Origin of the sequence: Pseudomonas sp. Q2-TVG4-2 (genome assembly GCF_013620795.1) — a bacterium.
GTDB lineage: Bacteria > Pseudomonadota > Gammaproteobacteria > Pseudomonadales > Pseudomonadaceae > Stutzerimonas.
The window spans coordinates 230,319-287,077 of record NZ_LGLW01000005.1; the positions used below are offsets into that span (position 1 = coordinate 230,319).

Genomic DNA, 56,759 nt, shown 5'->3' on the forward strand with positions numbered 1-56,759 from the left:
CGGTGTCAGCCTGCGCGATTGCCGCATTCCAGAAGCCAACCTGCTTGGCCCGCGTGGCAAGGGCCTGGCAATCGCCCTGTCCAACCTCGAAGGCGGACGCATCGGCATCGGCGCCCAGGCATTGGGCATCGCCCGCGCGGCATTCGAAGCGGCACTTGGCTACGCCCGTGAGCGTATCCAGTTCGACAAGCCAATCATCGAGCACCAGAGCGTGGCCAACATGCTGGCCGACATGCATACGCGGCTCAACGCCGCTCGCCTGCTGATCCTGCACGCCGCCCGCCTGCGCAGCGCCAACCTGCCATGCCTGTCGGAAGCCTCCCAGGCCAAGCTGTTCGCCTCGGAAGTGGCCGAGTATGTCTGTTCGAAGGCCATGCAGATCCACGGCGGCTATGGCTATCTTGAAGATTACCCGGTCGAACGCTACTACCGCGACGCGCGCATTACGCAGATTTACGAGGGATCGAGTGAAATTCAGAGGTTGTTAATTGCGCGAGAGTTGAATAATTACGGGTTGTGATCAACTCTCCTGTGGCAGGAAATAAGGGCACGCCTAGGTTTGCTACCGATCAGGAAGCCGTGCGGTACGGGATCGCCAGCAAGCTGGCTCCTACACTTCATCGAGTTGCGATCGATGGTCTACGGCCCTGATCGATTTCGGTATCCCACCCTTGTAGGAACCAGCCTGCTGGCGATCAAGGCCCGGCACCAGACAGTAAGACGAAACACCTCGAAGCAGTATTCCGAGCGGCAGATGACGGCAAGCGCGACCGCCATCCAGACAACAATAAGAAGGATACGAAGATGCTCAAAGGTACGATGCAGCAGACTCCGCTGATGATCAGCGGCATCCTAACCCACGCGGCCACGGCCCATGGCGACCGGGAAATCGTTTCGCGGCTAGTGGACGAACCCATGTGGCGTTACGACTACGCAGGCCTGGCGAGGCGCACCGGCCAGGCCGCGTCGATGCTGCGCAGCCTCGGTGTGCAGCCCGGCGACTTGGTTTCGTCTATGGCCTGGAACACCCATCGTCATTTCGAGCTGTTCTTCGCCGTTCCCGGCATTGGCGCCGTCTTGCACACCGCCAATCCACGTCTTTCCGACGAGCAAATCATTTACACGCTGAACCACGCAGGTAGCGGTGTGCTGCTGTTCGATCGCAACTTTCTCGCCGTGGTCGAGCGCGTACGACCACGGCTGGAACACATCCACACGTTCATCATGCTCTCCGACGCGCAACGCACCGAGCCCGGCGAAGTGGGTGCGCTCAGCTATGAAACGCTCATAGCCGAACAGGAACCGATTACCGACTGGCCACAGTTCGATGAAAACGCGGGTGCGATGCTGTGCTATACCTCCGGCACCACCGGCAACCCGAAAGGCGTGGTGTATAGCCACCGCTCCGTGGTCCTGCATGCCATGGCGGCGGGCCTCACCGGCGCCTTCGGCTTCTCCGCGTTCGACTGCATCATGCCCTGCTCTTCGCTCTACCATGCCACCGCCTGGGGTGTACCGTTCACCGCTGCGATCAACGGCTGCAAGTTCGTGTTGCCCTGCGACAAGATGGACGGCGCCAGCCTGCAGGAGCTGATTCAGACCGAAGGCGTCACCTTCTCCGGTGGCGTACCGACAATCTGGACCATGTACCTCAACTACCTGGAGCGCACCGGTGAGAACACCGGCAAGCTCAAGTGTCTGGTCATCGCCGGATCGGCCGTACCCAGGGCGCTTGCCGAGAAATTCGAGACCCGCTATGGCGTCAGCGTCCGCCAGCTCTGGGGCATGACCGAGACCAGCCCGCTCGGCGTGGTCGCCACTCCGACGCCCAAGCTCACAGCCATGGGAGAGGCAGCCACCAACGAAGCGATCTGGACCCGCCAGGGGCGCCTGCAATTCGGCATCGAGCTGAAGATCATCGACGAAGCGGGCAACGAACTGCCTCACGACGGAACCAGCTCTGGGGCACTACTGGTCCGCGGCCCTTGGACCATCGAGCGCTACTTCCGCACCGAGACCAGTGCGTTGAACGAGGACGGCTGGTTCGACACTGGTGACATTGCGACCCTTGATCCCAACGGTTACATGCGTATCACCGATCGCAGCAAGGACGTGATCAAATCCGGCGGTGAATGGATCAGCTCCATCGACATCGAAAACATCGCCGTGGGCTGCCCTGGCGTGCGCATCGCCGCGGTAGTGGGCGTGGCGCATCCCAAGTGGGAAGAGCGTCCAGTGTTGATCATTGAGCCCCATGACGATGCCGATATCTGCGCCGAGGCGGTACTCAGCTACCTTGAGCCACAGATCGTCAAATGGTGGATGCCTGATGCGGTGATCATCGACACGGTACCGCTCACTGCCACAGGCAAGATCGACAAGAAAACGCTGCGCGACCGCTACCGTTCGCACCTGATGGACACGACGGCGGCCGCGGCGAGCGTGTAGCTTTATTCGCGACTGGCCTGATGGGTTTCGCTGCGCTTGTCATTATGCAAAGCCGCCTGACAACGCGTTCGCGGCGAAAGCCCATCATAGCCAGCTGTGAACGACAAGTGCCAACAGACCCGCCGGCTATCGCGCTGCGCGACACGCCCCCTAAAGCATCATCCGAATGGCCTCGCGCCCGAAGGACTGAGACGAATTAGCGAACCCGTCGATGCATCCACAGATCACCTCGCCTGGAGTCCGCCATGCCCCCGCAAAATACCCAACCTCGCCAAGGACCGCTGCTTGGCTTGCGTGTGCTGGAGTTCGCTAGCATCGGCCCTGGCCCTCACTGCGCGATGCTGTTGGCCGATATGGGCGCAGAGGTGCTGCGCATCGAGCGTGAAGGGGGTAATGGCTGGCCGAATCCTGTGGCTGATCGCGGACGCAAGCGGCTGACACTGGACATCCGCACGCAGGCCGGGCGCGAGCGCTGCCTGGCGCTGGCCGAGAACGCGGACGTATTGATCGAAGGCTTTCGCCCCTGCGTGATGGAGCGCCTGGGGCTCGGCCCCGAGCAAGTCCGCGCGTGCAATCCACGGTTGGTCTATGGGCGCATGACCGGTTGGGGCCAGACCGGCCCACTCGCAAACAGTGCCGGACACGACATCAACTACCTGGCGATCACCGGCGCGCTAGCAGCGATCGGCGGACGGGAGGGCCCGGCGATTCCGCCGCTCAATCTAGTCGGCGACTTCGGCGGCGGCTCGCTGTATCTGGCGTTCGGCATCATGGCTGCGCTGTGGGAGCGGGAACGATCAGGTCAGGGGCAAGTGATCGACGCCGCCATCGTCGATGGCGTGTCCTCGATGATGACTTTCTTCGCAGGGCTGCTGCCCAGCGGCGCAATTTCCCTTGAGCGCGACCGTAACCTGCTGTCTGGTGCTGCTCCTCATTACCGCTGCTACACCTGTGCCGACGGCCGCGATATCTCCATTGGACCGCTGGAGCCGCAATTTCTCGCCGAACTGATGCAGCGCATCAATGCGCCCGAGTCTCTACGGCAAGCTTGCAACGACCCATCGAACTGGGAAGAAAATAGCCACCATCTGGCGGGGATTTTCACCAGCCGAACCCAGGCCGAGTGGTGCGCCCTGCTCGAAGGAACCGACGCCTGCTTCGCCCCGGTGCTCACCCTGGAAGAAGCCCCGCAGCACCCGCACATGCAGCAACGCGGCGTCTACCAAGACATCGACGGCGCCCTGCACGCCGCGCCGGCCCCGCGTTTCTCGCGAACACCGGGGGCGATCAGGGATTCGACCGAGGATGCGGCAGGCTGGGATTGATGGGCGCCCGTACTCACCTCGGAGCACGGCACGAACATCGAATAGAGGCTCACTCCCCCAGGTTACGCGCGATCACCAGCCGCTGGATGTCGCTGGTGCCCTCGTAGATCTGGCAGACGCGCACGTCGCGGTAGATACGCTCTACCGGGAAGTCGTTGAGGTAGCCATAGCCACCCAGCGTCTGAATCGCTGCCGAGCAGACCTTCTCCGCCATTTCCGAAGCGAACAGTTTGGCCATGGACGCCTCGACCAATGCCGGCTGGCCGGCTTCGCGCAGCGCGGCGGCGTGCAACACCATCTGCCGAGCAACCGCAATTTGAGTCGCCATGTCGGCCAACCGAAATGCGACGGCCTGGTGCTCGCTGATCGCCTTACCGAACGCCTCACGCTCACGGGCGTAATCGCGTGCCGCTTCGAACGCCGCGCGCGCCATACCAACGGCCTGAGCGGCGATGCCAATGCGGCCGCCTTCGAGGTTCGCCAGGGCGATACGGTAGCCTTCGCCCTCCTCGCCCAAGCGCTGGGACTCATGCACGCGCATATCTTCGAATGCCAGCTGGCAGGTATCGGAGGCGTGCTGGCCGAGCTTGTCCTCGACGCGCACCACCTGATAGCCCGGCGTGTCGGTCGGCACAATGAACGCACTGATGCCGCGCTTGCCGGCGTCCGGATCGGTCACGGCGAAGACAATCACCGTACCGGCGTGCTGGCCCGAGGTGATGAACTGCTTGGCGCCATTGATCAGATAGCCGTCGCCGTCACGCCGTGCGCGGGTGCGCAAACTACTGGCGTCGGAACCGGCGTGTGGTTCGGTCAGGGCAAACGCGCCGATCTGCGCGCCGCTGGCCAACGGCGTCAGGTAACGCTGCTTCTGCTCATCGTTGCCGAACCGCAGAATCGGCACGCAACCCACCGAATTGTGCACGCTCATGATGGTCGAGCAGGCACCGTCGCCCGCGGCGATTTCCTCAAGCGCCAGGGCATAGGCGATGTAGCCGGTTTCGCTGCCACCCCATTGCTCAGGGCAGAGCATGCCGAAGAAGCCAAGCTCGGCCATCTCGCCTATCGCTTCGGCCGGGTAACGGTGCTCGCGGTCCCAGTCGGCGGCGAACGGCTTCAGTCGTTCCTGGGCGAACTGCCGGGCCATGTCACGGATGCTGGTGTGGTCGTCACTGAGCAACATGAGCAGTCCTCAATCGAGCAGTTCGATGGCCATAGCAGTCGCTTCGCCGCCGCCAATACAGATAGCAGCGACGCCTTTGCGCAAGCCGCGATCGCGCAACGCGGCGATCAACGTGACCAGAATCCGCGCGCCTGACGCGCCAATCGGATGGCCCAGGGCGCAGGCACCGCCATTGACGTTAACCTTGGCGTGATCCAGGCCGAGCTCACGTATGGTGACCATGCTGACCACGGCAAAGGCTTCGTTGATCTCGAACAGGTCCACCTCGTCGAGGCGCCAGCCGGTGCGCTCCAGTAGTTTGTGAATGGCGCCAATGGGCGCGGTCGGGAACAGATTCGGTGCATCCGCGAACACGGCATGCCCGTGAATGACCACCTGAGGTTTCAAGCCAAGCTGTTCGGCCTGGGAGCGCCGTGTCAGCACCAACGCGGCGGCGCCATCGGAAATGGAACTGGAATTGGCGGCGGTGACGGTGCCACCCTCGCGGAACGCCGGCTTGAGGGACGGAATCTTCTCCGGCATCGCCTTGGGCGGCTGTTCATCGTCTCGAACGGTACGCTGCTCGCGCCCTTGGGTGACCTCCAGTGGGACGATCTCGCTGGCGAAGCGGCCGCTGGTAATAGCGTCGCGAGCGCGCTGCAGCGACGTCAGTGCGTAAGCGTCCTGTTCTTCTCGTGTAAAGCCGTGGCTCTGCGCACAGTCCTCAGCAAAGGTGCCCATCAGCCGCCCCTTGTTGTAGGCATCTTCGAGACCGTCAAGGAACATGTGGTCGAGCACCTTGCCGTGCCCCATGCGATACCCGCTACGGGCTTTTTCCAGCAGGTAAGGCGCATTGGACATGCTCTCCATACCGCCTGCGACGACCACGTCAACACTGCCGGCACGCAACGCGTCATGCGCCATGATGGCGGCCTGCATGCCAGAGCCGCACATCTTGTTCAGCGTGGTGCTCGCGGTGGCCTTCCCAAGTCCTGCTCCGAGTGCCGCCTGCCGTGCGGGCGCCTGGCCGAGCCCTGCCGGCAGCACGCAGCCCATCAGCACTTCCTGCACCTGGTCGGCAGCGATGCCGCTGCGCTCCACTGCCGCGCGAATAGCCGCCGCGCCAAGCTCCGGTGCGCTGACGCTCTTCAGATCGCCTTGAAAGCCGCCCATGGGTGTACGGGCGCTGCCTAGAATCACGATTGGATCGTTGTTCATTATCTATCTCCCGATTATTTCGCAGCCATGCGCAGCGCGCCGTCGAGGCGGATCACTTCGCCATTAAGCATGTCGTTCTCGATGATGTGGCGCACCAGGGCTGCGTACTCATTGGCGCGACCCAGACGTGGCGGAAACGGCACGCCGGCAGCCAGGGAGTCGCGTACCTCCTGGGTCATGCCGGCCATCATCGGCGTCTCGAACACGCCTGGGGCGATGGTCATCACGCGGATGCCGTGACGCGCAAGCTCGCGAGCCGCCGGTAGCGTCATGGCCACAACGCCGCCCTTGGAGGCGGCATAGGCGGCCTGGCCGATCTGGCCGTCGTAGGCGGCGATGGATGCAGTATTGATGATCACGCCGCGATTGCCCTGCTCGTCCGGCTTGCCCCTGGCAATGGCTTCTGCTGCCAGGCGCAGCATATTGAAGCTGCCGATCAGGTTGAGGCCGATGACCTTGCTGAAGCTTTGCAGACCGTGCGGGCCCTGGCGGCCCAGGACCTTTTCGCCGCTGGCGACGCCGGCGCAATTGACCAGCCCGTGCAGACCGCCGAAGTGTTCAAGCGCTGCATCGATCGCCGCCTGTGCTGCAGTCTCGTCACAGACATCAGTGACCACACCGAGGGCACTCGCGCCCAGCGCTTCGCTGCGCTCGTTCAGCAAGTCAGCATTGATGTCCGCCAGCACCACCTTGGCGCCAGCGGCGACCAGCGCTTCTGCGGCTGCCGCACCCAGGCCGGATGCGCCGCCGGTGATCAGAAAAACCTTGTTTCGAATATCCACAGCACGACCTCGCAAAGATGATAGGGATCGTTGCAGACCAGCTGCCGGACCCTGCTGACTACATCTTCATCAGACCGATCCGCATGGACAATGGTCGTTGCACGCAATCGCGGTGACTGTTTTGGCCAAGATCATTTATCAATGTCGGTGTGTGGACGAGTACGGGCAATACGCTGCTTCGATAACCGTACTCACTGCGGTTCATGGTCGCAGCAAGGCTCGGCGTTCTAACGAAAAGCTACCAACCCAAATACGACGGCTCAGCTCTTTCTGTAGGAGCCAGCTTGCTGGCGATCCGGGTGCACTCCCGGTCCACCGCCGCGAGGCGGATGACTATTCGTCTGCCCGAAGAATCAACCCGCGGTACTGGCCCGGATTGGTCCCGGTCCATTTGCGGAACGCTTTGTAGAACGAGCTGACGTCGGCGAAGCCCAGTCGCTCGGCGATCTCGACGTAGGTAATCCCGGCATCGGCCAACCACAAGGTTGCCATTTCCTGGCGCACCAGATCTTTGATGGCCTGGTACGGCAAGCCCGCTTCGGCAAGCCTTCGCCGAAGCGTCGATGGCGACATGCATAGCTCCTTTGCAAGCCTTTCACTGGTCGGCCACTGTTCTGCCGGCAGCCTACGCAACTGTGCCTTGATACGACTGGCGAGGCTGGTGTTGTCTCGGTACTTGACCAGAATGTTCGCCGGCGCGTGGGCCAGAAAGCCATGCAACTCCTGTTCGCTGCGGCGCACCGGCAATGCGAGCACCTCGGCGGCGAAGATGATTCGTGTGCTGGGCCGGGCAAAGCGCAGATTGTCGGAGAACATCACGCGGTAATCATCGGTAAAGGCCGGCTCGGCGCAGCGCAGCTCGACGGCCAGTAGAGGGATGCGCCGCCCCACCAACCAACAAGCCAGGCCATGCACAAGCATCCAGAAGGTGAAATAACCAAAGGCGCGTAAAGGTGACGACTGCGACTCAACCAACCTGATCTCGGCCAGACTCTGGCTACGATGCAGTTCGCCGCGAAAACGCTCGAAGGTGAGTCCGAAGAAATCCAGCGCCACTTGCATGGCCCTGTCGAGGGTCGGTTGGGCCATCGCCGCGCGGCAAACGAAGGCAAAGCTGCCGGTACGCATCCGTCGTGGATCCATGCCGAAGAACTCATCATCGAAATGCCGCGCCAGCCGCCGCCAGAGCTTGCTGTATTGGACCACGTCAACCCGCGCCTCCGGATTGCCAAGATCGATTGGCGAGAGGCCTAGCTTGTCCAGCAGAGCACCCGCAGGCAGCCTTGGCGTGGTGAATGCCAACAGTGCTTCATGCACCAGCTGAACCGAAATGGTGCCTTTTTCCTCACGGTTCATGCGCGCCCCATCATCTGGTCCTGGCTCTTGGCGGCAACTTCACGGAGAAAATCCCAGCAGACGCGCATGCGTGCGAGGTCCTTGTTTTCCACCGGCATCAGCATCCAGAAGGTGCGGGTGAACTCTATTTCATCGACCAGCACTTCCTTGAGCAACGGCTCCTTGCGTGCCGAGAAGGCCGGCAGAATCGCCAGGCCTGCACCGGCCGCCACCGCCTCTTGCTGGGCAAGGATGCTGGTGCTGCGCAACGAGTGCTGCCGGGGACGGACAATCTCGTCGAGGAAAAACAGCTCCTTGCTGTAGAGCAGGTCTTCGATATAACTGACGAAGATGTGCTGGCTCAGATCTTCACGGCTACGGATCGGCGGATGCTGCGCCAGATAGGCCTCCGAGGCATAGAGCCGTAACACGTAGTCGGTCAGTTTGGTGATCACATAAGGGCCACGCTCCGGTCGCTCTAGGGTGATGACAATGTCCGCCTCGTGCCTTGCCAGGCGTACCGAACGCGGCACTGCCAGCAGGTCCACGCCGAGGTGCGGATAGTCACGGGTCAGATTGGCCACCTGTCCGGCCAGCATCACCGTGCCGTAGCCTTCGGTGGCGCCGATACGCACCTGTCCGGAAAGCTTGTCGGCGGTCAGGCTCGGTTGCTCGATTGAGGCGATGGCGCTTTCCATCGCCTCCGCCTGGGCCAACAGCTCGCGGCCGGCTTCGGAGAGTCGATAGCCCGCCTTGGCGCGGATGAACAGCTGCCGGTCCAACGCTTTTTCCAGCGCCTGCACCCGCCGCGCAACGGTCGTGTGGTCGACGGCCAGGCGCCGCGCGGCGATCGTCAGCTTGCCCGCGCGTGACAGCTCGAGAAAGAAACGCAAATTGTCCCAATCCACCTCACACTCCAGATCCACCAGGTTCAGCGAGCCGGTAAATGGCCCGACTGTGCAAAAAAACAGAATACCTCTGCATTTAGTCGCATGGGTTTAATATTTTTACGCTGCTAGGCTCGTTCATCGAAACTGTTTCGCCTCACGGCGTCCGCATCATTCCAACAAGAAGGAACCGACATGAGCCAGAAGATCCAGCTCGAAATGCGCGACCACACTGCACTGCTAACCATCGCTAATCCGCCGGCCAACACCTGGGACCGCGAGTCTCTGGCGGCACTGGAACAGATGATCGGCCAGCTCAATGACGATCCGAACGTGTATGCGCTGGTGATCACCGGCCAGGGGGAGAAGTTTTTCTCTGCGGGAGCCGATCTCAAGCAGTTCGCCGATGGTGATAAGCAGGGTGCGCAGGAAGTCGCGGCGCTATTCGGTCGCGCCTTCGAAGCGCTGAGCCATTTCCGCGGCGTGTCGATTGCCGCCATCAATGGTTATGCCATGGGCGGCGGGCTGGAATGCGCGCTGGCTTGCGATATCCGCATCGCCGAGGAACAGGCGCAGATGGCACTGCCGGAAGCCAAGGTGGGCCTGCTGCCCTGCGCTGGCGGCACGCAGAATTTGCCGTGGCTGGTTGGTGAAGGCTGGGCCAAGCGAATGATCCTCTGCGGCGAGCGCATTACGGCGCAAAAGGCGGAGAAGATCGGTTTGGTCGAAGAGGTGGTAGGTCGTGGCGAATCGCTCGAAGCGGCCCTGCAACTGGCCGCGCAGGTGGACCAGCAGAGCCCCTCCTCGGTCAGCCGCTGCAAGCGCCTGGTTATGAATGCGCGACAAGCGCCTCAAGACGCCGGCTGGGCTGCCGAGCGCGAGTTGTTCGCTGAGCTGTTCGATACCGAGGACCAAAAAGAAGGCGTCAACGCCTTTCTGGAAAAACGCAGCCCCACCTGGCGCAACGCCTGAAACGACTAGGCCCCGCGCAAGCGGGGCCTATGGTTTTGCGGATCGGGATGGACTGACCTGAAAACGGCGTGCCAGAAGCCAGAAACTTCGCCCCGGTGTGGGTCTACCAATGTCCGCGTCCAAGTATTCGCTTGCATATGTCCGCAGTACTCCCTGCTCGCGCGAGCTCGCTCTACAAAGCGGCACCCTACTCCGACGCTGTTGCCCTCCTAGGAGCCGGGGGACGCCCAGCTCCTGTCCGGCGATCCGTAGCCACGCGCTACCCCTCGATCGCGAGCAAGCTCGCTCCTACAGAAGCAGCCCCATATAGCCATCTGCCCCCTACGCTCCTGGTGAGCCTCGACACCGCGACTTAGCCGTTCTCTGCCGCCGCCTGCCCAAACTCGCGCTGAAGGGTGAACGGCTGCAGCTTCTTGCCTCTAGCTACCAGCCTCCCGCTACTCGCTACTCGCTACTCGCCTATTTGAAATTCCGCTTGATCAGCCGTTCCAGCCAGCCAACGATGCCGGCGCGAAACAGCAACACGCAGAGCACGAAGATCACCCCGAGAATTACATGCACCCACTCGCCCAACGGGCCGTTGGATAGCGAGCCCTGCAGGGTCACCACCACGGTTGCACCCACTATCGGCCCGAGAATGGTGCCGACGCCGCCCAGCAGGGTCATGAGGATCACTTCGCCAGACATGTGCCAGTGCGCATCGGTCAACGAGGCGAGCTGGAATACCACAGTCTTGGTCGAGCCGGCCAAGCCGGTCAGCGCTGCGGAAATCACGAAGGCCAGCAGCTTATGCGCATCGACGTTGTAACCGAGCGATATCGCTCTCGGTTCGTTTTCGCGGATGGCCTTGAGTACCTGGCCGTACGGCGAATGAATGGTGCGCTGGATGATGGCAAACCCGAACACGAACACCGCCAGCACGAAGTAGTACAGGGCCATGTTGTTCTGCATGTCGAACAAGCCCAGCAGGTGCCCTCGCGGCACGCCCTGCATACCGTTTTCACCCCCGGTGAAAGGCGCCTGCACGAAGACGAAAAATGCCATCTGTGCCAATGCCAGGGTAATCATCGCGAAATAGATGCCCTGCCTGCGGATCGCCAGCAATCCAAAGATCAGGCCCAGCACCGTCGATGCCAACGTGCCGGCGAGAATGCCCAACTCAGTACTCAGGCCACTGTAATTGCTGAGCATATAGCCGGTGATGTACCCGCCACAGGCGAAGAACGCCGCATGTCCGAATGACAGCAACCCCGCGTAGCCCAGCAGCAGGTTGAATGCGCAGGCGAACAGTGCGAAGCACAGCAGTTTCATCAGAAACACCGGGTAGACCATCATCGGCGCCACCAATGCCACCCCCAGCAGCACCGTGTAGAACACATACTGCCGGCGAAGCGCAGCACGACGGCGTTCGCGCTCGGCATTGGCCCGCATGATCATGGGAGACGCTTGAACGCTTTCTTGAGATGACATGTTCATGCCTCCTTACCGAACAGGCCTGCGGGACGGACAAGCAGGACCAGGACCATGATCACGAAAATCACCGTATTCGCCGCCTCCGGATAGAACACCTTGGTCAAGCCCTCGATCAGGCCCATGGCCAGACCGGTAATGATCGCTCCCATGATCGAACCCATGCCGCCAATCACCACCACAGCGAACACGACGATGAGCAGATTCGAGCCCATGCCCGGGGTCACCGCGTAGATCGGCGCGGCGAGCACACCAGCGAAGGCGGCCAGTGCCACACCGTACCCATAGGTCAGCGTGATCAGCAGCGGTACGTTGATGCCGAACGCCTGCATCAGTTTCGGATTTTCCGTGCCGGCGCGCAGGTAAGAACCCAGCCGTGTCCGCTCGATCATGTACCACGTGGCGAAGCACACTGTCAGGGCGGCAACGATGACCCAGCCGCGATAGGTTGGCAGGAACATGAAGCCAAGATTGTGCCCACCCTTGAGCATCTCCGGCATCGGGTAAGACGAACCCGAGACACCGAACAACTTGACGAAGCTACCTTCGACGATCAGCGCAAGGCCGAAGGTCAGTAGCAGACCGTAGAGGTGATCTTCACCCGCAATGCGTCGCAGCAGGCCGCGCTCGATGCCAATTCCCAGCAACCCGATCAACAGTGGAGACAGCAGCAGCGCCGCCCAGTAATTGATGCCCAGGTAATTCAGCCCGAGGAATGCTGCGAAGGCGCCGAGCATGTATTGCGCGCCGTGGGCGAAATTGATGATCCGCAGCAGGCCGAAAATAATCGCCAGACCAAGGCTCAACAGCGCATAGAACGACCCATTGATCAGACCGAGCAACAACTGCCCGAACAGAACACTCAGGGGGACGCCGAAAACGAGAGTCATGATTCATACCCACGAAAGTCCGTGACACCCCGGCCGCCAACGGCCGGGGAATGGCTCGGGTCAGGCCGATCAGTTCTTACTAACCAGCTTGCACTGACTCTCGGAAAGTGGACGGAACGCCTCGTCACCAGGGATGGTGCTGACAACCTTGTAGAGGTCCCATTCACCCTTGGACTCGGCCGGTGTTTTGACTCGTACCAGGTACATGTCATGCACCATGCGCCCGTCCTCGCGAATCGTGCCGTTCTTGGCGAACATATCGTTGACCGGCGTCTTGGCCATCTGCGCACGGACGGTTGCGGTGTCGTCGCTACCGGTTTCCTTCACGGCGTTCAGATAATGGGTGGCAGCCGAATAAATACCCGCATGAACCATGGTCGGCATGCTACCCATGCGTTCCTCGTAGCGCTTGGCCCAGGCACGGGCTTCCTCGTTCATGTCCCAATACCAGCCGGTGGTCAGCATCAGGCCTTGGGTAACTTCCAGCCCCATGGCATGAATGTCGTTCAGGAACACCACCATGCCAGCCAGGCGTTGACCGGATTGGGTCACGCCGAACTCGCTGGCGGTCTTCAACGAGTTGACGGTATCGGCGCCGGCGTTCGCCAGCGCGACGACATCGGCACCGGAGCCCTGAGCCTGCAGGATGTAGGACGAAAAGTCGCTACTCGGGAAGGGATGGCGCACGGTGCCGACCACGCTACCGCCCTCGGCCTCGACCACCTTCTTGATGTCCGCTTCCATCGCGTGGCCGAAGGCGTAGTCGGCGGTGAGGATGAACCAGCTCTTGCCGCCATCCTTGAGCACCGCATTGGCAGTGCCATTGGCCAGCGCGAAGGTGTCGTAGGTCCAGTGAATATGGTTGGGTGAGCAGAACTCGTTGGTGATGCTGGAGGCCGCTGCGCCGGAGATCAGTGCCAGCTTGTCGCCCTGCTCGACCACCTTGCTTGCTGCCAGCACCACGGAGCTGGCAACCATGCCGGTCACCATGTCGACGTTACGCTCGTCGATCCACTGCCGCACGGTGTTGGCACCAACGTCCGGTTTGTTCAAGTCATCGGCGTTGAAAGTCACGATCTTCTTGCCATCGACACTGCCACCGAAATCTTCGATCGCCATCTTCAACGCTTCGAGACCACCCGGGCCGGACAGGTCGCGGTAGGTGCCGGACATGTCAGCGAGATAACCGATGCGAATTTCGTCGTTACTGATTTCTGCCTGTGCGGCACTGGCGATCATGCTGGAAACCAGAACGGCAGCTGCAGTTTTCTTGATGGTTTTCATATTCACCCACTGTGATTGTTTTTGTTGTTGTGTCCATTGCTGACGCACTCGCCGGTGTACACGGCGAACCGGCGGGTCTTCATGACAAGAGGCATCAAACCCCCAGACAGCTATTCAAAAACTCCTTTTTCGAATCCAGTTCGGCAGCGCTGATTTCTTCGATGATCTGGCCGTGCTCCATCACGTAATGGCGGTCGGCCAAGGGGGCGGCAAAACGGAAGTTCTGCTCCACCAGAACGATGGTCAAACCACGTTTCTTCAGTTTGATCAGCACCTCGCCGAGCTTCTGCACGATCACCGGCGCCAGGCCCTCGGTGATTTCGTCGAGTAAAAGCAGATTGGCGCCGGTGCGCAGGATGCGCGCCATGGCCAGCATCTGCTGCTCGCCTCCGGACAACCGGGTGCCCTGGCTGAAACGACGCTCATAAAGGTTGGGAAACATCTCGTAAAGCTCATCGAGCCCCATGCCGCCACTGCGCACGGTGGGCGGCAGCAGCAGATTTTCTTCAACGCTCAGGCTGGAAAAGATGCCGCGCTCTTCGGGGCAATAACCGACACCAAGCCGGGGAATCTGGTGCGCCGGGATTCCAATGGTTTCGTTGCCGTTGATCACGATGGAGCCAGTGCGTCGACCGACCATGTTCATGATGGCGCGCAATGTGGTGCTGCGGCCGGAGCCATTGCGGCCCAGCAGCGTGACCAGCTCTCCCCGCCCGACCACGAGATCGACGCCGTGCAGGATATGGGACTCGCCATAGAACGCATGCAGGTCATCCAGCCGCAGCTGGTCACGATCGGCCAAGGGCGTCATGGATGAGCCTCCTCTGCGGTGGCTTCGCTGCCCATGTAGGCCTCGCGTACCTGCGGGTTGGCTGAGACCGTCTCATAATCGCCTTCGGCCAGCACTGCACCACGCGCCAGAACGGTAATGCGGTCGCAGAGCCGGCTGACCACACTGAGGTTGTGTTCGACCATCAGCACCGTGCGGTTCGCCGCCGCCCGGCGCACCAGCGCGACGACCATGTCGACATCTTCGCCGCCCATACCTTGAGTGGGCTCGTCGAGCAGCAGCACAACCGGGTCCAGCGCCAGAGTGGTGGCCAGTTCGAGCGCGCGCTTTCGACCATAGGGCAACTCGATGGCAAGGGTCTGGGCGAAGGTTTCGAGATCCACGTCAGCCAGTAGCTGCATGGCTCGCTCATCCAGGTCGCGCAGCGTTCTCTCGGACTTCCAGAAGTGGTACGAATTGCCGAGCTTCTGTTGCAACGCCACGCGTACGTTTTCCAGCACCGTCATGTGGCCGAACACCGCCGATATCTGGAACGAACGCACGAGGCCGAGACGGGCGATCTCATTGGCCTTCATTGAGGTGATCGACTTGCCGCGATAGAGAATGTCGCCGCGAGTGGGTGTGAGGAATTTGGTGAGGAGATTGAAAACAGTTGTCTTGCCGGCTCCGTTGGGGCCGATCAATGCATGAATGTGTCCCGTCTGTACGCGCAGATCAACGGAATCCACTGCCGTAAAGCCGCGGAATTCCTTGGTCAGGCCGCGCGTTTCCAGCACGAACTCTGGTGCCATGAGATGCCCTCTAACCCTGATTATTGTTGTTGGTTATGGCGCAGGTCGCTGGATGACCTTTACGTAAACGATAACAACCGTTTACGGCCTGAGGCAAGCTACAAATTCAAACGTCCGATTGACTTCGGGCCAGTTACTTTTCACTGCGAGAGGAACGGATCCCCCATTGAAAGTAGCCTAAAAAACCGGGCCACAATGGGCCCGGCAAAAGATCAACGAGGAGGTATTGCGGTGATACGAATCTCTGTTACCAGAGTGCCAGCGTATAGCTGAGGATCAGTCGGGTTTCGTTTAGATCGCTCCCGAAGTTGCTGCGCACGGTAGCGTTGCGAACCTTCATGCCGAGGTTCTTCAGCGGACCGTTCTGGACCACATAGGCGATGTCAGTATCGCGTTCCCATTCCTTGCCTTCATCGGCACGGTTAGTCACGTTGACGTTATCGCCCGAGACATAACGGGTCATAAGACTCAGGCCTGGAATGCCCATGGCAGCGAAATCATAGTCGTAGCGAACCTGCCATGACTTCTCATCTTCGTTCCCGAAGTCATTGATCTGCAAAAGATTGATCAAAGTGTTGTCACCGCCGGAAATATACGCATAACCGGTGTCGCCGCTCATCTTCTGGTAACCGCCGGTAAAACCGTGACCACCGAGCTTGTAGGTGAACAGCGCACCGAAGGCGTTGTTGTCGACGTTGCTACCGCCATCATCGGTCGAACGCACGTAGCGCAGATCGGTCTTGAAGCTTTGATTGTCGCTGAGCGGCATGATGTGCACGAGATTGAAGTTGTGCTGATCGTAGATGCCGTCCAATCCGCCGTAGTAGTAGCTGCCAGTCAGCTCGGGCATGAATTGGTAGCGACCGCCGGCGAACAGGAATTCATCGCTGGTGGCGGCATTGCCAAGTTGGATATTCCGCGAGCCGCCAGTGAAAACTGTCATCTCTTCATAGTCCGAAGAGTCGCGGTAACTGGTGCGGTCGAGCATACCTAGATCAAAGGTAAGCCCCTCGAGTTCCTTGCTCTGCAGCCAGGCGCCGCGATAGATGTTGGGCAACAGGCGGCTGTCGTTACGCATCACCACCGGGATGATCGGCTGCAGGGTGCCGACGTGCAGCGTCGTATTGGACATCTTCGCCTTTGCGGTCAGGCCGGCAGTACCATAATCGTCGTGCGGCTGATTGGACGAACCCCTTGGCAACAGACCGGTACCGGAACGATCCGGGCTGGAATCGAGCTTGACCCCGAGCAGACCAAGGGCATCGACACCAAAGCCGATCGGACCCTCGGTGTAACCCGACTCCATTTTCAGGATAAAGCCCTGGGCCCATTCTTCGGCCTTGGATTGGGATGCGCCGCTCTGGCGGAAATCACGGTTCATATAGAAGTTGCGCAGTTCGACGCCCGCCTTGCTGTCATCGATGAACGCGGCTGAAGCCATCGTCGAGGTACCCAGCGCAGTGGCCACGAGGCTGCTGTAGACGAAAAAACGACTTAGGGGTTTCAGTTGCATGGTTATCTCTCTTGTTATTGTCTTGGTTGATGCAGCTGTCAGACCCGACCTCGCTCCTGCCGGGCCTGGTTTTTACCGCGTCGTGCGGTAAATCGGTTCTACCGCTCAGCTTGCGGCAGTCTTGGGTACACGGCCCAGCAAATAGAATTCGTCGTTGGGTGGGGTGCGCGCCATCGACACCAGCCGATTGGAAAGACCGAAAAGCGCGGCTATCGCACCAACGTCCCAGATGTCGCCCGTGCTGAAGCCCAGCTCCTCCAGACGTGCTTGCCAGCTGTCATCCAGCACACCGCGTTGTGCCGCCAGATGCATCGCGAAATCGAGCATGACCCGCTGACGCTCGCTGATGGCTGCGGTGCGGTAGTTGACTGCAACCTGATCGGCGATCAATGGATCTTTGGCGAGGATTCGCAGAATCGCGCCATGAGCCACCACGCAGTAAAGACAGCCGTGATCGGCGCTGACCGCAACCACGATCATCTCCTTCTCCGCCTTGGTGAGGCTATCCGACTCCCTCTCCATGAGCGCATCGTGGTAGTTGAAAAACGCGCGAAATTCATCCGGCCGATGGGCCAACATCAGAAAAACGTTGGGTACGAAACCCGCCTTCTCCTGCACCGCGAGGATTCGTTCGCGCACATCGGCTGGCAGCGATGCGAGGTCTTCAACGAGCGGAAAACGGCTGATGGCTTGGGTCATTGGAAGCTCCATATCGTTCAGAGAGGGCTGCGCAGTTGGCCGATCGTAGCCGGCCGACGCTCGTTGTCACTCGGCGAGGCCGAGCTCGGCGACACTGACCTCACGCATACGGAATTTCTGCACCTTGCCGCTTATGGTCATGGGGAAATCATCAACGAACTTGAAATGTCTCGGTGTCTTGAAGTGCGCGATTCGGCCCTTGCAGAAAGATCGCAGATCATCGGCACTGGCTTCGTGCCCCGGATGCAGCTTGACCCAGGCGACGATCTCTTCGCCGTACGTCTTGTCAGGCACGCCAACCACCTGCACGTCGGCTACCGCTGGATGAGTGAAGAGGAACTCTTCGACCTCGCGCGGATACACGTTCTCACCGCCGCGAATGATCATGTCCTTGTTACGCCCGACGATCTTCAGATAGCCATCATCGTCCATGATCGCCAAGTCGCCGGTATGCATCCAGCGCGCGCCATCCATGGCACCCGCGGTCGCTTCGGGGTTGTTCCAATAGCCGAGCATCACGCTGTAACCGCGGGTGCAGAGTTCGCCGATCTGACCACGCGGAACAATGCGGTTGTGCTCATCGACGACCTTACTTTCCAGGTGCGGCTGGGTGCGGCCGACGCTGGTGACGCGGCGCTCCAGGTCATCATCGGCAGCGGTCTGGGTCGATACCGGACTGGTTTCGGTCATGCCATAGGCGATCTGCATCTCGCTCAGGTTCATCTCGTCGATCACACGCTTCATCACCTCGATCGGACAAGTTGAACCAGCCATGATCCCCGTGCGCAGCTGGCCCAGATTCAGAGACTGACGCTCTGGGTGATCGAGCATGGCGATGAACATGGTGGGCACGCCGTACATGCCGGTGGCTTTTTCTTCGGCAGCGGCCTGCAACGTGGCGAGCGGCTCGAAAGCGGCGCTCGGGTAAATCATAGTGGTGCCATGGGTGACGCAACCGAGGTTACCCATCACCATCCCGAAGCAGTGATACAGCGGCACCGGAATGACCAGCCGGTCGTGCTCGGTGAGTTTGAGACTTTCACCAACCATGTACCCATTGTTGAGGATGTTGTAGTGACTGAGCGTGGCGCCCTTGGGGAAGCCGGTGGTACCCGAGGTGTACTGGATGTTGATCGGATCGTCGAGCTGCAGCTGCTCGCTGCATTGACGCAGCTGCTCGGGGCCTACGCTTTCAGCCATGTCTAGCAGACCGCTCCAAAGCAGCATGCCATCCACGGGCTTGTCGCACAGGCTGATCACCCCGCGCAGTTCCGGCAGCATAGCGCTCTGCAGGGCACCGATGGCCGAGCGCCCGAGCTCTGGCAGTAGCTCATGGAGCATTGCATGGTAGTCGGATGTCTTGAACGCATCGGCGCATATCAACCAGCGGCAGCCGGACTGCTTGAGCGCATATTCGAGCTCGTTGAGGCGGTAGGCCGGGTTGATGTTCACCAGCACAACGCCAACCTTCGCACTGGCCAGCTGCGCGATGCACCACTGGGCGTTGTTGGGCGACCAGATGCCCAGGCGCTCGCCAGGCTGCAGACCGAGGGCCAGTAGGCCGCGTGCGCAACGATCCACTTGTTCGGCCAGCTGCGCCCAGGTGTAGCGCAAGTTCTGGTGACGCACGACCAAGGCCTCACGGTCTGAGAACCGTTCGACTGTCCGGTCGAACGCTGCACCGATGGTCATCGCCAACAGGGGTTTGGTCTGCGGTCCGCAGGTGTAGCTCGGAAGACTCATGTCGATCTCCTCAGTCTTATGTTTGTTATGAGGCCTTGCTCCCCGGGACGCTCGGAGTGTTGACAGCCATTCCGGGTGTTAGTTACGTTAACGTAAAGGTAACAGCGTGACAACCCACCGCACCCTACACCAAAAGCAGTGTCGGAATGCGTTAAGAGCAGGGCCGAACGTCAGGTGAAATCAGCCCTCCCTGGCGTGGCGCCCACTGACCAGAACAACTACAAGACAAGCAGGTGGCTACATGAACTATTCCGGCCTCAACTTCGCCCTCGGTGAAACCGTCGACATGCTGCGCGATCAGGTCAGTGGCTTCGTTGCCGACGAACTGGCGCCACGCGCCGAAGCCATCGATCGCGACAACCTCTTCCCCAGCGATATGTGGCGCAAATTCGGCGCCATGGGCCTGCTGGGTATCACCATAGACGAGGAATACGGCGGTGCCGGTATGGGATACCTGGCGCATGTCATCGCGCTTGAGGAAATCAGCCGCGGCTCGGCCTCGGTGGGCCTGTCCTACGGCGCCCATTCCAACCTCTGTGTCAATCAGATCAACCGCAACGGCACCCCCGAGCAGAAAGCGAAATACCTGCCCAAGCTCGTCTCCGGCGAGCACATCGGTGCCCTGGCCATGAGCGAGCCTAACGCCGGCTCAGATGTGGTTTCGATGAAGCTGCGCGCCGACCGCAAGGGCGATCGTTTCGTACTCAATGGCAGCAAGACCTGGATCACCAACGGCCCGGACGCTAATACCTATGTGATCTACGCCAAGACCGATCTGGACAAAGGGCCTCATGGCATCACCGCGTTCATCGTCGAACGGGACTGGAAGGGTTTCTCGCGCGGCAACAAATTCGACAAGCTCGGCATGCGCGGCTCCAACACCTGCGAGCTGTTCTTCGACGATGTCGAGGTGCCGGAAGAAAACATGCTGGGCGTCGAGAACGGCGGCGTCAAGGTGCTAATGAGCGGTTTGGACTACGAGCGCGTGGTGCTCGCTGGCGGCCCAGTGGGGATCATGCAGGCCTGCCTCGACGTGGTGGTCCCCTACATCCATGACCGCAAGCAGTTCGGCCAGAGCATCGGCGAGTTCCAGTTTGTTCAGGGCAAGGTGGCCGACATGTACACCCAGCTCAACGCCAGCCGCGCCTACCTCTACACCGTGGCGCAGGCCTGCGATCGTGGCGAAACCACCCGCAAGGATGCCGCCGGCGTGATCCTCTACACCGCCGAAGCCGCCACGCAGATGGCGCTGCAGGCGATCCAGATTCTCGGCGGCAATGGCTACATCAACGAGTTCCCCACCGGCCGGTTGCTGCGTGACGCCAAGCTCTACGAGATCGGCGCCGGCACCAGCGAAATCCGCCGGATGCTGATCGGTCGCGAGCTGTTCAACGAAACCAAATAAATCCGCCGATCCGTAGGAGCCAGCTTGCTGGCGATCCAATCGCTAGACAACATCGCCAGCCAGCTGGCTCCTACGACAGGCATCCAGTTCGGAGTGGGCCGCATGGCTATCCTGAATACCCAGATCAATACACGCTCGCCCGAGTTCGCCGCCAACCAAACGGCCATGCTCGAGCAGGTGCAGAGCCTCCGCACCCTGCTCGGCCGCGTGAGCGAAGGCGGTGGCGAGAAAGCGCAACAGCGGCATGTCGCACGTGGCAAGCTGCTGGTGCGTGACCGCATCAACGCCCTCCTCGACCCTGGCTCGGCATTTCTCGAAGTCGCGCCTCTGGCGGCTTACGAGGTTTACGGCGAGGACGTCGCCGCCGCAGGCGTGGTCGCCGGCATCGGGCGGGTCGAAGGCATTGAATGCATGATCATCGCTAACGACGCCACCGTGAAAGGCGGCAGCTACTACCCGCTTAGCGTGAAGAAGCATCTGCGTGCCCAGGCCATCGCCCAGCAGAACCGCCTGCCATGCATCTACCTGGTGGACTCAGGCGGCGCCAACCTGCCGCGCCAGGACGAGGTGTTCCCGGACCGTGAACACTTCGGTCGCATCTTCTTCAACCAAGCCAACATGAGTGGCATGGGCATCCCGCAGCTCGCCGTGGTGATGGGTTCCTGCACCGCGGGCGGCGCCTATGTCCCGGCGATGGCCGACGAGACCATCATGGTGCGCAACCAGGCGACGATCTTTCTCGCCGGCCCGCCGCTGGTCAAAGCCGCGACGGGCGAGGTGGTCACCGCCGAAGATCTGGGCGGTGCCGACGTGCATTGCAAAACCTCGGGCGTGGCCGACCATTACGCCGAAAACGACGAACACGCGCTGGCCATCGCTCGCCGCTGCGTCGTCAACCTCAACTGGCAGAAGCTCGGCCAGGTGCAGACCCGCCAACCGCGGGCACCGCTGTACCCGGTGGACGAACTCTATGGGGTGATCCCGGCGCAAGCCAAGCAGCCGTACGATGTGCGCGAGGTGATCGCGCGGCTGGTGGACGGCAGCGAGTTCGATGAATTCAAGGCGCTGTTCGGCACCACGCTGGTCTGCGGCTTCGCCACCCTGCATGGCTACCCCATCGCGATACTGGCGAACAACGGCATCCTGTTCGCGGAAGCTGCGCAGAAAGGCGCGCATTTCATCGAACTGGCCTGCCAGCGCGGCATTCCGTTGCTTTTCCTGCAGAACATCACCGGCTTCATGGTCGGCCAGAAGTACGAAACTGGCGGCATCGCCAAGCATGGCGCCAAGCTGGTCACGGCTGTGGCCTGCGCTCAGGTGCCGAAATTTACCGTGGTCATCGGCGGCAGCTTTGGCGCGGGCAACTACGGCATGTGCGGTCGCGCCTACGACCCGCGATTCCTATGGATGTGGCCCAATGCGCGCATTGGCGTGATGGGTGGCGAACAGGCCGCGGGGGTGCTGGTGCAGGTCAAGCGTGAACAGGCCGAGCGCAGCGGGCAGACCTTCTCCGAACAAGACGAAGCACAGCTCAAGCAACCGATCCTCGAACAGTACGAGCGCCAGGGGCATCCGTACTATTCCAGCGCGCGGCTGTGGGACGACGGCGTGATCGATCCGGCGCAGACGCGTGACCTGCTCGGCCTAGCCATCTCGGCCAGCCTCAACGCGCCAATTGAACCGACCCGCTTTGGTGTATTCCGGATGTGAGCCTGCCGCGATCAGCGCACAGCATGGCCAGTAAAAGCCAGGGGACGCCACGTCCTCGGGCGAATGGGGCAGCACCTGCGTTTCATGATCGCGAGCAAGCTTGCTCCTACAGGAGAAGCAAATGACCGATTTTCAGACCATCGAACTGAACAAAGACGCGCGCGGCTTTGCCACACTCTGGCTCAACCGTCCGGAAAAGAACAACGCGTTCAACGCCGAAATGATCCGTGAACTGGTGCTTGCCATTGATGAGGTGCAATCGGACAAGAGCCTGCGCTTTTTGTTGCTGCGTGGTCGCGGCAAACATTTCTCCGCAGGGGCCGATCTTGCCTGGATGCAGCAGTCGGCCAAGCTGGACTTCGACGCCAACCTCACCGATGCCCGTGAGTTGGCCGAAATGATGTACAGCCTTTACCACCTGAAGCTGCCGACATTAGCTGTGGTGCAAGGTGCCGCGTTCGGTGGCGCAGTGGGGCTGATCGCCTGTTGCGACATGGCGATCGGCGCCTCCGATGCGCAGATTTCGCTGTCTGAAGTTCGCATCGGCCTCGCGCCGGCAGTGATCAGCCCGTTCGTGGTCAAGGCTATCGGCGAACGTGCCACACGTCGCTATGCCATAACGGGTGAGCGCTTCAGCGGCGAGCGCGCCCGGGAACTCGGCCTGTTGTCGGAAACCTATGCGGCCGAGGCACTGGACGACAACCTCTGCGGCTGGATCGATACGCTCATGCTGAACAGTCCTCAGGCCATGCGCGCCAGCAAGGACTTGATGCGCGAAGCCAGCAGCGGATCACTGAGTCCGGCGCTGCGCCGCTACACCGAGAACAGCATCGCTCGCATCCGCGTCAGCCCAGAGGGCCAGGAGGGGCTGAATGCTTTCCTGGAAAAGCGCAAACCGAAATGGACGCAGGAGCCACAGCAATGATTACCACCCTCCTGGTCGCCAACCGCGGCGAGATCGCCTGCCGCGTGATGCGCACCGCAAAAGCCATGGGTCTGACCACCGTTGCCGTGCACAGCGGCATCGACAGAGACGCACGGCACGCCCGCGAAGCCGACATTCGCATTGACCTCGGCGGGGCTAAGCCGGCCGAAAGTTACTTGTTGATCGATAAGCTGATCGCCGCCGCCAAGGCCAGCGGCGCCCAGGCGATCCATCCCGGCTATGGCTTCCTCTCGGAGAACGCCGATTTCGCTCGCGCCATCGAAGACGCCGGGCTGGTCTTCCTCGGCCCGCCCGCCTCCGCCATCGACGCCATGGGCAGCAAATCCGCAGCCAAGGCGCTGATGGAAAAAGCCGGCGTGCCTCTGGTACCGGGCTATCACGGCGAAGCGCAGGACGTCGAAACCTTCCGCACCGCCGCCGAGAAGATCGGCTACCCGGTGCTGCTCAAGGCCACCGCCGGCGGTGGCGGCAAAGGCATGAAGGTCGTCGAGCGCGAGGCCGATCTGGCCGAAGCGCTGCAGTCCGCCCAGCGTGAGGCGCAGTCGTCGTTCGGCGATTCACGCATGCTGGTCGAGAAATACGTGCTCAAGCCCCGTCATGTGGAGATCCAGGTATTTGCCGATCAGCACGGCAACTGCCTGTACCTCAACGAACGCGACTGCTCCATCCAGCGCCGACATCAGAAAGTGGTGGAGGAAGCTCCCGCCCCCGGTCTATCCGCCGAAGTGCGTCGCGCCATGGGCGAAGCCGCCGTCAAAGCTGCACAAGCGATCGGCTACGTCGGCGCTGGCACCGTGGAATTTTTGCTCGATGCGCGCGGTGAGTTCTTCTTCATGGAGATGAACACCCGGCTGCAGGTCGAGCATCCGGTGACCGAAGCCATTACCGGCCTCGATCTGGTCGCCTGGCAGATCCGTGTCGCCCGTGGCGAGCCGCTGCCGATCACTCAGGAGCAGGTGCCGCTCAACGGCCACGCCATCGAAGTGCGGCTGTATGCCGAAGACCCGGACAACGACTTCCTGCCGGCTACCGGCACCCTCGCCCTGTACCGCGAATCGGCTGCCGGTCCCGGCCGTCGGGTCGACAGCGGAGTGGCCGAAGGTGATCAGGTGTCGCCCTTCTACGACCCGATGCTCGGCAAGCTGATCGCCTGGGGCCAGGACCGCGAGGAAGCGCGCCTGCGGCTGCTGGCCATGCTGGATGAAACCTGCGTCGGCGGCGTGCGCACCAACCTCGCCTTCCTACGCCGGGTGGTCGGCCATCCCGCCTTCGCCGCGGCCGAGCTGGACACGGGTTTCATCCCGCGTCATGAGGCCGACCTGATGCGCACGCCCGGAGAGTTGGGCGATGCGTTCTGGCAGCTGGCGGGCGAGCTATTCGTGCAGAGCGAGCCGGCTAAAGTCCGGGGCGACGATGTCCATTCGCCGTGGGCCAATCGCGACGGCCTGCGCTTCGGCATGCCAGCGCGCATCGGCGTGCATCTGCAATGCAACGGCCAAAGCCGCCTGGTGCGGGTGGGAACGAATTATCGTAGGAGCGAGCTTGCTCGCGAACCAGCCCCCTCGGAAACCGCCTTCGCGCGCAAGCTCGCTCCTACAAAAGCCGTACGTAAACCGAAAGCGATTCGTCAGGGCAAAACCCTGTATCTGGAATGGAATGGTGAACTGCAGGCCGTGACGGCGTTCGACCCCATCGCTGAAGTCGAAGCCAGCCATCAGCATCACGGCGGCATGACCGCGCCCATGAACGGCAGCATCGTGCGAGTGCTGGTCGAGGCCGGGCAGCATGTCGAAGCCGGTGCCACACTGGTCGTGCTGGAAGCGATGAAGATGGAACACAGCATCCGTGCGCAGCAGGCAGGCGTGGTCAAAGGTCTGTTTTGCGCCGAAGGCGATATGGTCAACGAGGGCGCAATCTTGCTGGAGATGGAAGAGGCTTGAAGTCACGAGCCGTAGTGAACGTTGGTCCGCCAGCAACTTTGGTGGGCTGAAGCCCACCAGGCACGATGGAATAGGTCTCAGGACTAACCACTAACCAGGTGACGCCGCGAAATCGCGATCGCCCATGGAGGACATATGAGCCTGCCCAAACATGTACGACTGGTGGAAGTGGGCCCGCGCGATGGCCTGCAGAATGAACAGCAGCCGATTAGCGTCGCCGACAAGGTGCGTCTGATAGATGACCTCAGCGCGGCCGGCCTGCAATACATCGAGGTGGGCAGTTTCGTCTCACCCAAATGGGTCCCGCAGATGGCCGGCTCGGCCGATGTGTTCGCCCAGATCAGACAGAAGCCGAGCGTGACCTACGCGGCCCTGACGCCGAACCTGAAGGGCCTGGAAGCGGCCATCGAAGCCGGCGTGAGCGAGGTCGCAGTGTTCGGCGCCGCTTCGGAAGCCTTCTCGCAGAAGAACATTAACTGCTCCATCGACGAAAGCCTGGCGCGTTTCGCCCCCCTGATGGAAGCCGCGCGTGAAAACGGCATTCAGGTGCGCGGCTACGTGTCCTGCGTACTGGGATGCCCCTACGAAGGCGAGATCGACCCGAAGCGCGTGGCACATGTCGCGCAAGAGCTGTTCGCCATGGGCTGCTATGAAGTCTCGCTGGGAGACACCATCGGCACGGGCACGCCGGGCAAGACCCGCCAGCTGTTCGAGATCGTCAGCCGGAAGGTTCCGCGTGACAAGCTCGCCGGTCACTTCCATGACACCTATGGCCAGGCGCTGGCGAACATCTATGCAAGCCTGCTCGAGGGTATTTGCGTGTTCGACAGTTCGGTCGCCGGGCTCGGTGGCTGCCCTTATGCCAAGGGCGCCAGCGGCAATGTGGCCAGCGAAGACGTGCTGTACATGCTCGACGGCCTGGGCATCCAGACCGGCATTGGGCTGGACGCGCTGATCGCTGCCGGGCAACGCATCAGCGATGTGCTGGGCCGGCCCAACGGATCACGCGTGGCCCGGGCACGGCTCAGCGCGCAATGACGGCGACAGCCCACACACGGAAAACAAGAGGCTCACATGAACAAGATCTATCCCAACGCGCAGCAAGCACTCGCTGGCCTGATCGAGGACGGCATGACCCTCGCCGTGGGCGGCTTTGGTCTATGTGGCATTCCCGAAGCGCTGATCGAGGCGCTGCGTGATACCGGTAAGAAAGACCTTACGGTGATCAGTAACAACGCGGGCGTCGATGGCTTTGGCCTCGGCTTGTTGCTGGAAACGCGCCAGGTGCGCAAGATGATTTCCTCCTACGTGGGCGAAAACAAGGAATTCGAGCGGCAGTATCTGGCCGGCGAACTGGAACTCGAATTCACCCCCCAGGGCACCCTCGCCGAAAAGCTACGCGCCGGCGGTTCCGGTATACCGGCCTTCTTTACCAAAACGGGCTACGGCACCCTGATCGCAGAAGGCAAGGACACACGCCAGTTCAACGATGAGTGGTACGTGATGGAAGAATCGCTGACCGCCGACATCGCACTGGTGAAGGCGCACAAGGCCGACAAGGCCGGCAACCTGGTGTTCAACAAAACCGCGCGCAACTTCAACCCGCTCGCGGCCATGGCCGGCAAGGTCTGCGTAGTGGAAGTCGACGAACTGGTGGAAACCGGCGAGCTGGACCCGGACCAGATCCATCTGCCCGGCATCTATGTGCAGCGCATCATCCATAACCCGAACGCCGAGAAGCGCATCGAAAAACGCACGGTGAGGAGCTGATCATGGCCTGGACACGTGAACAGATGGCGCAGCGCGCCGCACAGGAATTACAGGACGGTTTCTACGTCAATCTCGGCATCGGCTTGCCGACGCTAGTCGCCAACTACATTCCCGATGGCATGGATGTCTGGCTGCAGAGCGAGAACGGCCTGCTCGGCATCGGCCCCTTTCCCACCGAGGAGGAAATCGATCCGGACCTGATCAATGCCGGCAAACAGACCGTCACCGCCCTCCCCGGCAGCGCCTTTTTCGACAATGCCATGAGCTTCGGCATGATCCGCGGCGGCCATATCAACCTGGCAATTCTCGGCGCCATGCAGGTTTCGGAGAAAGGCGATCTGGCCAACTGGATGATTCCCGGCAAGATGGTCAAGGGCATGGGAGGCGCCATGGACCTGGTAGCTGGCGTCAAACGTGTGGTGGTACTGATGGAGCACACCGCCAAGGGCGCCCACAAGATCATCAAGCAGTGCGAGCTGCCCTTGACCGGCGTTGGTGTAGTGAACCGCATCATCACCGACCTAGGTGTGCTGGACGTTACCGAGCACGGCTTGAAATTGGTCGAACTGGCCGACGATGTCACCTTCGAGCAGATTCAGGAAGCCACCGGTTGCCCGATTCAGCGCTGAAGGAGCGGCCGGTGGCCACATGCCACTGGGCACCGTACGGGGCCAGCGTGTAGCCTTGCCCCGATAAAAAACCGAAGAAAACGCGCCCGGCTCGTCACGAGCCGCGGGTGGACAGGCAAGACTGGATATATTCATGGCAAAGCAGACGTACAGCATTTCCGATTTGGCCAACGAGCTCGACATCACCACCCGTGCGATTCGCTTCTACGAGGAACAGGGCATGCTTTCGCCGAAACGGCGCGGCCAGGAGCGTATCTACACGCCGAAGGATCGCGTCGCGCTCAAGCTCATCCTACGCGGCAAGCGCATCGGTTTTTCGTTGGCTGAATGCAAGACGCTGATCGAACTCTACGATCCCAAGGCCGGTAACCAGAAGCAGCTAAACATCATGCTCGGGATGATTACCGAGCGTCGTCAACAACTTGAGCAACAGCAGCTGGACATCCAACAGATGCAGCTGGAGCTCGATACCGCTGAGGAGCGTTGCCTCACCGCGCTGAAAGCGACTCTGGGCAAGGAAGCTGGCTGATAGCAGCGCCCCCGCTCGCACCCGCTAGTACGACACCGACCCACCCTCTCCCCACCACGCTTTCGAGTACGCCACGAGTACAAGCGCATATCGCGGTGCGTGCCCGAAAAGCTGGTCGTCCAGATAACCAGACATCGATCCAGAATCGTGGACACTCGGATAAATGCCCTAGCCGAATGTCCGACGGACTGGACACAGGCGCATCCTAACGATCTCTGAAACCGCTCTGGAATGGGCAATTGAGCATGTATCGGGAGTCAGGCACAGAACCTGCTATGGGATAAGCGCTAAACGCCAAGACTTCTGGCGGGCGAGTGACTGGATGTTGCTCTTCCGCTTTCCGGCTGCGCCGCACCGGGCCATAACCTCTGGCTATCAAAACAACAAAAACAAGGAAACCTGCAATGTCCGTAACGAAAAAGCTGTCCCGTCTCGCCTGTGCCATCGGCGCAGCAACCGTTATCAGTGCCACGCTGGTTAGCGCCAACGCAATGGCCACTGAGAAAATTCGCTGGCAAGTGCCATTGGCCTTCCCGTCCCATCTCGTCGGTCTGACCACGCCGGTCAAGCACTTGTCGGAATCGCTCAAGGCGATTTCCGGCGGCGACATCCAGCTGCGCTACTACGAGCCCGGCGAACTGGTACCGCCATTCGAGATCATGGATGCGGTGAGCAACGGCAAATACCCGGCCGGCTATACCTGGATCGGTTACGACCAGGGCACTATCCCCGCGCTGCCACTGTATTCCGGTGCACCGTTCAACATGGAGCCGCCGGCCTACCTGGCCTGGTACTACGAGGGCGACGGCAAGAAGCTGCTCGAAGAGATCTACGCCGAACGCAATATCCATCCGATGCTGTGCAGCATCATCGGCCCGGAAGGCGCCGGCTGGTTCGCCAAGCCGATCGAGAAGCTGGAAGACATCGATGGACTGCGTATCCGTTTCGCCGGTATCGGCGGCAAGGTGCTGGAGAAACTCGGTGCGTCGGTCACCATGATTCCGGGTGGCGAGATCTACCAGGCGCTGGAGCGCAAGACCATCGACGCCACGGAGTTCTCGCAGCCCGCCATCGACAAAATGCTGGGCCTCGACCAGATCATCAAGAACTACATCATGCCGGGCTGGCACCAGACGCTGACCACCTCACACCTGTTGGTGAACAAGGGTGTCTGGGAAAAGCTCGAGCCGCAAAGCCGCGCGCTGATCGAGATGGGCTGCGAATCCGCCACGCTCAAGGGCTTCGCCGAAAGCGAGTGGGCCCAGCCAACCGCACTGCGCGATTACGAGAAGCAGGGCGTCAAGGCTCAGGTGCTGCCTGAAGAAGTGTTGCGAGAACTTGAGCGAGTGACCAAGGAAGTGCTCGATGAGCAGGCCGCTGGCGACGAGATGTTCAATCGCGTCCTGACCAGCCAGCGTGAATTCATGCGGCACCATTCCATCTGGCACGGCAAGGGTTACTTGCCGCGCGATTACTACAAGTACGAGTAACCGCACGGGCCGAGGGGCGCAGCATCGCTGTGCCCCTTGCTCGCAAGCGGGCCGTTGCCAGAGCCAGATTCAGCTTTGCAGCGGCTTCCCCGTGCTGGATTACCGAGGTGGCCATGTCCGTTCATCCCGTTTCCCCCAATGCTGCTGCGCCCGCCTCCGACGAGGCCGCGCTGCCGCATAACCGCCTGTCCTATTGGCTCGACAAAGCTCTGGTCGCTATTGGCGAAGCCAGCGCCTGGATCTGGCTGTTGGTGCTCGCGGTAGTGCTGACCAACGTGTTTAGCCGCTTCGTGCTGGCCCGCGGCTCGATTGCCCTGGAAGAGCTGTCATGGCATCTGTTCGGCGCCGCGCTGATGCTCGCGCTCGCCTATGCCGTAGTACGTGACGACCATGTGCGAGTCGATGTCCTGCGCGAAAGGTTCACTCTGCGCAGCCAGGCCATCATCGAGTTGCTGGCGATCCTGATCCTGGCATTACCGGTGGTGTTGTTGATGGTCGATGCGCTGATTCCTTTTGCCTATCAGGCGTTCATCTACAACGAGCGCTCGCAGGCGCCAAGCGGCCTACCGCATCGGTTCATTTTCAAGAGCGTGCTCCCGCTGGGCTTGGCGTTGGTCGCCCTGGCGCTGGCCTCCAGGGCCACGCGCTGTAGCACGCTGCTGTTCAATTTCCCGCGGGCCTTGGCGCCCACTTCCGGTGACCGCGACCGCGGCCACTCACAGCCCTGATGGAGCAGTCGTAATCATGGGTCTGGAACAACTACTCGTCATCAGCATGTTCGCTACTTTCATGCTGCTACTGCTGCTTGGCTTTCCCGTGGCCTGGTCACTGGCCGGCATCGGACTGCTGTTCGGCGTGCTCGGCCATGTGATGGTCGAACACTTCGATGCCGATCTCTGGTTCACCTGGGACGGCACCATCGGTGTGCTGGATGCGCGCATCTATGGCATCGTCGCCAACGAGCTGATGGTCGCCCTGCCTTTATTCATTTTCATGGGCATCATGCTCGACCGCTCCGGCATCGCCGAACGGCTGATGCATAGCCTGGTGCGGGTGCTCGGCCCGTTACGCGGCGGCTATGCGGTCACGGTAGTGCTGGTGGGCATTCTGCTGGCTGCTTCAACCGGCATCGTTGGTGCCTCGGTGGCCCTGCTGGGCATGTTGTCCATCGGCCCAATGCTGCAGGCGAAGTACAACAAGAGTCTGGCCGTCGGTACCGCCTGTTCGGTGGGTACGCTGGGCATCCTGATTCCCCCGAGCATCATGCTGGTACTGATGGCTGACCGCCTCGGCACCTCCGAAGCCTCTGTGGGCAAACTGTTCATGGGCGCGCTGATTCCCGGCATGATGCTGGCGCTGATGTACATCCTCTACATCGTAGTCGTGTCCTGGGTGAAGAAAGACTTCGCGCCGGCGCCGGCCAACCGCCCGAAGCTCGATGCGCGGGCGCTGCTCGACGTGTTCTGGGCCGTGGTGCCACCGTTCGCGCTGATCCTGGCGGTGCTCGGCTCGATCTTCTTTGGCATTGCCACCACCACCGAGGCGTCAGCCGTGGGCGCGTTCGGTGCTGTATTGATGGCCGCCTGCAGCCGCAGGTTGGACATGACCGTGTTGAAGGAGGCGCTTTACCAGACCAGCCGCACCTCGGCCTTTATCTTCGGCATTTTCATCGGCGCCACGGTGTTCGCCGCAGTGCTCCGTGGCCTGGGTGGCGACGATGTGATTCGCGCGGCCCTTACCGGCCTGCCCTTCGGCCAGACCGGCGTGTTGCTCACCGTGTTGTTCATCACTTTCCTGCTGGGCTTCTTTCTGGACTGGGTGGAGATCACCCTGATCATCTTGCCGCTGGTGGCCCCGGTACTGTTCTCCATGGGCGTCGATCCGCTGTGGTTCGCGATCCTCTTCGCCTTATGCCTACAGACCTCCTTCCTGACACCGCCGGTCGGCTTCGCCCTGTTCTACATCAAGGGCGTGTGCCCACCGGAAGTCACCACTCGCGACGTCTATCTCGGCGTACTGCCTTACATTCTGATGCAGTTGATCGGTCTGGCTCTGGTGTTCTTCTACGCGCCGCTGGCAACCTGGCTACCCAACGAGGTGTATGGCCTCTGAGCCCGGTCCGGCTGCCTTGCCCGAGGCAGTCGGTGCCTACCATAATCGGCCGAACCCAAACGGATTCCTCTGCCCATGGCGATTGCGCGTAACGACCTCGACGACAACGGCCTGATCATCGGCGTTTCCCCGGAGCGCTTTCGCGCGGTGGCGATGCCGCTGTTGTTCGATCACCTCAACGCCCAATGCGAGGGCACCATCGCGGTCAACCGCCAGGCACGTATCGTCTGGATCAACGACAAGTACGCCGCGAAGCTCGGCATCAGCGATCCGCGCAGCGTGCTCGGCAAAGAGATCGAAGAAGTGCTACCGGCCAGCCGCCTGCGGGAAGTCATGGAAAGCGGCCTGCCGAGCATGCTCGATCTGATGGCGTTCGGTGACGAGCATTTCGTGGTGACGCGCATCCCGCTGCGTGATGAGGACGGCACCCTCGTGGGAGCCCTGGGGTTCGTGCTGTTCGACCGGGCGCAGCATCTCAAACCGCTGATGTCCAAGTTCAATATCTTGCAGACACAACTGGTCGCGACCCAGAACGAGCTGGCCAAGGCCCGCCGTGCACGCTACACCATCGCCGGATTCATCGGCACCAGCCCAGCCGCCAGCGAGGTCAAACGCCAGGCCCGCCGTGCCGCGCAGCTCGACGCAACGGTACTGATACGCGGCGAGACCGGCACCGGCAAGGAGCTGCTGGCGCAAGGCATTCACAACCTTTCCCCTCGGGCCAACGGCCCCTTCGTCGCGGTCAACGTCGCGGCCATTCCTGAAACCTTGGTGGAGGCCGAGCTGTTCGGCACCGCACCTGGCGCCTTTACCGGCGCTGATCGCAAGGCACGTATCGGCAAGTTCGAAGTCGCCAACGGCGGCACCCTGTTTCTCGACGAGATCGGCGACCTGCCACTGGCCCTGCAGGCAAAACTGCTTCGGGTGTTGCAAGAACAGGAGATCGAGCCGCTCGGCTCCAACCAGGTCAAACCGCTCAATGTGCGGGTGATCGCGGCAACCCATATCGATCTGGAAGCCAAGGTCGCCGCCGGGCAATTTCGCGACGACCTGTACTACCGTCTCAACGTCCTCTCCCTAAAGGTCCCGTCATTACGCGAACGCGCCAGCGACATTCCCGCTCTGGTTGAACACCTGCTCGATGACATCGCCAACCGCTCCGGCCAGGCGCCGATGGAACTCACCGCCCAGGCCGTGGCATTGCTCTGCGGTCAACCCTGGCGCGGCAACGTGCGCGAGCTGAGCAATCTATTGGAACGCGCGCAGTTGAATGCCGATGGGCTTCCGCTGGCGCCGCAGCATTTGCTGCCTTTGCTCGGCGAGCAGAACAGCAATGTCACGCCGCCGACGCCACCCGCGATTACGAGCACCATTGAGCCTCCCGCCGTGGAAGAAACCCCGTTGCAGCTGTTGGCTGAAAGCGTTGCCCAGGCCGAACGCCGTGCGCTGCAGCATGCGTTGCGAGCCTGTAAAGGCAACCGTCGCCGCGCCGCTGTTGAGCTGGGTATCTCCCGCGCGAGCCTGTATTCCAAGCTGCAGCTGCATGGGCTGAGCGAGCGCTAGGCCACTCAGGCCGCTGCGGTAACCCTGCTGGCGGAGCCGACTCGCACCGCAAGGTAGGAGAGTTCGAGTCTCTCCGTCCGCAGCACCATGAAGACGTCGAAACACTTTGCGCGCCAAGGCGTGAAGCGCTGTTTGTAGCTGAGGTTGAGCCTGCAAAACCCATGCAGATTGGATGCGATGGGTTTTGCTGCGCTCACTGGTTATTGGGCCAACCAGCCGCCATCTACATTCCAGGCAGCGCCTCGCACTTGCCTGGCTGCCTCGCTGCAGAGAAACAGCACCAAATCGCCCAAATCATCGGGTGTGACGAAGTCCAGTGAAGGTTGTTTTTCCATCAGCAGTTCGCGCGTCGCCCGGCTCGGGTCGCCATGTACTTGGGCCTTGCTGTCGATCTGCTGTTGGACCAGCGGCGTCAACACCCAACCCGGGCAGAGCGCGTTGCAGGTAATCCCGGTGGTTGCGGTTTCCAGCGCAACGGTCTTGGTCAGACCAATCACGCCATGCTTGGCTGCCACGTACGCCGATTTCTGCGCCGAGGCAACCAAACCGTGCACCGAGGATATGTTTATGATCCGCCCCCAGTTGCGCTCGCGCATGCCCGGCAGTGCCAGACGCATGGTGTGAAATACCGAGGACAAATTGATGGCGATGATGCTGTCCCAGCGCTCGACCGGGAAGTTCTCAACCGGGGCAACATGCTGGATACCGGCGTTGTTGACCAATACATCGAGGGAGCCGAAGTCGCGTTCGATCTGGCTGATCATTTCACCGATCTGCTCGGCATCGGATACATCGGCAGGGTGATGCAACACGGCGGTGCCATACGCAGCCACTTGAGCGATGGCCGCCTCTACATCGCCGAAACCATTAAGCATCACATTGGCGCCCGCCTCTGCCAGCTTGCAGGCGATGCCCAGACCAATGCCGCTGGTTGAACCTGTGACGAGGGCGGTTTTGCCTTTCAGAATCATGGCTGTCTCCGACTGCTGCGAGTAACGGTCAAGGCAGGTGCGCGCAGGCCACCTCGCTGACGATCAGAATAGCGGCTGCCGCAAAGGGCGTTATGCAGGGTCGCGGCAAAGCGTGACTGTATGGGACCGGGAACCAATCCGCCGGAACGTTCGAGCAGGGCATTCATGCAGTTTTCCTTATTGTTCTGATCGCTTCGTCTGCTCTCCTGCCGCTCCAGTGCTGGCGGTACGACAGGGAAACAAGCGAGACAGAGAAACAGAGCGAAAGCCATGCCAGCCTGGGGAAAAAAGCGACGAAAAAACCGGAATACTGCGGCAGACGCATGATTACTTGCATTTGAAGAGGAGCCCATCTCCCTTCGCCCCCTTCAGGAAATAAGCTCCATGTCCATTTATCTGGGCATGCTCATAGACTGCGACACATCTGTTCGACGCGTGTCCGGCCAGCTGGACGGTGCAATCGTGACCTTCCGTGTGTCACCGTTGCTGCGCGCCGACTCGCAGATAAGCATCCGAGCCATTGTTGGCTTTTTCGTTTATCGAATCCATGCCCGTCTCGTTAGTTACATTCCTGGTTAATTACCGCTCATCGACGCCCGATAAGCGGCTCGAACTCTTATTGCTCCCAAGCTTCTCAACAACAAGGCGACTGGTAAATGCAGCGAAACAACGCTGCTGTCGTCTCGTTTAATTGCAACTTTCACGACAGAGGGTAAATACCATGGCTGACAAGAAAGACGGCATGAGCGTTAACGAGGCGGGACGCAAAGGCGGCGAAGCAACCTCTGCATCTCACGATAAAGAGTTCTACCAGGAGATTGGCAGCAAAGGCGGCCAGAACAGTGGTGGCAACTTCGCCAATGATCCGGAGCGCGCCTCTGAGGCTGGTAAAAAAGGCGGTCAGAACAGCGGCGGTAATTTCGCTAACGACCGCGAAAAAGCGTCGGAAGCTGGCCAGAAAGGTGGCCAGAATAGCGGCGGCAACTTTGCCAATGACCGCGAGAAGGCGTCTGAAGCTGGCCGTAAAGGTGGTGAGAACAGCCACGGCGGTGGCCGCAATAGCTGACGCAACCGCGAGTGGACATCACCTGATGAGGCTGGGAGCCTGGCTCCCAGCCTCATCTCTTCACAGGAGGATTCGACATGACACGAGGTGTTGGCGGTGAGTCGCCTGCGAACGTAACGACATATTTGAAGGGAATTGACTATCCAGCCAAGAAAGACCAATTGGTGCAACACGCCCAACAAAACGGTGCGGATTCGGAAGTAATAGAAGTGCTGAATAACATGCCAGATCAGGAATATGGAAATATGGCGGACGTTATGAAAGGCTATGGCGAATCCAGAAACTAAGCCTCCCTTGTTTATACGCACTACGAAACTAATTAGCCCTTAGTCTTCAGCGAAGAGTTTAGTTATATTAACCAAGCCAGCAAGTCTGGCTTGGTTGATGCTGTGTGTCCTCCGCTTAATATGGCGACCGCTAGGCCAGTGACACAAATGCCCGTTTCACTTAGGAGCCATCTGCCGCCTCAACCTTACGACGGCATGACACCCATCGCTTACCCAGCCAACACGCCATCTACCAGCGCCTTGGCTTCCTCCTGGATGCGTTGGAGGTGCGCCTCGCCTTCGAAGCTCTCAGCGTAGATTTTGTAGACGTCTTCGGTCCCCGATGGTCGTGCAGCGAACCAGCCATTGTCGGTAACCACCTTGAGCCCGCCGATGGCCGCGCCGTTGCCCGGCGCTTCGGTAAGAATCTGCGTAATCGGCTGACCTGCCAATTCATCCGCAGTGACCTGCGATGCAGAAAGCTTGCCCAACTTGGCCTTCTGCTCGCGATCAGCGGGCGCATCGATACGTTGGTAGACCGGTGCGCCGAAGCGTTCGGTGAGCAACCGGTAACGTTCACCCGGGTCCTTGCCTGTCACCGCTGTGATTTCCGCCGCCAGCAGACCGAGAATGATGCCGTCCTTATCAGTCGACCAGGCGCCACCAGCTTTGCGCAGGAAGGATGCGCCTGCCGACTCTTCACCGCCGAAGCCCAGGCTGCCGTCCATCAAACCGTCAACGAACCATTTGAAACCTACCGGTACTTCCACCACTTGCCGTCCTATTCCCTGGGCGACCCGATCGATCATCGACGAGGACACCAGCGTCTTGCCGATACCCGCCTGGGCGCTCCATTCAGGACGATGGGTGAACAAGTATTCGATGGCTACCGCGAGGTAGTGATTGGGGTTGAGCAGCCCCACCGACCGCGCCACGATGCCGTGGCGGTCGTGATCCGTATCGCAGGCAAAGGACACGTCGAAGCGCTCCTTGTTTTCGATCAGGCCCGCCATGGCGTGCGGCGAACTGCAATCCATACGGATCTTGCCATCCCAATCCAGGCGCATGAAGCGGAAGGTCGGGTCGACGCGGGTCGAAAGCACTTCGAGCGGAAGGCCATAGCGCTCGGCGATGCGCGTCCAATAGTGCACGCCGGCGCCACCGAGTGGATCGACGCCAAACTTCAGTCCCGAACCGCGAATGGCCTCAAGGTCGATCACCTGCCCCAACCCGCCGACATAACTGTCGATGAAGTCGAATCGCTGGGTGGTCGGCGCCTTCAACGCACGGCCGTAGTCCATCCGCTCGACGCCATTGAGCCCGGCCGTCAACAAGGTATTGGCACGATCCTGGATCCACTTGGTCACGCCGGTATCGGCCGGGCCGCCGTTGGTGGGGTTGTACTTGAAGCCGCCATCGGCCGGCGGGTTGTGCGATGGCGTGATCACGATGCCATCGGCCAGGCCGCTGGTACGGCCCTGGTTGTGTTCCAGGATCGCATTCGAGATCGCGGGAGTTGGTGTATAGCCGGGCTCGCCACCCGTCTCGGTGCATCCTGCATCGATGCGCGTCTCGACACCATTGGCTGCCAGCACTTCGAGCGCCGAAATGAATGCAGGTTCGGACAGTGCATGGGTATCCATGCCAACGAAGATTGGGCCGTCGATGCGCTGCTCGCGCCGGTAGTCGCAGATCGCTTGGGTCACGGCGAGGATGTGCCATTCGTTAAAGCTGTTCTTAAGCGACGAACCGCGATGGCCCGATGTGCCGAACGAGACCTGCTGCGCCGGGTCCGACGGGTCCGGACGCTCGCTGTAATAGCGCGAGACCAGGCGCGGAATGTTAGTCAGGGTGTTTTCGTCCGGCAGGCGTCCTGCGTTGAGGTCGAGACTCATCTGTCGTTCCTTTGGAAGGGTGGAAATATCACCTCAGGCAGAACCGTCGGGCCGCACGGGAGGCAACGAATGCAAAAAAGGCCTGGATCAATGCCCATTTATCTAGGCGCTAAGACCATCACTCCTTGGGCTTTGGTTCCCCATAGCGTCAGCTGAATGTCCAGGCTGAACGGTTGCGCATGATATTGCCCGCCTTGACCACAGCCAAACGCTGCGGCCTTCTGAGGGAGGCTGGGCTTTCGCGCGATCCCGCCATGCCCCGTACAGTGCCGGCAACAGCGTCGCGCCTCGTTAAAGCAACGCAACCGACCCTGAACATACTCCGCCTATGCCCGCTTCCGTTCCGAAGCGGATGGCCGCATCCAGAGAATGAATCGTGAACCCCGCCCCACCTCGCTCTCGACGGTTAAATCGCCTCCCAGCCGCTGAGCGATACGCCGGCTGATCGCAAGGCCGATACCGGCGCCGGACTGGGCATCGGGATCCAACTGGGTGTACTCCTGGAAAACCATTTCCTGCTTGTCTTGGGCTATACCCGGCCCGGTGTCGGTCACGGTGAGCGCCACCCAGGTCCCCGCTTGGGGGCCACCTGAATGTCGCAGTTCCGCATCGATGATCACCTGGCTTTGCGGGGCGTACTTCACGGCGTTGGACAGTAGATTGGCCAGGATCTGCCGCAAGCGCACCGGATCCGTCTCAGCCTGCAAACCCTTTGGCACGCGCACTTGCACATCGACACCAACGGCCATCGCCTGTGCTCGAAAATCCTCTGCCACCTCATGTGCCGCCCTGCCGACATCGGTCTCTACGCACTGAAACTTGAAACTTCCCGACTCGGCCCGGGCGAGCTCCAACAGGTCGTCAATCAGCCCAACGGAGGTACGGATGGCCCGGCGGATTCCCTGGATGCTCTCGCATTGTTTGGCATTGAGTTGGCCGATTCTGCCACTCTCAAGCAGCCAGCAATGCCCATCGGCCGCACTCAGAGGATTCCTCACATCGTGGCTGAAGCCCCACATGAGCCTGGCCCTGCTCTCGGTTACTCGCTCCAGCTCGGCGCGCCGACGATCGGCCTCGGCTCTGGCCTCCCGTTCGCTCTCGAGCAGCCGTTCACGCTCCTCATCGTGTCGCTTTCGTTCCGAGATATCCGTTAGCGTCCCAATCCACCGGACGATTGCGCCAGTGGTGTTCCGCTGCGGCATGGCCTGCCCAAGAAACCAACAATAAGACCCATCGGCCGCCCGAAAGCGATACTCCACTGCATAGGGCTCACCGGTGCGCAATGATTGCTCCCAGCGCGCCACCGTGCGATCCACATCGTCGGGATGTAGCAGATGGAGCCACCCTACTCCCCAGGTATATTCCAGATCCGCTCCGGTGAACTCGTACCAGCGACGGCTGAAATAGGTGTGATAGCCATCGGGGTCGGTGGTCCAGATGTGCTGCGGAATCATATCGACAAGCAGACGGTAGCGCTCCTCGCTCTCCCGAAGCTTTTCCTCTGCCAGCTTGCGTGTAGTCACGTCGCGGAAATAGACCGACAGGCCATCGTCGGAAGGAAACGCGCGGACATCGAACCAGATTCCCAACGGGGGGTAATACTCCTCGAATTCGACCGGCTGCCGGCTCTCCATCGCCCGCTGGAATTCCAGCTGGAACGTAGCGCCGACCGCTTCAGGAAACTCTTCCCAGACATTACGACCGAGCAGGCCCTCGCGAGGTCTCCGGAGTAGCCGCTCCGCTTCATGATTCAAGTAAGTGAAACGCCACTGCGTATCGATGGCGTAGAACGCGTCGGTAACGCTCTCCAATACGCTGGCGAGCCGCTCGCGGGCCTCTCGCTCACGCACGAGGAGCCGCTCATGCTCCGTATCGGAAACATGCCATACGTGTGCCTGACGAATGGCGAAGCCCGCAAACAGAACAACGAGGAAGACAACCAGTAACGCGATACCGAACGCCGCATCGACGAGGCCTGCATGATAGGCATCCCGCACCAGCCAGCCGAGCATCAATGGGCCAATAAACGCGGCGAGAGTCAGCCGACGCAGCAAGTATCCGGCCGCACTGTTGCCCAGGTACCACGCCGCCGGGCCACGCGACGGCTCGGCAAAAAATGTTCCTATCGCCAGTGCAGCGAACGAAAGCCCCGTTGCGAAGGACGCTCCGCCCAAGCCGTTCGCCCCGCCGACCAGCCTCGAGCCATAGGCGTGTCCCACGAGGCCGACCAATGCGACCATCAGCGTCAAGGCAACCCCCAAACCCATCCATGCATCCAGGCGTCGATATCGGGCGCCGAGCAAAAGCAAGGATGCATTGAGCAATATAAGAGCTGCCCCGGTGGTAGGGTGCGGCCATCGCATCCACCGGGAGGCAACGGCATCAGGGGGTCCGTCCCCAGCGTCCCAGCCTGCCAGCTGCGCCACGACCGTTGCGAGACCAAGCATAAGGCCTGCGCCAGCCGCTAGAAATCCCGAAACGCGTGTTCCCTGGCCGCGCGGACCACCAGAGAGGACCAGGGCGGCCGCAGCCAGTAAAACGCCGGCAGAAGTTGCCGGGGCCATGAAGGGCGAGACGACGGAGCTTTGCCACAGATGCACGAGCGAGAGGAGTGCAACTGCCGCCGCTACGATTGCGCAGGCCGGCGTGACCAGCGCGGCAAGGAAAGTCCTGCGGTCAGTTTCCGGCGCTCTTGCCATGAACAATGCCCACCGAGACAGCTGCTTTCAGGCCATGGTGCAGCCTGCTCTACGAAGCTACAACCCGGCAGCCAGTTGCCATCACGCTCTAGCAAGGCATTCTCCAGCCCCGTCGATGCCACTTGCAGTGACGCGCTCCAACTGTCAGCTCTGCTCTGGCGGGCATGCGACGCCCGATGCGACGCAGGCGCCCGCATTAGGTGTCAGGGCGCCCGAATACTGACTGACGCCCGTCCCCGGTGAGCTCAGGCGGTCTTGGCAGCCGTCGACAGCCCTGCTGGGCGTTGTTCGCGAAACGCGAGCAGGAATGTCAGGAACACGCCGAGTGCGAACACGGCGGGGAACAGCCAGATGCTCTGCCAGTCGTGCCCCTCGACCGTGGCGAAATGATCGGTCACCTTACCCGCCACCCAAAAGCCGATGAGCATGCCGACGCCATAGGTCGCCAGTGTGATCAGCCCTTGTGCGGAACCTTTGAAAGTTTCGCCCGCCTTGGCGTCCGTATAGATCTGTCCGGAGACGAAGAAGAAGTCGTAGCAGATCCCGTGCAAGGCAATGCCGGCAACGAGCATGAAGAGCAGATCGCCGTTGTTACCGTAGGCGAACAGTGCATAGCGCAGCGTCCAGGCGAGCATGCCCAGCAGCAGCGTTTTCTTGATCCCGAAGCGCTGGATGAACAGCGGTAGCAGCAGCATGAACAGCACCTCGGAAATCTGCCCCAAGGTCATCTTGCCGGTTGGATTGTCGACGCCGATTTCGGCGAGAAACGGGTTGGCGTTCTGGTAATAGAAGGCCAGCGGAATGCAGATCAACACCGAGGCGAGGAAGAAGATGGCAAAGCTGCGGTCCTTCAATAGCTTGAGCGCATCCAGCCCGAGCATTTCCTTCAGCCCGCCCTGCTCTCGCCGAGCCAGCGGCGGCGTGCTCGGTAGGCTGAAACTGTACAGCCCGAGCAGTGCCGACGCGATGGCGCACATCAGGAAGGTGTTGCGCAAAGCCCCGCCTGCGATGGCTTGCTGCGAATCCCAACCGAACAGAAAACTGATGACCAGCCCTGCGATGATCCAGCCGACCGTGCCCCATACGCGGATCTTCGAGAACTCCTGCGCCGGGTCGCGCATCTGCCTGAAGGCCACGGCATTCACCAGCGCCAGGGTCGGCATGTAGACGATCATGTAGCCCAGCACATACGGGTAGAACACGCCGAAATCAGGCGCTCGATAAAGCTGGAACAACAGCACGGCGCCGACTAGGTGAAGGATAGCCAGCAAGCGCTCGGCGTTGAAGTAGCGATCGGCGATCAGCCCGATCACGAACGGCGCCAGGATTGCGCCCCATGACTGAGTCGAAAATGCCATGCCGATCTGGCCGCCGTTCGCGCCCAGGTTGTTGGCCAGGAAGGTACCGAGGGTGACGAACCACCCGCCCCAGATGAAGAACTGCAGGAACATCATCAGGCTCAGCCGTACGTTCAGTGTGCTCATGGTCTTGTCCTTGTTGTTGTGCACGTTTGTTAGCAAAGCGCCTTAATCGAGTCCCAGCAGCCGGCGGTTTCTCGAGGTACTGCTTGTAACCCCGGCGAAATCGTCGAAGGCCCGCGTGGCGCGGTTGATCAACTGCTGTTGAATAAAATGGGCGCCTTCCTCCGCCCCCTGCGCTGCGTCCTTGAGACAGCACTCCCACTCGAGCACCGCCCATCCGTCGTAGCCGTACTGCGTCAACTTGCTGAATATCTGCTTGAAATCGACTTGGCCGTCTCCCAGCGAACGAAACCGGCCTGGGCGCTCGACCCAGTCCTGATAGCCGCCGTAAACACCAGAGCGGGCGTCCGGACGGAACTCGGCGTCCTTGACGTGAAACATGCCGATGCGCTCGTGGTAGCGGTCGATGAAGCCGAGGTAGTCCAGTTGCTGTAAAAGCAGGTGGCTAGGGTCATAGAGAATCTTCGCGCGGGGGTGATGGCCGATCACCTCGAGAAAACGTTCGAATGAGGCGCCGTCATGCAGGTCCTCGCCGGGATGGATCTCGAAGCACAGGTCCACCCCGGCTTCGTCGAACGCGTTGAGAATAGGTCGCCAGCGACGCGCCAGCTCGGCGAAGCCATCTTCGATCAGGCCACTCGGGCGCTGCGGCCAGGGATACATATACGGCCATAACAGCGCACCGGAGAACGTCGCATGGGCTGTGAGTCCCAAACGCTGACTGGCTTTAGCGGCAAGCCGCAATTGATCCATGGCCCAATCGGTGCGGGCCTTCGGTTTGCCACGCAATTCGACCGGTGCGAAGTCATCGAACAGATCGTCGAATGCCGGATGCACCGCGACCAGCTGACCCTGCAGATGAGTCGACAACTCGCTTATCTCAACACCAGCTTCGGCACAGAGCCCCTTGAGCTCGTCGCAATAGGTCTGGCTCTCGGCGGCTCTGTGCAGATCCAGGCATTGCGTGCCAAGCGTTGGCAGCTGAACCCCGCAATAGCCGAGCGACGCCGCCCAACCCACGAGATTTTGAAGATTATCGAAGGGCGTTTGCGATCCGAGAAACTGCGCCAGGAAGATAGCCGGGCCGCGAATACCCCTGGATGTCTTAGCGTTATCCATGTGCATACCTATCGCTCGGTGGCTGCGAAAGCCGTCCACTTGCTGTCGCTGCGATGGCTGGCGATGACCGTTTCGATGAAGGCCATGCCGCGTAGACCAGCCTCAATACCAGGCACATCGGGCACCTCACCCGTGCGGATGCCAGTGGCAAAGTCGTTGTAAAGATTGGCCATCGCCTCGAGATAACCCTCCGGGTGCCCAGCAGGCAGGCGCAGCCGTCGGAGCGTTTCGTCGCACAGCTCGTGTCGATCGACCCCGGCGCGGAGCACTCTCAATGCCTTGCCAAGCGGGCGGTGGATCAAGCTGTTCGGCTCCTCCTGACGCCACTCAAGACCGCCTCGTTCGCCATAAAGGCGCAACCTCAAGCCGTTTTCCTCGCCAGCGCAGACCTGGCTGGCGATAAGCACGCCACTGGCGCCGTTATCGGTCTGGAACAGCACGGCGCCATCGTCGTCGAGCTGCCGCCCGTCTACGTGAACACCCAGATCGGCACATAGGCGCTCGATGCGCTGGCCGCTGGCGAACTCGGCGAGGCTGAAGGCATGGATGCCAATGTCACCCATGCAACCGCTCGGCCCGGCCTGCTCCGGCTCGCCTCGCCAGGCGGCCTGCTTGTTGCCGCGCCCCGCCTGGTCCTCGCTCAGCCAACCCTGCGGATACTCGACATAGATCTTGCGCAAGCGTCCAAGCCTGCCGGTTTGAACCATATGCCGCGCCTGCCAGACCATGGGATAGCCTTGGTAGGTATGGGCCAAACCATAAAATTGGCCGCTGGTGGCCTGTGTGGTGGCGAGACGCTGAACCTCGGCCAGCGACAGTGCCGCCGGTTTCTCGGAAAACACATGGAAGCCCGTACGCAACGCAGCCTCGGCAACGGGTGCGTGGAGATGATTGGGCGTGACAATGGCCAGCAGCTCCATGCGCTGCTCAGCCGGTCGTCCCTCCTCACCGGCCAGCAGCGCCTCCCAGGAGGAATAGCAACGCTCGGGATCAAGGTGCAGCGCCTCGCCGCTTCGCCTGTTGTTATCGGGGTCGCGGCTGAATGCGCCGCAGACCAGCTCGATCTGCCCGTCGAGGCGCATCGCTTGGCGGTGCACTTGACCGATGAATGCTCCCTCGCCGCCTCCCACCATGCCCATCCGAACCTTGGCCCGACTGGCTAAAGCCATTTTTCACCCCACTTGTCGTTCTGGTCAGCGGACTATGTAACCGGTTACATTGATCAGAAAGCTAGCACCAAAGTAAAGGCTGTCAAGCTGATGAATGGCCTCCAGTAGCAATCGGCAGCCAATGCTGCCCCGAGCAAGGACCGATGAAAAAGAGCGCTGGAACGAGTCCTTGGCCATAAGACTGCGCCGGTCGAGGCCGACGGTTACGTCCAATAGCTCATGCATGAGTCAAACGGCTGTTCACAAACAAACGGTGCGGTACGCTATCCGCTTGCCGGCCCTTCATCATGACCGGCGCCAATCGCCGAGGAGTTATGCCAAACATTCGCAAGGTGGCCGAACTGGCTGGCGTCTCCGTTGCCACCGTATCGCGCACGTTGAAGACGCCCGAAAGGGTTTCCCCACAGACGCGTGACCGTGTGCATGCTGCGGTCGAGCAGGCTGGCTATCGCCCGAACCTGATGGCCGTGCAGTTCCGTTCGCGCAAGACGCGTAACCTCGTTGTGCTGGTTCCGGTGATCGCCAACGTATTCTTCGCCCGCGTCATCAGCGGCATTCAGGAAGCCGCGCAGGCATTCGACTACCGCGTGCTGTTGTGCGATACCCGAGGTCGGGAGGAAGTCGAGACGGCGTATGCCGAGCTGGTCCACGCGCACCAGGCCGACGGCGTCATCCAGTTGCGCGCCTTCAACCCGTTCGGCGAGACCTGCCGTCACGGTGACAGCCCACCACCGATGGTCAACGCCTGCGAAGTGCTCGATACGCCGCCCTGCCCCACTGTTCGCCTGGACAACCGTGCCGCCGCTCGCGCGATGACCGAGCACCTGCTCGATCTGGGCCATCGCCGCATCGGCTTGATCAAAGGGCCGCAGGGCAGCCCACTGACACGCGAGCGTATCGCCGGATATGAAGATGCTCTCAAAGCAGCGGGCGTCGCACCCGACCCCGAGCTGCTGTGCCGGGGCAATTTCACCTTGCAGTCCGGCTATGACGCCGCCGACCAGCTATTAGGCTGCTCGGACCGGCCCACGGCAATCTTCTGCGAAAACGATGAGATGGCGATCGGCGCCATCCAGCGCATCCGCCAGTCCGGCTTACGTGTTCCGCAGGACATTTCTGTTGCCGGATTCGATGACATTCCCTTCGCCGCGTTCTGCGATCCCCCCTTGACGACCATCGCGCAGCCCGCCGAGGCATTCGGGCGGCACGCAGTCGAAATGCTGGTGGCTCAGTTCGAGAAGCGCCCCCTCGACACCCCTCATCTGATCCTGCCTTACACACTGGTCGTGCGCGGCAGCACAGCGGTTGCTACGACCTGCGAGGTTTAAACCGCGCACCGGCTCGCGCCATCAACAAACCATTACGTGAAGAAACTCATCAACAGCCCTAATGACCACGTCAGCCTGCTCCCGGTGCGGGACATGATGACAAGCCTCTAGCAGCAACGTTTGGGTAACGCCGCTCGCCAGCGCGGCGATATGTTGCGGATGCGCCACCGAACCGTATTCGTCCTCGACGCCGTGGATGGCAAGCAGTGGGCAGGCGAAGCCTGGTGCACTGTCCTCCAGCGTCCAGCCGGCATAGCCTTCAGAAAGCCAGGTGTCGATCCAGGCCGAGAGCACCCACTCGGCTTTTTCGCCGTGGTATTTGCGTAACCGATCCAGCTGGCCAGGTTCTGCAAACGCGGCTTGGGCCTGGCGGATGCCTTGCAGGGTTCGGTCTTCAACAAAGGCCTGGGCCGATTCGGTGATCAGCGCAAGGCAATGTCGCGGGTAGCGCGCCGCCACGCTGGCTGCCATTGCGCCGCCCACGCTGTGGCCGAACGCGACGAAATGCTCAACATCCAGGCCTTGCCACACAGGCGGGAAGAAGTACTCGGCTTCATCGCGGATGAAGTGAGGCGACCAACCACCTGGATGCGACGCGGACCGGCCAAAGCCAAGCCGGTCATAAGCAATCACATCGCGTGCGGTGGCGGCCGCGAGCCGCTCGGGGAAATCGCGCCATAGCTCAACGCAGCCGAGCGAATCATGTAGCAGGATGATGGGTGTCTTGCGCGCCCGATTGGTGCGCCAGCGCCGAGTGAAGACATCGCCATGTTCGGTGGGAAGATAGCGGTCTTCGATTTCGATGTTCATCTGAATCCTTAGCACCAAGGCCAACGCCGGGCGCCCGCAGGCGCGGTAAAACAGTGTGTCGGTCACACCCGAATCGCGCGCCAGAGGGATGGCTTCAAAGCGATAATCCGCCCCGCCAGATCGAGTTTCGTCCAGGTTTTCGGGTTCAAAGCGCTCGCCATGAACGGCCAATCAGCCAACCGCTGATTGTTAGCGCACCCGATCAAGGGCGCGCTTTCGGCGCCTGGTTTCAGCTGACCGCCGCGGCCGGTTGCTGCAGCGCAGTCTTTTCCCGATCGCGCAGCAGGAATCGCTGGATCTTGCCGCTCGGGGTTTTGGGCAGCTCGTCGACGAACTCGATTTCGCGTGGATAAGCGTGAGCGGACAGGCGCTTGCGCACATGTTGCTGCAGCTGTTCAGCCAGCACCGTGCCACCGTTCTGGCCGGCATGCAGCACGACGAACGTCTTTACCAGCTCGGTGCGCTCCGGATCGGGCTTTCCGATCACCGCCGCTTCGATCACTGCGGGGTGTTCGACCAAGGCACTCTCGACATCGAAGGGACCGACACGGTAGCCGGACGTGGTAATCACATCGTCGGCGCGGCCCACGAAGCTGATGCTTCCATCATCGTTCATCTCGACCGTGTCACCGCTCAGGTAGTAATTGCCGACGAAAGCCTTGGTCTTGATGCCGACGTAGCCCGAGAACCAGAGCAGCGGCGATCGGCTGCGGTCCAGCGCAAGCATGCCGGGCTTGCCTGGCTCCAGCTCACGCTGCTGGTCGTCCAGTACCACCACGCGGTGTCCGGGCATGGCGTAGCCTGCAGTGCCGATACTGACCGCATGGCTCAATGCGTGGTGATTGCACAACACCATGCCGAGCTCGGTCTGCCCATAGTGGTCGTGGATGGTGCAGCCAAGGCCGTCGCGGAACCAGCGGATGACCTCGGGCGTGAGCGGCTCGCCGGCGCTGCTCACGGCGCGCAGGCAACCTTTGATCTGGCCTTCCACCTCGCTTCTGGCTGCCAGCAACAGTCGGAATGCAGTCGGTGATCCCGCCATGTTGGTGATCGCATGATCGCGCATAACACGGCAGGTACTTTCAACGGTGAAGCCGCCTTCGTAGAACAGCGTGCTGTGCCCCATTGCCAATGGTCCGGTGACGGCGTAGTACAAGCCGTAGGCCCAACCCGGATCGGCGATGTTCCAGAAGTTGTCTTCGGGGCGAAGATCAACCGCATCCCGCATGTAGGTGACGAAGGCAACGATGGCTTTAAGCGGCACATGCAGCTGTTTCGCCGGCCCAGTGGTGCCGGAGGTAAACATGGCCAGAAAAGGCGCCTCGCCATTCAGCAACACCGGCTCGAATTCGGCGGATTGGCGATTCACCTGAGTCCAGAAGTCCTCCGCACCGTCACCCACCACGAGCCGTCGCGGCGCTGCCTCGATGGCGTCCAGCTTCTCGCTGTCAGCCGCGTCGGTGACCACCATCTTCGCGCCGGACTCTTTGATACGGTGCTCGACCGCTTTGGGGCCGAAGGCGGTGAAAAGCGGCTGGTAGATGGCTCCGAGGCGCCAGGCGCCAAGGATGGTAACAAGCAACTCGGGGGTACGCGGCAGCAAGCCGGCAACGGTATCGCCCGGCTGTATGCCGTAGCTGGTCAGGAGATTGGCGAAACGAGCAGCGGCATCCTTGAGCTGAGCGAATGTCCAGTCGGCACGCTGACCGTCGCGGCCTTCCCAGTGCAGCGCGACCTTGTCCGAATCGGCATGACGATCGCAGCATTCGACGCAGGCGTTCATGGCAGACAGGTTGCCTGAAAGAATCTCCGCTACCGTCTGGTCGTAGTCGAACTCGCTGGCCGCAGTGGCATAGTCGCGCATGACTGGCTCCTGGATTTCTTGTTATTGGTCCCTGGATATTGGCTCCGCGTGGCTCCGGCAACAATGGCAAAAGCCTTCAAACTGGGTGAATGTTTTGGACAAGCATTGCTGGCCCGACGGAAGGTGTGCTCGGCGTTCGATAGCCTTCAAACGCCAGTGATCGTCATCGCCCTGATGCACGACGGGCTGTACGAGAGAGGGTGAGCCATGCTGGCGCGACTTCAATCTGTAGCCGCAGCTTCTCACCCGCTCCGATCCGGTCAGCCTCAGCCTTCCGGTAGCTTTACGATCACCTTGATTTCGAACTGGAAGCCATAGAGCCAGGTGACGCCAACCGCAGTCAGCGTTGGGTGCGGCGCGTGTCCCCAGTACTCGGGCACGACCTTCCAGATGGTTTCGAACGTCGTCTGCGGATCGACCATGAACACAGTGACGTCAGCCACATCATCGAACGTGCAGCTCGCTGCTTTCAGGATCGCGTTCAAGTTCTCGAATGCGAGCCGCACCTGAGCCTCCAGATCGGGCTCCGGCGAGCCATCCTCACGGCTACCAACCTGTCCCGAAACGAACAGAAAGCCACTAGCGCGGATCGCCGGCGAATAGCGATTGCGCTCGTAGAGCGCCTGGCGTCCGGGTGGAAAAACAACGTTACGCTGGTTCATCAGATACCTCCCTAGATAGTCGTCGCCGACCAGTGATTGGCGACGAGTTGAATCTAGGCGGGCCGACCCGTACGGATAAACCGGCGCGTCTACCCATCACTGTTTGTAGAATCCAAACAATCCTTTAGGCCGGAGCAGAGATGGACCGTTTTGATGCGATGAGGGCATTCGCCCGTGTGGTGGAAACCGGCAGTTTCACCAAGGCGGCTGAAACCCTGCACATGAGCAAGACCACCGTGACGCAACTGGTGCAGCAGTTAGAGGCTCGGTTGCGCGTCAGACTGCTCAACCGCACCACACGCAAGGTCAATGTCACGGCCGACGGCGCCGCCTATTACGAGCGTGTGGTTCGCCTGCTGGCCGACATGGACGATGCCGAGACCAGCCTGTCCAGCGCCGCGGCGTTGCCCAGGGGCCGGCTGCGGGTAGATGTGCCCAGCCCCTTTGCTCGGATGATTCTGGTGCCGGCGCTGCCCGCGTTCCATGCGCGGTACCCGGACATTCAGCTGGACATGGGTGTGAGTGATCGGACGGTCGATCTGATCGGCGAGAACGTGGACTGTGTCGTGCGCGGTGGCGAACTCACCGACCAGTCGCTGATGGCTCGGCACGTCGGCGACCTGCGGCTCGGGGTCTATGCGGCGCCGAGCTACCTGGAGCGCGCCGGCATACCCGCTCACCCGCTGGAACTGCAGGACACGCACCACCGCATTGTGGGCTTTCTCTGGGCACGCACCGGCCAGGTTTTCCCCTATTCCATGCACTGCAACGGTGAGAGCATCAAGGTGCTGGGTCGCTATGTGCTCTCGGTCGACGATGGCAATGCCTACCTCGCAGCCGGCTTAGCCGGCATGGGTGTCCTCTGGCTACCGGACTACATGTCCAGGGATCATCTGGAGCGCGGCGAGTTGCTTCCCCTGTTCGAAAGCTGGCAACTCGACTCGATGCCCATGTACATCGCCTTTCCCCCGAACCGACATGTCAGCGCCAAGCTGCGCGTGTTCATCGACTGGATCGCTGAGCTGATGGCCCAGCATGCGCCTATCACCGGCCGGCGCGGTTAGAGACTGGCACACTGGAACTACGACGGAGGCGATGGGCTTTGCGGCTGGCCCAGACTCAGCCAATCACGGCAGCAGCGTTGCCAAAGCGGACAGAAACAACAGTGCCGCCAGGCTCCGATTGACCATCACCCGCCGTGCTTTGGGTCCCAGAAACGCTGCCGCGCCTTGTCCAAGCAGCGCCCAGGCCCCCAGACACGGCAGAGAGATACAGAAGAACACCAGCGACAGCTGCGTCACATCGTGCCAATGCTCAGCGCCGGGGCGGGCGAACACGCTGATGACCGCGACCGCCATCATCCAGGCCTTCGGATTGACCAGCTGCAAGCCTGCCGAGGCCAGAAAGCCGATGCGTGGCCCCGTCGCCTGGCCGTCCACGCGCTCGGGTTCCGGGCTCGTATAGATCTGCCAGGCGAGATAGCTCAGCCACAAGATACCGAGCCCCTTCATCAAGCCCTGCAGAACGACGTGCGTCGCCATCGCATCGCCGACTCCGAGGCCAACCGTCAACACCACCAGAGCGGCACCCGCGCAGCCCCCGAGCACGATCGGCAAGGCGCCGACAAAACCGAAACGCACGCTGTGGCTGAGCACCAGCACATTGGTCGGCCCCGGGGTAATGGACGCCACGAAGGCGAACAGAGCGAACGGCAGGAGTTCGATCATGTCAGACGCCCCCACGGACATAGTAGAAATATCGCTCATTGTGGTCCGGCTCCTGAGTAGCTACAGGTGCCAGTCTGAGGACCGCATGATTAGACGTCTGGAAGATTCGAGCAGCGCGTGCGGTAGTGCGCCGGTGTCAGCCCGTACGCGCGCCGAAACCACCGGCCGAGGTGGCTTTGATCGGCAAAGCCGAGAATGGACGCGACTTCGGCGGGTGCTTCTCCGCGTGCCAGCAGGTGTCGCGCCCGTGCCAGCCGCAACTGGATGAGGTAAGCATGCGGTGCGAGCCCGAACGCCGCCTTGAACGCCCGCGACAAGCGAAAGCGACTGACACCAGTCACCGCGGCCAGCTCGTCCAGACCGATATCCTGGTCGAAATGCGCATGCAAGTAGTCGCGTGCACGAATGGCGACACGCGGCAGCCGCGGGTCGTCTTGCCGTGCCTGCCGCCAATGTAAGTGGTCGCCCAGGTTAAGCAGCAACTCATCGAGTGCCGTCTCGCGCACAATGCGCAAGTCGCGTTGCTCCAGCGCATGGAACGCGTTGGCAATGGCGGCCAGCAACTGGGGGCGCTCCGTCAGGGTTCTATCGAATCCAGGTACGCCACAGGCGAGCGGCGTATCGTCGAGCGTGCGCAACTCCCGCTCGAGCCAGGCCGGCTCCAGGTACAGCATCGAATAGGTGAACCCGCCGTCGGCAGGCGCATCACCGTCGTGGATTTCGCCGGGCTCGAGCAGAAAGATCTGGCCAGGGGTGCTCTGGTGCACCGCCCCCCGGCAGTTGAATTGCTGAACGCCCTGTTCGGTGAAGCCGATCAGATAGCTGTCATGCCAATGAGGGTCGTATGCATGCCCCTCGAAGTGCGCACGAATGGTCTCGATGCCGGTGTCGGCATCCTGGCGAAGGGAGATCCAGCTGCGATCGTGGGTGTGCATCGAGCGCTCGGGCAAGAGGTATCAGCGTGCGAGGGGACGATCCTAGTACGGACCCAAACGGTTTGTCTGGAACATTCGTGCAGATGCTCATCTCAATGCGCTTTCTCGTCACTCAGCTCGCCCCGCAGGCAGCGCCGAAACAACTGATGCAGCGGCAGTTGCTGCGCGCTGTGGCGGCTGACCAGCATCAATTCACGATAAAAGGTGGCATTGCTGAGCGACAGTATGCGGACCGTCGGTTCACGCTCCAGCCACAGTCCAGCCTTGGGCACCAGTGCCACGCCCAGGCCACTTTCGACCATCTTGACGATGGCCTCGAGCTCGTCGAGTTCCAGTCCTGGGCGCACCTCCAGACGGTGTTTGCGCAGGAAATGGCTGACCTGGCGGCCACCGAACGAGCTCCGGTCGTACCGCACGAGAGGATGCTCGGCGAGCAACTGAAACGGGTCGTCACCTTCAACATCCATGGGCGCGATCAGTACGAACGGCTCCTGCCGGATCAGCTCGGCGTGCAGCTCCTTCGGCAGCGCAAATGGTGGTCGGATCATCACTGCGAGATCGATGTCACCGGCATCGACTTGTGACAGCAGGTTCAACGAAACACCAGGGACGAGCTTGGGCGCGACACCTGGCGCCTCATGCCGCAAACGCAACAGAACCGATGGCAGCAGCCCTGTCTGCACGGTGGCGATAGCGCCGATGCGCAGTTCGCCACGGTAGTCAGAGAGCGACTCTGGCTGGCCCATCAGTGCGAAGGTTTCGAGAATCTGCTCGGCCAGCGGCAGCGCGCGCAGCCCAGCAGCGTTGAGATACGCCGAGCGCCCCGTTCGATCGAACAGACGCAGGCCTAAAGTTTCTTCGAGATTCTTGATCTGGGCGCTCACCGCCGATTGCGTCAGTCCGATCTGGTTGCCCGCCGCCGCGAAGCTGCCACAGCGGGCAATGGCAAGAAAGGTTTTGATCTCTCGTATCATGGACAGCGCTCGTATGATCGATATTTTTGAGGCTCGGATCAAAACATATCCGTTGTGGGCGGGCGCGGCAAATCGGCCAGAATGGCACCGCTGTTCCCACTAGAAAGAAGGAAGCCCCAATGAGCCTCTCGCCTTTTCACCTTGCGATTCCCGTTTACGACTTGCCTGCAGCTCGCCATTTTTACGGCGAAGTATTCGGCCTTGCCGAAGGGCGCTCATCCGAGCATTGGGTCGACTTCGATTTCTACGGGCATCAACTCGTCATCCATGAGCACCCGAAGACCCAATCCCAGGATGCGGCACACACCAACGCAGTGGACGGCCACGACGTGCCGGTGCCCCACTTCGGTATCGTCCTGAGCTGGCCAGAGTGGGAAGCCTTGGCCGAGCGCCTGCGTTCGCTGGGCACTCAATTCGTCATCGAGCCTTATGTGCGCTTCAAGGGCCAGGTCGGCGAGCAGGCCACCATGTTCCTCTTCGACCCCTGCGGCAATGCGCTGGAATTCAAGGCCTTCAAAGACATGAGCCAGCTGTTCGCCAAGTGACCGAGGCTGTTGCGTGCCGATCGATATGGCGACCGGCACGTGATGCGTAGATATGACGAAGTCGGTCAGTTGGGCGCCGCATCGCGGCTCGCCTGGTAGCGGTGACCTTGCCCTGCGCCCTTACCGAGACGAATAGATGGATTCTCGTAAACCCTTGGACGCGATGGCCGTCGGTCTGATGCTGATGCTCTGCCTGATCTGGAGCATGCAGCAGATCGCGTTGAAGGCGACCGCGGCGGATTTCTCGCCGGTATTGCAGATTGCCTTGCGCTCGGGTGCGGGAGCGTTGCTGGTCGCGATACTGATGCTCTGGCGTCGCGAACGGCTGACCATCGCGCAGGGTATGTGGAAGCCTGGGTGTCTGGCCGGCATCTGCTTTGCGCTGGAGTTTCTGCTGGTTGGCGAGGCCGTTCGGCACACCTCGGCGGGGCATGTCGTGGTATTCGTCTACACCGCGCCGGTATTCGCCGCGCTCGGCCTGCACTGGAAGCTGCCGAACGAGCGCCTGGCCCCACTGCAGTGGATCGGCATTGGGCTGGCCTTCACCGGAATCGCCGTCGCCTTCCTGCGGGGCGCTAATGCCCAGGCCGGTTTATCCAGCGTGCTATGGGGTGATTTCCTCGCCCTGCTTGCCGGCGCTGCCTGGGGATCGACCACAGTGCTGATCCGCGCTTCTCGACTGTCCGCTCTACCCGCAACCCAGACGCTTCTGTACCAGCTGGTGATGGGTTTCGCCCTGCTGCTACCGGTTGCCTTTTTGATCGGCCACACCACGTTCAACCCAACCCCGTTGGTCTGGCTGAGCCTGGGTTTCCAATCGCTGGTCGTCTCGTTCGCCAGCTTCCTCCTCTGGTTCGCCCTGCTCCGCCGTTACCTCGCCTCGCGCCTGGGCGTGCTTTCCTTTCTTACGCCACTGCTGGCCGTCGCGCTCGGGGCCTGGTTGCTGGCCGAGCCCATCGAACCGGGCTTTGTTGTCGGTGGCGTCCTGGCGCTGAGCGGCATCGTGCTGGTCAGTGGCTACGGCTGGCTTGCATCAGTCATGAGACGCTAGCTGCACGGACGGCAACATCGTCCAGGTTCACTTCCTGAGTGCGTAGACGTACGCCTCGACGGTCTCTCCGTTGGCGAGCCGAACGGCAGTCGGTGAACGTAAGTAGGCGTCGCCCTCGAACGCATCGAGCGCTGGCCAATGCGGGGCGAGTTGCTCGGAGCTAAAGACCAGGCCATCGATCGTCTCACCCTGCTCGTCCAGATCGAGCCCGGGGAAACCCATCGCTGCACCCCACCCCTCCGCGCGCAGCGTCCCCGTCACGCTCGCCGGCTCCCAGCAGCCGGGCACTTCGGCCAAAATGTGCTCGTTCGGCCGGCCAGGCGCGAGCGATCCATATACAAACAGTCTCTCCATCTTCAACCTCGTCTCGATGGCAGCGCTACCGCCGCCATGCAACATGAATGTGATCCGTCGACCGATCGGCCACTGCGTATCACGCAGTCAGCGCAGCCTGCCATTCGCGCGGGCTCGCGCCGGTCTTGCGACGGAAAGCGCGCGCCAGAGCGGATGGACTCTCGTAACCGACCTCATCGGCGATCAATGCAATCGGTCGCCCCTCGCGGAGGCGCTTCTGCGCCAGGCTGATGCGCCAGCTGGTGAGGTAGTCGGCAGGCGTCTGCCCTACTACCGCTCGGAAACTGGCAGCAAAGCTGGCACGCGACATATTCGATTCGGCTGCCAGCTCGGCCACTGACCAGGCGCGTTCGGGTTCTGCGTGCATCAACGTCATCGCACGAGCCAGGCGCAGGTCCGCGAGACCGGCCATCATCCCAGAACTCATCGTCTGGCTCGCCATCAGGTGGCGCAGCATCTGGACGATCAGCAGCTCAAACAGACGCCCCATGACCGCCTCGCGACCGCAGTAGCTGGCGATCGCTTCCTCGAAGAGCCAGGCCAGCGCACCACTGAGAATCGGCGCTTCGGCAATCGGCAGCAGCAACACATCAGGCAGCGCGTCAGCAAGCGGGTTATTCGCCCCGCCATCGAAACGCAACGTCGCACAGACCAGTCGCGCGCCCTCCGCTTCACTCGCGATCATGCGATGTCGGTATGGACGTGGAAACACCATCACCGTTGGTTCGGTCAGCCTGATGTCAGTGTTGTCTGCCAGACGCAAGGTCATGGTGCCTTCGTGCAGCACGTGGATGTATCCCACCTGGTCTGCAGTTTCGAACGCAGCGATGCCGCAGAGCTCCCCACTGTGATACAGCCCCGCGTGCATACCGAAGTGGGTAAGCAGGCTCGATAAACGATCCATGGTCAAAGCCTCAATTAGACGATCAGTAGCTTATTGTCGACGATCTGAATCCCAAGCGCCGAGCCCCCTGCGCATTATGAATCCGCACCTGACGCATGGCGCTCTCCGAGTTCTGAGCCGCTTCCAGTGTTGGTGCTCCGGTCCGCTGAGCGAAGCCAGCGACCAATACCCGAACCCGAGCCATCTCATCGAAAGGTAGAACATCGTCATGACCACTGCATCGAATACCCGCAAAACCATCGCCGCCGCCCTTCTCACCGCTTCCACGTTCGGCAGTGCCGTCAGCCACGCGGCCGACAAGCCCACCGTGATTCTGGTACACGGTGCTTTTGCCGAATCTTCGAGCTGGAACGGCGTTGCCGCTCGGCTGATCGATCAAGGCTATCCAGTCGTCGCTGCCGCGAACCCGCTGCGCGGCGTGGCGAACGATGCCAAGTACGTGTCTACTCTTATCGAGCAAACTGCCGGCCCCATCGTGCTGGTCGGTCACTCATACGGCGGCAGCGTCATCACCAACGCGGTAAACGGCAGCGAGAAGGTCAAGGCGTTGGTTTACGTCGCTGCGTTCGCACCGACAGCAGGAGAAAGCGCAGCGACCCTGGCAGGCAAGTTTCCCGGCGGGACACTCGGCCCGACCTTGGCAGAACCTGTGCAGTTGAGCGATGGCAACCAGGACCTGTACATCCAGCAGGACAAATTCGCCGAGCAGTTCGCGTCCGACGTTGCGCCGGCCGAAGCGGCCCTTATGGCCGCAACCCAACGGCCCATTACCGCAGCCGCGTTGAACGAAGAGAGCCGGCATTCCGCCTGGGACTACGTGCCGTCCTGGTTCGTCTACGGCACGGGTGACAAGAACATCCCGGAAGCCGCGCTGAAGTTCATGGCCGACCGTGCCGGCTCGAAGAAAACGGTGAGCATCCCCGGCGCATCCCACGTCGTCATGACCTCCCATCCAGACGAAGTGGTTGCCCTGATCACCGAAGCGGCCGAGGCCACCGCCCAGTAATAACCATGGCAGCACGTGCCGGTCGATGGGCTGGCCTCGTCGACCGGGCGGTTTCATTCAATGAAAAGATTGATCTGTACGCCCTTGCTCCTGCATGGATGGAATGATTCGCTGCGTTGCTAGGTAAGGGCCCGGCACGGCGGCTCCAGCTACGGCCTCGGCAATGTCATGGATCAATCTTGGTTATGCCGGGGGGCAATGATGATCGGCTACAGGTCAGCTAATGCAGCTCGCCGCATGCGTTCGGTCAATGCAGTCTCGTCGATATAACCCAGACATAGGATCTACGGGGCTCGTGGCGGGCCAGTGAGTCAGCTAGCGCCTAGCGGCATATTGCCACCACCAATAAATCCTGCCATAACTTCGCGTTTATCACTGCATTAACAAGGATGTATCGATGCGATCGCTGCGATGTGCCCTGCTTGGGCTGCTTTCTCTGGCCGTGCTGGCGGCTGGCGCTGGGTTGTATTTCGTGGCCTATCCGAACCTGCCGGATTACGAGACGCCAAAGGGGTTTCGCTATCTCGACC

52 protein-coding genes (2 of these 52 cut by a window edge) are annotated in these 56,759 nt (G+C 61.2%); 25 read left to right on the forward strand and 27 right to left on the reverse strand.

What is annotated here, in order from left to right; translation table 11 throughout:
* The 3 genes from H3028_RS12205 to H3028_RS12215 form a co-directional block, all read left to right on the forward strand.
* Positions 1-520, forward strand: the 3' end of a protein-coding gene (locus tag H3028_RS12205) for an acyl-CoA dehydrogenase family protein (protein ID WP_181297277.1). The gene continues 632 nt to the left of window position 1, outside the view; the window shows 520 of its 1,152 coding nt (coding positions 633-1,152); its start codon lies beyond the left edge, outside the window; the stop codon is at positions 518-520.
* 284 nt (positions 521-804) lie between these two features.
* Positions 805-2,448, forward strand: a complete 1,644-nt coding sequence (locus H3028_RS12210) for a long-chain fatty acid--CoA ligase (RefSeq protein ID WP_375154409.1) — start codon at positions 805-807, stop codon at positions 2,446-2,448.
* 245 nt (positions 2,449-2,693) lie between these two features.
* Positions 2,694-3,773, forward strand: a complete 1,080-nt coding sequence (locus H3028_RS12215; RefSeq protein WP_181297278.1) for a CaiB/BaiF CoA-transferase family protein — start codon at positions 2,694-2,696, stop codon at positions 3,771-3,773.
* 49 nt (positions 3,774-3,822) lie between these two features.
* Here the strand turns inward: H3028_RS12215 and H3028_RS12220 are convergent, their stop codons facing one another.
* From H3028_RS12220 to H3028_RS12240, 5 genes are all read right to left on the reverse strand, one after another.
* Positions 3,823-4,956 (reverse strand): acyl-CoA dehydrogenase, encoded by a 1,134-nt coding sequence (locus H3028_RS12220; RefSeq protein ID WP_181297279.1) that lies wholly within the window; start codon positions 4,954-4,956, stop codon positions 3,823-3,825.
* Between the two features lie 9 nt (positions 4,957-4,965).
* A complete protein-coding gene (locus H3028_RS12225) occupies positions 4,966-6,153 on the reverse strand; it encodes an acetyl-CoA C-acyltransferase (protein WP_181297280.1) in 1,188 nt (395 codons plus the stop codon).
* Positions 6,154-6,167: 14 nt separating this feature from the next.
* Positions 6,168-6,935, reverse strand: coding sequence for an SDR family NAD(P)-dependent oxidoreductase (locus H3028_RS12230; RefSeq protein ID WP_181297281.1), 768 nt, complete (start codon positions 6,933-6,935; stop codon positions 6,168-6,170).
* A gap of 333 nt (positions 6,936-7,268) precedes the next feature.
* Positions 7,269-8,291 (reverse strand): AraC family transcriptional regulator, encoded by a 1,023-nt coding sequence (locus H3028_RS12235; protein ID WP_181297282.1) that lies wholly within the window; start codon positions 8,289-8,291, stop codon positions 7,269-7,271.
* On the reverse strand, positions 8,288-9,178 hold the full coding sequence (locus H3028_RS12240; RefSeq protein WP_181297283.1) for a LysR family transcriptional regulator: 891 nt from the start codon (positions 9,176-9,178) through the stop codon (positions 8,288-8,290). The genes H3028_RS12235 and H3028_RS12240 overlap by 4 nt, the downstream gene beginning before the upstream one ends.
* A 174-nt stretch (positions 9,179-9,352) precedes the next feature.
* Between H3028_RS12240 and H3028_RS12245 the strand changes: the two genes are divergently transcribed.
* On the forward strand, positions 9,353-10,129 hold the full coding sequence (locus tag H3028_RS12245) for an enoyl-CoA hydratase (protein ID WP_181297284.1): 777 nt from the start codon (positions 9,353-9,355) through the stop codon (positions 10,127-10,129).
* A 459-nt stretch (positions 10,130-10,588) separates the two neighbouring features.
* Here the strand turns inward: H3028_RS12245 and H3028_RS12250 are convergent, their stop codons facing one another.
* The 8 genes from H3028_RS12250 to H3028_RS12285 form a co-directional block, all read right to left on the reverse strand.
* Complete coding sequence (locus H3028_RS12250) at positions 10,589-11,599, reverse strand: branched-chain amino acid ABC transporter permease (RefSeq protein ID WP_181297285.1); 1,011 nt, start codon at positions 11,597-11,599, stop codon at positions 10,589-10,591.
* Positions 11,600-11,601: 2 nt separating this feature from the next.
* Positions 11,602-12,489 carry a branched-chain amino acid ABC transporter permease gene (locus H3028_RS12255; RefSeq protein WP_181297286.1) on the reverse strand — a complete coding sequence of 296 codons (888 nt, stop codon included), beginning with the start codon at positions 12,487-12,489 and terminating at the stop codon, positions 11,602-11,604.
* Between the two features lie 69 nt (positions 12,490-12,558).
* Positions 12,559-13,773, reverse strand: a complete 1,215-nt coding sequence (locus tag H3028_RS12260) for an ABC transporter substrate-binding protein (RefSeq protein ID WP_181297287.1) — start codon at positions 13,771-13,773, stop codon at positions 12,559-12,561.
* 94 nt (positions 13,774-13,867) lie between these two features.
* On the reverse strand, positions 13,868-14,584 hold the full coding sequence (locus H3028_RS12265; RefSeq protein WP_168424531.1) for an ABC transporter ATP-binding protein: 717 nt from the start codon (positions 14,582-14,584) through the stop codon (positions 13,868-13,870).
* Entirely contained in the window at positions 14,581-15,354 is a 774-nt protein-coding gene (locus tag H3028_RS12270; protein WP_181297288.1) for an ABC transporter ATP-binding protein, read from the reverse strand. The genes H3028_RS12265 and H3028_RS12270 overlap by 4 nt, the downstream gene beginning before the upstream one ends.
* 247 nt (positions 15,355-15,601) lie before the next feature.
* Positions 15,602-16,867 (reverse strand): OprD family porin, encoded by a 1,266-nt coding sequence (locus H3028_RS12275; protein WP_181297289.1) that lies wholly within the window; start codon positions 16,865-16,867, stop codon positions 15,602-15,604.
* A gap of 105 nt (positions 16,868-16,972) precedes the next feature.
* Positions 16,973-17,578 carry a peroxidase-related enzyme gene (locus tag H3028_RS12280; protein WP_181297290.1) on the reverse strand — a complete coding sequence of 202 codons (606 nt, stop codon included), beginning with the start codon at positions 17,576-17,578 and terminating at the stop codon, positions 16,973-16,975.
* 54 nt (positions 17,579-17,632) lie between these two features.
* Positions 17,633-19,309 carry an AMP-binding protein gene (locus H3028_RS12285; RefSeq protein ID WP_181297291.1) on the reverse strand — a complete coding sequence of 559 codons (1,677 nt, stop codon included), beginning with the start codon at positions 19,307-19,309 and terminating at the stop codon, positions 17,633-17,635.
* A 241-nt stretch (positions 19,310-19,550) separates the two neighbouring features.
* On the opposite strand from H3028_RS12285, the gene H3028_RS12290 reads away from it, so the two are divergent.
* The 12 genes from H3028_RS12290 (at position 19,551) to H3028_RS12345 (ending at position 33,403) form a co-directional block, all read left to right on the forward strand.
* Positions 19,551-20,714 (forward strand): isovaleryl-CoA dehydrogenase, encoded by a 1,164-nt coding sequence (locus H3028_RS12290; protein WP_181297292.1) that lies wholly within the window; start codon positions 19,551-19,553, stop codon positions 20,712-20,714.
* A 102-nt stretch (positions 20,715-20,816) separates the two neighbouring features.
* Complete coding sequence (locus H3028_RS12295; RefSeq protein WP_181297491.1) at positions 20,817-22,424, forward strand: carboxyl transferase domain-containing protein; 1,608 nt, start codon at positions 20,817-20,819, stop codon at positions 22,422-22,424.
* A gap of 121 nt (positions 22,425-22,545) precedes the next feature.
* Complete coding sequence (locus tag H3028_RS12300) at positions 22,546-23,349, forward strand: gamma-carboxygeranoyl-CoA hydratase (protein ID WP_181297293.1); 804 nt, start codon at positions 22,546-22,548, stop codon at positions 23,347-23,349.
* Entirely contained in the window at positions 23,346-25,310 is a 1,965-nt protein-coding gene (locus tag H3028_RS12305) for an acetyl/propionyl/methylcrotonyl-CoA carboxylase subunit alpha (protein WP_181297294.1), read from the forward strand. The genes H3028_RS12300 and H3028_RS12305 overlap by 4 nt, the downstream gene beginning before the upstream one ends.
* 135 nt (positions 25,311-25,445) lie before the next feature.
* On the forward strand, positions 25,446-26,348 hold the full coding sequence (locus H3028_RS12310; protein WP_181297295.1) for a hydroxymethylglutaryl-CoA lyase: 903 nt from the start codon (positions 25,446-25,448) through the stop codon (positions 26,346-26,348).
* Between the two features lie 36 nt (positions 26,349-26,384).
* The gene (locus tag H3028_RS12315; RefSeq protein WP_181297296.1) at positions 26,385-27,080 is read left to right on the forward strand and encodes a CoA transferase subunit A; all 696 of its coding nucleotides are present in this window, start codon (positions 26,385-26,387) and stop codon (positions 27,078-27,080) included.
* 2 nt (positions 27,081-27,082) lie between these two features.
* The gene (locus tag H3028_RS12320; RefSeq protein WP_181297297.1) at positions 27,083-27,709 is read left to right on the forward strand and encodes a CoA transferase subunit B; all 627 of its coding nucleotides are present in this window, start codon (positions 27,083-27,085) and stop codon (positions 27,707-27,709) included.
* A gap of 133 nt (positions 27,710-27,842) precedes the next feature.
* Complete coding sequence (locus tag H3028_RS12325) at positions 27,843-28,238, forward strand: MerR family DNA-binding transcriptional regulator (protein ID WP_181297298.1); 396 nt, start codon at positions 27,843-27,845, stop codon at positions 28,236-28,238.
* A 404-nt stretch (positions 28,239-28,642) separates the two neighbouring features.
* Positions 28,643-29,728, forward strand: coding sequence for a TRAP transporter substrate-binding protein (locus H3028_RS12330; protein WP_181297299.1), 1,086 nt, complete (start codon positions 28,643-28,645; stop codon positions 29,726-29,728).
* Between the two features lie 113 nt (positions 29,729-29,841).
* Positions 29,842-30,456, forward strand: a complete 615-nt coding sequence (locus tag H3028_RS12335; RefSeq protein WP_181297300.1) for a TRAP transporter small permease subunit — start codon at positions 29,842-29,844, stop codon at positions 30,454-30,456.
* A 16-nt stretch (positions 30,457-30,472) separates the two neighbouring features.
* Positions 30,473-31,840: a TRAP transporter large permease subunit gene (locus H3028_RS12340; RefSeq protein WP_181297301.1), complete on the forward strand. Its 1,368-nt coding sequence runs from the start codon at positions 30,473-30,475 to the stop codon at positions 31,838-31,840.
* 75 nt (positions 31,841-31,915) lie between these two features.
* Complete coding sequence (locus H3028_RS12345) at positions 31,916-33,403, forward strand: sigma-54-dependent Fis family transcriptional regulator (RefSeq protein WP_181297302.1); 1,488 nt, start codon at positions 31,916-31,918, stop codon at positions 33,401-33,403.
* A 200-nt stretch (positions 33,404-33,603) separates the two neighbouring features.
* On the opposite strand, the gene H3028_RS12350 is transcribed toward H3028_RS12345, so the two are convergent.
* Positions 33,604-34,374 carry a 3-hydroxybutyrate dehydrogenase gene (locus tag H3028_RS12350; RefSeq protein WP_181297303.1) on the reverse strand — a complete coding sequence of 257 codons (771 nt, stop codon included), beginning with the start codon at positions 34,372-34,374 and terminating at the stop codon, positions 33,604-33,606.
* A 384-nt stretch (positions 34,375-34,758) separates the two neighbouring features.
* Here H3028_RS12350 and H3028_RS12355 point away from each other — a divergent pair, with 384 nt between their 5' ends.
* The 3 genes from H3028_RS12355 to H3028_RS12365 all read left to right on the forward strand — a co-directional run bounded on the left by H3028_RS12355 (position 34,759) and on the right by H3028_RS12365 (position 35,727).
* Positions 34,759-34,953, forward strand: a complete 195-nt coding sequence (locus tag H3028_RS12355) for a hypothetical protein (RefSeq protein WP_181297304.1) — start codon at positions 34,759-34,761, stop codon at positions 34,951-34,953.
* 142 nt (positions 34,954-35,095) lie between these two features.
* Positions 35,096-35,440 carry a general stress protein gene (locus tag H3028_RS12360; protein ID WP_181297305.1) on the forward strand — a complete coding sequence of 115 codons (345 nt, stop codon included), beginning with the start codon at positions 35,096-35,098 and terminating at the stop codon, positions 35,438-35,440.
* Positions 35,441-35,517: 77 nt separating this feature from the next.
* The gene (locus tag H3028_RS12365) at positions 35,518-35,727 is read left to right on the forward strand and encodes a DUF2795 domain-containing protein (RefSeq protein WP_181297306.1); all 210 of its coding nucleotides are present in this window, start codon (positions 35,518-35,520) and stop codon (positions 35,725-35,727) included.
* 209 nt (positions 35,728-35,936) lie between these two features.
* Here H3028_RS12365 and pgm read toward each other — a convergent pair whose 3' ends face one another.
* From pgm to H3028_RS12390, 5 genes are all read right to left on the reverse strand, one after another.
* Positions 35,937-37,601: a phosphoglucomutase (alpha-D-glucose-1,6-bisphosphate-dependent) gene (gene pgm / locus H3028_RS12370; protein WP_181297307.1), complete on the reverse strand. Its 1,665-nt coding sequence runs from the start codon at positions 37,599-37,601 to the stop codon at positions 35,937-35,939.
* A 326-nt stretch (positions 37,602-37,927) separates the two neighbouring features.
* Positions 37,928-40,300, reverse strand: a complete 2,373-nt coding sequence (locus H3028_RS12375; RefSeq protein WP_181297308.1) for a PAS domain-containing sensor histidine kinase — start codon at positions 40,298-40,300, stop codon at positions 37,928-37,930.
* A 245-nt stretch (positions 40,301-40,545) separates the two neighbouring features.
* On the reverse strand, positions 40,546-41,784 hold the full coding sequence (locus H3028_RS12380; RefSeq protein ID WP_181297309.1) for a nucleoside permease: 1,239 nt from the start codon (positions 41,782-41,784) through the stop codon (positions 40,546-40,548).
* 42 nt (positions 41,785-41,826) lie between these two features.
* Positions 41,827-42,900, reverse strand: a complete 1,074-nt coding sequence (locus H3028_RS12385) for a sugar phosphate isomerase/epimerase (protein WP_181297310.1) — start codon at positions 42,898-42,900, stop codon at positions 41,827-41,829.
* 8 nt (positions 42,901-42,908) lie between these two features.
* Complete coding sequence (locus tag H3028_RS12390; RefSeq protein WP_181297492.1) at positions 42,909-44,039, reverse strand: Gfo/Idh/MocA family protein; 1,131 nt, start codon at positions 44,037-44,039, stop codon at positions 42,909-42,911.
* Positions 44,040-44,383: 344 nt separating this feature from the next.
* On the opposite strand from H3028_RS12390, the gene H3028_RS12395 reads away from it, so the two are divergent.
* Positions 44,384-45,397 carry a LacI family DNA-binding transcriptional regulator gene (locus H3028_RS12395; protein ID WP_181297311.1) on the forward strand — a complete coding sequence of 338 codons (1,014 nt, stop codon included), beginning with the start codon at positions 44,384-44,386 and terminating at the stop codon, positions 45,395-45,397.
* 21 nt (positions 45,398-45,418) lie between these two features.
* Here H3028_RS12395 and H3028_RS12400 read toward each other — a convergent pair whose 3' ends face one another.
* From H3028_RS12400 to H3028_RS12410, 3 genes are all read right to left on the reverse strand, one after another.
* The gene (locus H3028_RS12400; RefSeq protein WP_181297312.1) at positions 45,419-46,207 is read right to left on the reverse strand and encodes an alpha/beta fold hydrolase; all 789 of its coding nucleotides are present in this window, start codon (positions 46,205-46,207) and stop codon (positions 45,419-45,421) included.
* A gap of 229 nt (positions 46,208-46,436) precedes the next feature.
* On the reverse strand, positions 46,437-48,071 hold the full coding sequence (locus H3028_RS12405; RefSeq protein WP_181297313.1) for an AMP-binding protein: 1,635 nt from the start codon (positions 48,069-48,071) through the stop codon (positions 46,437-46,439).
* Between the two features lie 266 nt (positions 48,072-48,337).
* A complete protein-coding gene (locus H3028_RS12410; protein WP_181297314.1) occupies positions 48,338-48,733 on the reverse strand; it encodes a RidA family protein in 396 nt (131 codons plus the stop codon).
* A gap of 140 nt (positions 48,734-48,873) precedes the next feature.
* On the opposite strand from H3028_RS12410, the gene H3028_RS12415 reads away from it, so the two are divergent.
* A complete protein-coding gene (locus tag H3028_RS12415; protein WP_181297315.1) occupies positions 48,874-49,797 on the forward strand; it encodes a LysR family transcriptional regulator in 924 nt (307 codons plus the stop codon).
* Between the two features lie 63 nt (positions 49,798-49,860).
* Here H3028_RS12415 and H3028_RS12420 read toward each other — a convergent pair whose 3' ends face one another.
* The 3 genes from H3028_RS12420 to H3028_RS12430 all read right to left on the reverse strand — a co-directional run bounded on the left by H3028_RS12420 (position 49,861) and on the right by H3028_RS12430 (position 52,369).
* The gene (locus tag H3028_RS12420) at positions 49,861-50,460 is read right to left on the reverse strand and encodes a LysE family translocator (protein WP_181297493.1); all 600 of its coding nucleotides are present in this window, start codon (positions 50,458-50,460) and stop codon (positions 49,861-49,863) included.
* Between the two features lie 89 nt (positions 50,461-50,549).
* On the reverse strand, positions 50,550-51,395 hold the full coding sequence (locus H3028_RS12425; RefSeq protein WP_181297316.1) for an AraC family transcriptional regulator: 846 nt from the start codon (positions 51,393-51,395) through the stop codon (positions 50,550-50,552).
* A 92-nt stretch (positions 51,396-51,487) separates the two neighbouring features.
* On the reverse strand, positions 51,488-52,369 hold the full coding sequence (locus tag H3028_RS12430) for a LysR family transcriptional regulator (RefSeq protein WP_181297317.1): 882 nt from the start codon (positions 52,367-52,369) through the stop codon (positions 51,488-51,490).
* Positions 52,370-52,488: 119 nt separating this feature from the next.
* Between H3028_RS12430 and H3028_RS12435 the strand changes: the two genes are divergently transcribed.
* Together H3028_RS12435 and H3028_RS12440 are read left to right on the forward strand one after the other, a co-directional pair.
* Positions 52,489-52,914, forward strand: a complete 426-nt coding sequence (locus H3028_RS12435) for a VOC family protein (RefSeq protein ID WP_181297318.1) — start codon at positions 52,489-52,491, stop codon at positions 52,912-52,914.
* Positions 52,915-53,050: 136 nt separating this feature from the next.
* Positions 53,051-53,965, forward strand: a complete 915-nt coding sequence (locus tag H3028_RS12440) for a DMT family transporter (protein ID WP_181297319.1) — start codon at positions 53,051-53,053, stop codon at positions 53,963-53,965.
* A gap of 27 nt (positions 53,966-53,992) precedes the next feature.
* On the opposite strand, the gene H3028_RS12445 is transcribed toward H3028_RS12440, so the two are convergent.
* Both H3028_RS12445 and H3028_RS12450 read right to left on the reverse strand, forming a co-directional pair.
* Entirely contained in the window at positions 53,993-54,319 is a 327-nt protein-coding gene (locus H3028_RS12445) for a gamma-glutamylcyclotransferase family protein (RefSeq protein ID WP_181297320.1), read from the reverse strand.
* Between the two features lie 79 nt (positions 54,320-54,398).
* Positions 54,399-55,223 (reverse strand): AraC family transcriptional regulator, encoded by an 825-nt coding sequence (locus H3028_RS12450; protein WP_181297321.1) that lies wholly within the window; start codon positions 55,221-55,223, stop codon positions 54,399-54,401.
* 208 nt (positions 55,224-55,431) lie between these two features.
* Between H3028_RS12450 and H3028_RS12455 the strand changes: the two genes are divergently transcribed.
* Positions 55,432-56,229, forward strand: coding sequence for an alpha/beta fold hydrolase (locus tag H3028_RS12455; RefSeq protein WP_181297322.1), 798 nt, complete (start codon positions 55,432-55,434; stop codon positions 56,227-56,229).
* Positions 56,230-56,626: 397 nt separating this feature from the next.
* Positions 56,627-56,759, forward strand: partial view of a di-heme-cytochrome C peroxidase gene (locus H3028_RS12460; RefSeq protein ID WP_181297323.1) — the 5' portion only. Its footprint extends 1,739 nt past the window's final position; 133 of the gene's 1,872 nt are visible here — the first part of the coding sequence; its start codon is at positions 56,627-56,629; its stop codon lies off the right edge, out of view.

What these genes read in the sequence shown, in the direction of transcription:
- H3028_RS12390 (WP_181297492.1), bottom strand. Translation starts at nt 44,039, where the DNA reads ATGGGCATGGTGGGAGGCGGCGAGGGAGCATTCATCGGTCAAGTGCAC.
- H3028_RS12250 (WP_181297285.1), bottom strand. Translation starts at nt 11,599, where the DNA reads ATGTCATCTCAAGAAAGCGTTCAAGCGTCTCCCATGATCATGCGGGCC.
- H3028_RS12325 (WP_181297298.1), top strand. Translation starts at nt 27,843, where the DNA reads ATGGCAAAGCAGACGTACAGCATTTCCGATTTGGCCAACGAGCTCGAC.
- H3028_RS12355 (WP_181297304.1), top strand. Translation starts at nt 34,759, where the DNA reads ATGTCCATTTATCTGGGCATGCTCATAGACTGCGACACATCTGTTCGA.
- H3028_RS12295 (WP_181297491.1), top strand. Translation starts at nt 20,817, where the DNA reads ATGGCTATCCTGAATACCCAGATCAATACACGCTCGCCCGAGTTCGCC.
- H3028_RS12225 (WP_181297280.1), bottom strand. Translation starts at nt 6,153, where the DNA reads ATGAACAACGATCCAATCGTGATTCTAGGCAGCGCCCGTACACCCATG.
- pgm (WP_181297307.1), bottom strand. Translation starts at nt 37,601, where the DNA reads ATGAGTCTCGACCTCAACGCAGGACGCCTGCCGGACGAAAACACCCTG.
- H3028_RS12255 (WP_181297286.1), bottom strand. Translation starts at nt 12,489, where the DNA reads ATGACTCTCGTTTTCGGCGTCCCCCTGAGTGTTCTGTTCGGGCAGTTG.
- H3028_RS12235 (WP_181297282.1), bottom strand. Translation starts at nt 8,291, where the DNA reads ATGAACCGTGAGGAAAAAGGCACCATTTCGGTTCAGCTGGTGCATGAA.
- H3028_RS12320 (WP_181297297.1), top strand. Translation starts at nt 27,083, where the DNA reads ATGGCCTGGACACGTGAACAGATGGCGCAGCGCGCCGCACAGGAATTA.
- H3028_RS12210 (WP_375154409.1), top strand. Translation starts at nt 805, where the DNA reads ATGCTCAAAGGTACGATGCAGCAGACTCCGCTGATGATCAGCGGCATC.
- H3028_RS12300 (WP_181297293.1), top strand. Translation starts at nt 22,546, where the DNA reads ATGACCGATTTTCAGACCATCGAACTGAACAAAGACGCGCGCGGCTTT.
- H3028_RS12275 (WP_181297289.1), bottom strand. Translation starts at nt 16,867, where the DNA reads ATGCAACTGAAACCCCTAAGTCGTTTTTTCGTCTACAGCAGCCTCGTG.
- H3028_RS12380 (WP_181297309.1), bottom strand. Translation starts at nt 41,784, where the DNA reads ATGAGCACACTGAACGTACGGCTGAGCCTGATGATGTTCCTGCAGTTC.
- H3028_RS12420 (WP_181297493.1), bottom strand. Translation starts at nt 50,460, where the DNA reads ATGATCGAACTCCTGCCGTTCGCTCTGTTCGCCTTCGTGGCGTCCATT.
- H3028_RS12425 (WP_181297316.1), bottom strand. Translation starts at nt 51,395, where the DNA reads ATGCACACCCACGATCGCAGCTGGATCTCCCTTCGCCAGGATGCCGAC.
- H3028_RS12430 (WP_181297317.1), bottom strand. Translation starts at nt 52,369, where the DNA reads ATGATACGAGAGATCAAAACCTTTCTTGCCATTGCCCGCTGTGGCAGC.
- H3028_RS12450 (WP_181297321.1), bottom strand. Translation starts at nt 55,223, where the DNA reads ATGGATCGTTTATCGAGCCTGCTTACCCACTTCGGTATGCACGCGGGG.
- H3028_RS12315 (WP_181297296.1), top strand. Translation starts at nt 26,385, where the DNA reads ATGAACAAGATCTATCCCAACGCGCAGCAAGCACTCGCTGGCCTGATC.
- H3028_RS12335 (WP_181297300.1), top strand. Translation starts at nt 29,842, where the DNA reads ATGTCCGTTCATCCCGTTTCCCCCAATGCTGCTGCGCCCGCCTCCGAC.
- H3028_RS12340 (WP_181297301.1), top strand. Translation starts at nt 30,473, where the DNA reads ATGGGTCTGGAACAACTACTCGTCATCAGCATGTTCGCTACTTTCATG.
- H3028_RS12375 (WP_181297308.1), bottom strand. Translation starts at nt 40,300, where the DNA reads ATGGCAAGAGCGCCGGAAACTGACCGCAGGACTTTCCTTGCCGCGCTG.
- H3028_RS12400 (WP_181297312.1), bottom strand. Translation starts at nt 46,207, where the DNA reads ATGAACATCGAAATCGAAGACCGCTATCTTCCCACCGAACATGGCGAT.
- H3028_RS12330 (WP_181297299.1), top strand. Translation starts at nt 28,643, where the DNA reads ATGTCCGTAACGAAAAAGCTGTCCCGTCTCGCCTGTGCCATCGGCGCA.
- H3028_RS12445 (WP_181297320.1), bottom strand. Translation starts at nt 54,319, where the DNA reads ATGGAGAGACTGTTTGTATATGGATCGCTCGCGCCTGGCCGGCCGAAC.
- H3028_RS12365 (WP_181297306.1), top strand. Translation starts at nt 35,518, where the DNA reads ATGACACGAGGTGTTGGCGGTGAGTCGCCTGCGAACGTAACGACATAT.
- H3028_RS12360 (WP_181297305.1), top strand. Translation starts at nt 35,096, where the DNA reads ATGGCTGACAAGAAAGACGGCATGAGCGTTAACGAGGCGGGACGCAAA.
- H3028_RS12305 (WP_181297294.1), top strand. Translation starts at nt 23,346, where the DNA reads ATGATTACCACCCTCCTGGTCGCCAACCGCGGCGAGATCGCCTGCCGC.
- H3028_RS12310 (WP_181297295.1), top strand. Translation starts at nt 25,446, where the DNA reads ATGAGCCTGCCCAAACATGTACGACTGGTGGAAGTGGGCCCGCGCGAT.
- H3028_RS12285 (WP_181297291.1), bottom strand. Translation starts at nt 19,309, where the DNA reads ATGAGTCTTCCGAGCTACACCTGCGGACCGCAGACCAAACCCCTGTTG.
- H3028_RS12345 (WP_181297302.1), top strand. Translation starts at nt 31,916, where the DNA reads ATGGCGATTGCGCGTAACGACCTCGACGACAACGGCCTGATCATCGGC.
- H3028_RS12410 (WP_181297314.1), bottom strand. Translation starts at nt 48,733, where the DNA reads ATGAACCAGCGTAACGTTGTTTTTCCACCCGGACGCCAGGCGCTCTAC.
- H3028_RS12280 (WP_181297290.1), bottom strand. Translation starts at nt 17,578, where the DNA reads ATGGAGCTTCCAATGACCCAAGCCATCAGCCGTTTTCCGCTCGTTGAA.
- H3028_RS12270 (WP_181297288.1), bottom strand. Translation starts at nt 15,354, where the DNA reads ATGGCACCAGAGTTCGTGCTGGAAACGCGCGGCCTGACCAAGGAATTC.
- H3028_RS12415 (WP_181297315.1), top strand. Translation starts at nt 48,874, where the DNA reads ATGGACCGTTTTGATGCGATGAGGGCATTCGCCCGTGTGGTGGAAACC.
- H3028_RS12215 (WP_181297278.1), top strand. Translation starts at nt 2,694, where the DNA reads ATGCCCCCGCAAAATACCCAACCTCGCCAAGGACCGCTGCTTGGCTTG.
- H3028_RS12435 (WP_181297318.1), top strand. Translation starts at nt 52,489, where the DNA reads ATGAGCCTCTCGCCTTTTCACCTTGCGATTCCCGTTTACGACTTGCCT.
- H3028_RS12265 (WP_168424531.1), bottom strand. Translation starts at nt 14,584, where the DNA reads ATGACGCCCTTGGCCGATCGTGACCAGCTGCGGCTGGATGACCTGCAT.
- H3028_RS12220 (WP_181297279.1), bottom strand. Translation starts at nt 4,956, where the DNA reads ATGTTGCTCAGTGACGACCACACCAGCATCCGTGACATGGCCCGGCAG.
- H3028_RS12350 (WP_181297303.1), bottom strand. Translation starts at nt 34,374, where the DNA reads ATGATTCTGAAAGGCAAAACCGCCCTCGTCACAGGTTCAACCAGCGGC.
- H3028_RS12440 (WP_181297319.1), top strand. Translation starts at nt 53,051, where the DNA reads ATGGATTCTCGTAAACCCTTGGACGCGATGGCCGTCGGTCTGATGCTG.
- H3028_RS12385 (WP_181297310.1), bottom strand. Translation starts at nt 42,900, where the DNA reads ATGGATAACGCTAAGACATCCAGGGGTATTCGCGGCCCGGCTATCTTC.
- H3028_RS12290 (WP_181297292.1), top strand. Translation starts at nt 19,551, where the DNA reads ATGAACTATTCCGGCCTCAACTTCGCCCTCGGTGAAACCGTCGACATG.
- H3028_RS12260 (WP_181297287.1), bottom strand. Translation starts at nt 13,773, where the DNA reads ATGAAAACCATCAAGAAAACTGCAGCTGCCGTTCTGGTTTCCAGCATG.
- H3028_RS12245 (WP_181297284.1), top strand. Translation starts at nt 9,353, where the DNA reads ATGAGCCAGAAGATCCAGCTCGAAATGCGCGACCACACTGCACTGCTA.
- H3028_RS12405 (WP_181297313.1), bottom strand. Translation starts at nt 48,071, where the DNA reads ATGCGCGACTATGCCACTGCGGCCAGCGAGTTCGACTACGACCAGACG.
- H3028_RS12455 (WP_181297322.1), top strand. Translation starts at nt 55,432, where the DNA reads ATGACCACTGCATCGAATACCCGCAAAACCATCGCCGCCGCCCTTCTC.
- H3028_RS12395 (WP_181297311.1), top strand. Translation starts at nt 44,384, where the DNA reads ATGCCAAACATTCGCAAGGTGGCCGAACTGGCTGGCGTCTCCGTTGCC.